This window comes from Streptomyces sp. NPDC006463 (assembly GCF_042870715.1).
In the GTDB taxonomy this organism is placed as follows: Bacteria; Actinomycetota; Actinomycetes; order Streptomycetales; family Streptomycetaceae; genus Streptomyces.
This window is the reverse complement of record NZ_JBIAHP010000011.1, coordinates 1-57671: the sequence shown is the minus strand read 5'-3', so window position 1 is coordinate 57671 and position 57671 is coordinate 1. Positions and strand designations below refer to the sequence as shown.

Genomic DNA, 57671 nt, shown 5'->3' with positions numbered 1-57671 from the left:
CGCCGGTGCGTGTGACGGTGATCAGCATGGTGCGGGACCTCCTTGAAGAGAACACCGCCTGGTCGTGCGGTCGTTCGGCCGGAGCCGAGCGCCCGGAGGCGGTGCATGGTTGTGGTCAGCCTTCGCCTGCCCGCAAAAGCCGCACACGCTCTGCCCCGCATACATCGAGCGCAGAATGTCCGAAAGAGGCCCTGTCGCACCCGCGCCCACGGTCACCCGCCCGCTGGCGCGCCTGCCATGCAGCTCCGCCCCGCCTGAGGTGGACTTGGAGGAGGGATTGGCGCGGCTCGTCCCGCGGCAGAGACGCGGAGGCTGATGTGGCGCGTGATCGGATCGGACTGGCCGCGGTGCTGGCGGCTGCGGAGGATGCGGCGCCGGTGGACTCCCTCGACGTCGTCGCGCGCAATCTCCGTGACCGGTTCGGTTGCCGATACGTCATCCGGAGTCCGCCGCGCCTGAGCCGACGCCTGGCCCGGGAGCACCACCGGGGGGCTTTTGCCGGGTTTCTCCTCCTCGGATTGGGCAGGTGCGACCTAGAGCCCGGCGGAAGGAGGACGTATGGATGCACCCGTACTTGATCGGACCCTGCCCCGCAGCGGGCAGCCCACGACATCGGCGCGCGACGCAACCCGAGCCTTCCTCCACCGTGCCGGGCGCATACGGCCGCCCGCCCAACCGGGAAACGACGACGCCGTGCTCCTGGTCGTCGGCGAGCTGGTGGCCAACGCCATGCGCCACACCCGTGGGCCCGCATCGCTCCACCTCGAACTGAACGGTGATCACATCGACATCTGCGTCACCGATACCAGCCCGGACCCGGCCAAGCCGCGCCCGCCCCACGTCGACGGAACCGGCGGGTGGGGATGGCAACTGATCAATCACCTCACCACCGACGTACACGTCGAACCCACCCCCGACGGCGGCAAGACCATCTGCGTCCGCGCCCCCTGGTAGGCCGGCGGCGTAGGCGGCCGTCGCTGCCGTGCGCACAGGCCGGCCGGCACCGTGCGTCATCCACCTCCACGGCGGACCCGGAGGAACAGGAACGGCGGCCCGTGTTCAATCCGCTCTGCCACGAACTCCTCGGCAGGGGCCTGGACGTGTTCGCCCGCGACGTTCGTGGCTCGTCCGGCTGGGGCCGCTCCTTAGTGGACCCCGACCTCGGCGCCGGCCGGTTCGCGGTGATCGACGACGTCGCCGACTGTGCGGCACACGTGGTCTCGCTGGGCTATGCCGACCCCCTGAGGATGGGGGTGATGGGCCGCTCGTACGGCGGCTACCTCACGATGGCCTCCCTGGTGTGGCATCCGGACCTCTTCCGCCGGGGTCGCGGTCTGCGGTATGTCGGACTTCGCCACCTTCTTCGCCGGAACCGAGCCGTGGATCGCGCAGTCCGCCGCCGCCAAGTACGGGCACCCCGAACACGACCGGGAACTGCGCCCCTGTGCTGGCCGTCCACGGGGAGCACGACACGAACGTGCCGCCGACGGAATCGGCGCAGTTCGTCCACGCGGCACGCGGCACGCGGCACGCGACCGCGGCGTGCCGGCACGGCAGTTGACGCTGCGGAACGAAGGCCACGAGTTCCGGCGGGCGGACAACCGTCGGCTCTACCCGCGCGCTGCCGCGGACTGGCTGGAGCGGCATCTCCGTCCGGCCCCGTGACGATGTCCGTTTTCGCCTGCGGTCTCGGGGCAGGCGCGTGTCATGGACCAGTCGAAGGCACCGGTACTCGATGCGTTGGCCGCCTACCACGAAAGCGGCCAGACCCCGTTCACGCCCCCGGGGCACAAGCAGGGGCGGGGGGCCGACCCCAGGGTGCGGGCCGTGCTCGGCGATGCGGTGTTTCGGTCCGATGTGCTCGCCACCAGCGGGCTGGACGACCGTACGTCGTCCCACGGCGTCCTCGAGGAAGCCCAGGCGCTGATGGCGGACGCAGTGGGGGCGGACCACGCGTTCTTCTCCACCTGCGGCAGTTCCCTGTCGGTGAAGTCGGCGATGCTGTCCGTCGCCGGACCACACGAGAAGCTGCTGGTCGGCCGGGACGCCCACAAATCCGTGGTGGCGGGCCTGATCCTCTCGGGCATTAAGCCCGTCTGGGTGGATCCGCAGTGGGATGCCGAGCGTCATCTCGCCCACCCGCCGACCGCCGAGGCTTTCGAGGCGGCTTTCGCCGAGCACCCCGACGCCCGCGGCGCTCTGGTGACCACGCCCACGCCCTACGGCACCTGCTCGGACCTGGCCGCCATCGCCGAGGTCTGCCACCGCCGGGGCCGGCCCATGATCGTCGACGAGGCATGGGGCGCCCACCTGCCCTTCCACCCGGACCTCCCGACCTGGGCCATGGACGCCGGTGCCGACGTGTGCGTCACCTCCGTGCACAAGATGGGCGCCGGCCTCGAACAGAGCTCCGTTTTCCACCTCCAGGGCGACCTGGTCAAACGGGAGGTGCTCAAAAGCCGTGAGGACCTCCTGGGGACCACCAGCCCCTCGTCCCTCGTCTACGCGGCGCTGGACGGCTGGCGCCGACAAATGGTCGAGCAGGGCGAGGCCCTCTACGACCACGCACTCACCCTCGCTCAGAAGACCCGCGAGCGGATTTCCCGTATCGACGGCATGCACGTGCACGGCCGCGACGACTTCTGCGGGCCGGGCCGGGCGGCGGACATGGACCCGCTCCAGATCATCATCGACATCAGCGCGTGGGAGGTCACCGGCTACCGCGCCGCCGACTGGCTGCGGGACAAGCACCGCATCAACCTCCACATCGCCGATCACCGCCGCATCAGCGCACAGCTCACCCACGCCGACGACAGCGACACGGCCGAGGTTCTGCTGACGGCCCTGACCGACTTGGCCGCGCATGCCGCGGAGCTTCGGACCGGGCAGCCCGTTGAGGTCCCGCCGCCGTCGCGGTTGAGGCTGGAGCAGGCGGCGCTGCCGCGTGACGCCTTCTTCGGTCGGACGGAGCAGGTGCCCTGGCAGGAGGCGGACGGCCGGATCGCGGCCGAAATGCTGACCCCCTACCCGCCGGGTATCCCGGCGGCCCTGCCCGGCGAGCGCCTCACCGAGGATGTTCTGCGTTACCTGCGAACAGGTGTTGAGGCCGGGATGGTCGTGCCGGACGCGGTCGACACGGAGGTCACGACCGTTCGCGTGCTCCGCGAAGAGTGACCGCGGTGCGGAACGGGTAGCGGGTCGGGCGGCAGGACGACGGCGGGGTGGGATTGCTGTCCCAGACACTCACCTCGACGCAGCCGTCCTGCACCTCGAGGGTCAGTCGGTACGGTCCGGGCGCGTACGTGCGGGCGTTGGTCACCAGCTCGCTGACCACCAGCATCACCACATCGGCCGCACGAGCGGACATCTGCAGGCCGTCAAGCAACTGCGCTTCGTCGAGGAAGGACCGGGCCAGACGCCGGGCACCGGTCGGGCCGCCCTGCCGTCTCGCCGCTCTGCTGTCGGGGCAGATGCCCGGAACGCCGCTGCGGCGGGTGAAAACACCTGGCCGCCGTTTGGGAGCGGGTGCTTCCCGGTCATGGCTCAAGCGTTCAGCAGCCCACTCCTTGGAGACACGCGATGACCACGAAGCACAGCCCTGAGGCGTCGGAGCCGGAAGGGAACGGCGTGCCGGGCAAGCCGGGACCGGTGTCCCCGGCCGTGGCCGAGCCGACGCAGCCCTCGGAGCCCCTCCATCCGAAAGCGGACCAGGAAGGGCCGGAGACCGTGAGTGCCACCGGGCAGGCCACCGGGGCGGAGCAGGCGCGCATGGCGCAGAGCGGTGCTTACCTCACCACCGCCCAAGGGGCACGGCTCTACGACACGGACCATTCGCTGAAGGCCGGACCGCGGGGGCCGGTCCTTCTCCAGGACCACCATCTGCGTGAGAAGATCACGCATTTCGACCACGAGCGAATCCCGGAACGAGTGGTGCATGCGCGCGGCGCCGCCGCTCACGGGGTCTTCCAGGGATACGGAACCGCAGGGGAAGTGACGCGTGCCGCCTTCCTGGCGAAGGACGTGGAGACACCCGTGTTCGTCAGGTTCTCCACCGTACTCGGCTCGCGAGGCTCGGCCGACACGGTGCGCGACACCCGCGGGTTCGCCACGAAGTTCTACACCGAGGAAGGCACCTTCGACCTGGTCGGTAACAACATCCCGGTGTTCTTCATCCAGGACGCCGTCAAGTTCCCCGACATCATTCACGCGGGCAAGCCGCATCCCGACCGGGAGATCCCGCAGGCGCAGAGCGCGCACGACACGTTCTGGGACTTCGTGTCCCTCCACACCGAGGCCACTCACCACACCCTGTGGAACATGTCCGACCGCGGGATCCCGAGGTCCTACCGGATGATGGAAGGCTTTGGCGTCCACACGTTCCGCCTGGGCAACGCGGTCGGCGAAAGCGTGCTGGTGAAGTTCCACTGGAAGCCGAAGCTGGGTGTGCATTCGCTGGTCTGGGAGGAAGCGCAGCTGATCAACGGTATGGATCCCGACTTCCACCGCCGGGACCTCTTCGACGCCATCGAATCCGGTGCGTATCCGCAGTGGGAGCTCGGCATCCAGGTCTTTCCCGACACCCCGGACCAGACCTTCGAAGGCATCGACCTCCTCGACCCGACGAAGATCGTCCCGGAGGAACTGGCGCCGGTCCAGGCCATCGGGCTCATGACTCTGAGCGCGAACGCCAAGAACTACTTCGCCGAGACCGAGCAAGTCGCCTTCCATCCCGGACACTTGGTTCCCGGCATCGACGTCACCGACGACCCGCTGCTCGCCGGCCGCCTCTTCTCGTACCTCGACACCCAGATCAGCCGCCTCGGCGGCCCCAACTTCGGGCAGATCCCGATCAACCGGCCGCACGCCCCCGTCAACGACATGCTCCGCGACGGCATGCACCAGACCGCCGTCCACACCGGGGTCGCCCCCTATCACCCCAACAGCCTCGACGGCGGCTGCCCCTTCTTCGCCGGAGCCGACAAGGGAGCCTTCATCGAAACGCCGGTGAAGATCCCGGCGGCGAGCAAGGTCCGTGAGGCGCCCGCCTCGTTCTCGGACCACTTCACCCAACCGCGGTTGTTCTGGCTCAGCATGACTCCGCCCGAGCGCGAGCACATCATCGCCGCGTACACCTTCGAACTGAACAAGTGCTACGAACAGGCCATCAAGGTGCGCGCCCTCCAGGTCCTGGCGAACATCGACCCGCAGCTTTGCGAACAGGTCGCCACCGGACTCGGTCTGCCGGCCCCCGCGGCCACCGAGCCGCTCGCCGAGCCCGACCCCAGCCCGGCCCTCTCCCAGATGGGCGGGACCTGGCCGACCGACGGCCGCGTCATCGGCATCATCGCCGACGCGGAGGCCGACCTGGACGGCGTACGGACCGCCCGGCAAGCCATCCTCGACGCAGGTATGGTGCCCCTCGTCATCGCCCCGACGGGCGGCACCCTCGACCCCGACGGCGATCCGATCACCATCCAGCGGACCTACGCCACCGCCCGCTCCACCGAATTCGACGCCGTCCTGCTCGCCGGCGTGCCCCAGGCCGGAGCGGACGCGTACGGCGCCCGCGACGCCAAGGCCGGCACCGCCCGGCCCCCGCAAGCCGTCGACCCGCGCGTGCTCCTGCTCGTCACCGAGGCGTACCGGCACGGCAAGGCCATCGGCGGCTGGAACGGCGCGGAGCAGCTCCTCCAGACCGCCGGAGTCACAGCCGACGACCCAGGTATCGCCCTGGAGGAGGACGGTACGGCCGTCGTAGAGACCGTTGCCGCAGCCCTGGCCGAGCACCGGGCCTGGGACAGGTTCCCGCCGGCTGCCTGAGGGGCAGAGGCGGGAAACGACGCACGCCTGGGTCATCCCCCGGCTGACCGGGCGGGCCAAGGCCGCCATGGTCGCCATCGAGTACGACGAGTTCGGCGCCGGCCGCGCCGAGCGCATCCACGCCCAGCTCTTCGCCGACCTCATGTCCGACCTCCGGCTGGACCCCACGTACGGCCGGTACCTGGACCGGGCGCCGGCCCCGCTGCTCGCGACCGTGAACCTCATGTCCCTATGCGGCCTGCGCCGGGCGCTGCGCGGCGCGCTCGTCGGTCACGTCGCGTGCGTCGAGGTCACCTCGTCGTAGCCACCCTGCGGGGCACACCGCTGCGTCCGTACGTCCACAAGGACCTCGGACTGGTCGTGGACCTCGGCGGCCGCGACGGCGTTTCCCGGCCGCTCGGCATCGACCTGCGCGGGATGCCCGCCCAGGCCGTGGCCCGCGGCTACCACTGGGCGGCGCTGCGCACCGGGGCCGCGAAGACCCGGGTGATGCCGAACTGGGTCCTGAACGCCGTGGCAGGCGACGACTTCGTCCGGACCGGCTTCCAGACCTACAAGCCGGGAACGCTGCGCGACTTCGAGTACACCGACCAGTACCTCACCCCGGAGGAGGTACGGGCCCGCCCCGCGGTCGACGGAGGCTGACCGTTCCGACGAACGAGAGCGCCATCAGCAGCAGCCGGACCACCAAGGGCCGGCGGCTCCCGCCGAACACCGGGCAAGGGCGCAGCCATCGTCACGGCCTGACCCCGCCCAGCACGACAACGCGTCCCCCTCCGCACCAGCCCTGCATGTCAGGGCTGGTGGAAACTCCAGCCGAGGCGAAGTATTGCTCGATGCCGAGCCGGCCGTCGGCGTCACCGTTGTAAGCCGCCGCCGCCGCCGTCGGCGACGGCGCGTGCGTCTGTGTTGAGCCGCTCCAGAGGCGTGGCCGCGGCGCAGGGCTTCGAAGACCAGGCCCGCGAAAAGGGCGGTGACCGTCCGGTCCAGCAGTTTCGTACTGATGGCAGGTCGTTGGTCAGGAAGTGGCCGGCACCGGGTCAAGCAGTGGTCGGCGCGTATGGTCGCAGGACGTGCCGGAGGTGATTGCGGGAATACGCATGCGGCGCAGGAGATCCCGTGCGGTCCGCCTCGTAGCAGTGCTGCGCCAGGCAGTCGTCGGGTGGCGGGAACGCAGGTGCGAAAGCGCCCGCGTACCCAGGCCGGCGCTGTGGAAGCGCTCGTCGATGCTGACCGCGGTGATGACACCCCGGCCGCAGTCAGGGCAGATCCTGTAGCGGACCTGGCCGACGACCTGGCGGATGTGGACGAGGAGCAGGCTTTCCTCGCCCGAGCCTGAGGGGTCCGGGATGTGCGCGGACAGGAAATCGACCGCCCGGTACGCCAGGATGCGGCGGCGAAGCCGGCCGCTGATCCGGCTTCGGCGCGAGTGTTTGGCGCTGGCTCGACCAGATGGAGACGTCTGGGCTGCGGGTGCTGGGCCGAACGGATTGCTCGCGGGACGCGCATGTTGCCCGTGCATGACTGCGCGTGTTCCCAGGCCGCGGAGCGATACGTGCTGGGGCGCATCCCAGCCGGTATAGGCGGCTCGATGGCCGCGGCCCGGGCCGAGGGCTGGGGCCTGCGGCGCATCGGGGACGCGGCCGGCCTGTCGCACGACAGTCCGCAGCCGGCTGGCCGGAGTGGACGGACGCCGGCGGCCGCGGTGAGACCTGACGAGGAGTTCCGGGCGGTTACCCGCAGCGTGGGCGGCGGGTGGTCGTCACTGTCCGCGGAGAGATCGACATCGACACCGGTCCTCTGCTCCAGGACGCACTGGACAAGGCATTGGCCGCGGGCGTAGCCGGGATTGACGTCGACTTCCGCCACGTGACCTTTTGCGACTGCGTCGGCCTGACAGTGCCACTGCGCGCCCGCGCCGACGCCCGTCAGCGCGGTATCGGATTCGGCGTGTGCGAGGTGCGTATCCCGTCGGTGAGGAACCTGTTCACCACAACCGGCACGCATACCCTCCTCGCTGACAGGCGGGCCGCCGCGTGAGAGAACGGCCCACCCCACCAGGGCAGCGGCACTGCCCACGCCCATCGCCGATCAGCTGCCTCCCGTCCAAGACCGCGGAAAGGTCAGGCATGTCCGACGCAACCGAATGAAGGTCTCACAGCCCGCCGGGGTCCTGCCGTTCCAGAGGACGCAGTGCCGGGCCCTGCACCACTTCGCCGTCAACGCCGAAGCGGGAGCCGTGGCACGGGCACTCCCATGTGCGTTCGGCATTGTTGAAGGCGACGATGCACCCCATGTGGGTGCAGACGGCGGACACAGCATGCAGTTCGCCTTGGTCGTCGCGGTGCACGGCGCAGGGTTTGCCATCCGCCCGGACCACGGTTCCTTCACCCGGCCGCAGGTCTCGGACGGGGCCCGTCGTGCCATCGCCGAACGTGTCGAGGCGGTCCTTGACGAAGTGTTTCGCGGTGTCCCACTGCGCCTTGAGGAACGCCGGTGCGGACTGCACGGCGGAGCCGAGGCGGCCAGGGTCGTAGAGGCCGGCCCACCGTTGGGGCGCGCCGCCGACGAGGGAGGCGATGAGCGCCCCGGCCATGACCCCGCCCGTCATCCCCCAGCCGCCGAAGCCGGTCGCGACGTACACGTTCTCACCGCCCGTGGGCAGCCTGCCCACGAGTGGCACGGTGTCCGTTGAGCTGTTGTCCTGAGCCGCCCATCGGTGGGAGATGCTCACCCCGGGGAAGTGCCGCTCGGTCCAGGCCTCCAGGCGGGCGTACCCCGCCTCGGTGTCTTCGCCGGTGCCGGGAGTGAACGCCTCGCCGGTGACGACGAGCAGGCGGTTACCGTCCGCGAGGGGAGAGGTACGGACGGAGCGTTTGCCGCCTTCCGTGGTGATGTACATCCCGTGGGGGTCCCGATCGGCGGGCAGCGAGCCCGCGACCACCAGGTCGCGGTGCTGGGTGAGCCGGGATGTGAGGACGGCGTGGTCGAAGACGGGGTGGTGGGTGGCCACGACAACGTGTCGGGCGGATACGGTCACCCCGGCCTCCGTCGTGAGTCGGCAAGGATCACCGTCGTCGAGGCGGGTGACACGGGTGCCCTCGTGGATTCGGCCCCCGCGCGCGACGATGTCGTCGACGAGCCCGCGCAGGTACTTCAGCGGATGGAACTGGGCCTGGTCCTCGACCTGCACGGCGCCGGCGACGGGGAAGGGCAGGCCGGTCTCGGTGACGAACGACGCGTCGAGACCCGCTGCCCGGGCCGCTTCGGCTTCCGCGCGCAACGGATCGGCGCCGTCCGACTGCTCGCAGTAAGTGAGAGCCGGGCGCCTCTCGAGTTCGCAGTCGATGCCGAACTCCCCGGCGATGTCGAACACGTGTTGCAGGGCCGCGCTCTGGGAGTCCGCGTAGTCGCGGGCCGCTTCGTCGCCGTGCTTGCTCCGGAGCGTGTCGTACACCGAGGTGTGCAGCGCCGTGAGCTTTCCCGTCGTGTGCCCCGTGACGCCGCTGGCCAGGCGGTCCGCTTCCAGCACGATGACGTTCAAACCGGCCCGAACCAGTTCCCACGCCGTGCTGAGGCCCGCGATGCCGCTGCCGATGACCGCGACATCCGCCTCGGCGGGCTCGGAAAGAGGGGCGAAGGACGGAAAAGCCGCCGTCCGCATCCAGTAAGACCGTCCGGCATCGGGAAGTCGGTTCATAGACTGCGGCTGCCCAAGAAACCGAACGTGATGCGCGGTGGCTCCGCTGGCCCCCGCGCATTGCGGTTCTCCGCCCGCCGGGCGGTACGCCCTGGCCGGGTAGGAGCCGACCGGACGGGCAGACGCCGGCATGACGGGCACGGCATTGTTGCCGACCGCCCCTGACGCGTCCGCCGTCGGGTTCGCGCGCGATCTCGGTCTGACCGTCCACCCGTACGCGACGGTCGACGAGGCCGCCGCCGCCCTGCCGGTGACGATGTTGTTGAACACGAAGGCCGGCTTCCGTCGAGCGGCCATGCGACTGCCCGCAGGACGGGTGTGCCGGCGACCCGAAGTCGAAGGTGTCGCACGGCAACTGCTCGCACAGTACGCGCAGGTGGTGGTCAAACCCGACCGCTCCGCAGGGGGCCACGGGATGCGCTTCCTCTCATGGAAGGACGTGCAAGGAGCGGACCTGGCGCTGGCACCGGTCGGCGGCCCGCCGGGAACGTGCGTCGTAGAGGAGTGCGTGGCCGTGGCCGAGTCGGTGAGTATCCAGATGGAGAACACGGCTTCAGGGACCCGTGCCCTGTTCAGCGGGGCGATGCGGACGGAACAGGGCTCCTTCACGGGGTACGCATCCCCCCTGCCGATCTCGTGTGCGCACGTGGCCGGCGAGCTGGAGGAGTGGGGGCTGAAACTGGGCCGCCACCTGGCCGCCCACGGCTACCTCGGTCCGTTCGGACTCGACGCACTCGTCGACACGGACGGAGTGCCGTACGCCAGCGAGAGCCACGTCCGCAGGACCGCCACCACCACGCCCCACGCCATGGTCACCCGGCTCACGGCCGCGTCCGGCGCGGCCCACCCGGCGTGGACGGTGTCCGAGGGACACACCCGGACGGCTTTCGGTCTGGCTGAAGCTCTCGACCGGCTGCGTGTCCATCGGCTCGCGTTCGACCCTGAGTCCGGGGAGGGGGGTGGTGCTCTACGCGGACGCCCCGCCGGACGGACGCTCATGGCGCTACGCGGTCATCGCGGCGCACGCGGACGGGGTGAGCGAGTGGGAAGGCGGGCTGGTAGAAGCCTTCGGGCTCGAGTGAACGGCCGCCGCGCCCCGGGTCGCCCGAATGCCGGCGAACGCCCGGGGACACGCCAACGGCTCCCGGTCAGGGGCTCGAAGGAGCACGTGGTACTGAGCCCGCCCCCGGCTCGTCGGCGAGGCGGGATGTGCACGCGCGGGACACACTGGTGCTCAAGGGTGCCGCTGGTGGGCCGCAGTACGCGGCATTGCTCCGCCAGGCCCGGCCCCGTCTCGCGAGGGGAGTAGGACGAGTAGAAGCGGCGACTCCCATGACCGGTACGGCGCTGATCGTGATCGACATGCTCAACACCTATGCCCACGAGGACGCCGAGGCCTTGGTCGCGTCCGTCCGCGAGGCCCTTCCCGGGATCACGACACTCCTCGAGCACGCGCGGGCGAGTGCGTCGCCGGTCGTGTACGTGAACGACAACTTCGGCGAATGGCGCTCCCACCACGGGGAGATCTTGCGAGCCGCCCTCGCCGGCCGACACGCCGAACTGGTGGAACCCGTGGCACCCGACGAAGAATCCCTCTTCGTGGTCAAGGCGCGGCACTCGATCTTCTTCGAAACCCCTCTGGCATACCTGCTGAACCAACTCGGAACCGAGCGCCTGGTCCTGTGCGGCCAGGTGACCGAGCAGTGCGTGCTGTACTCGGCTCTGGACGCCCACATCCGGCACTTCGACGTCGTCGTGGCGCAGGACGGGGTCGCCCACATCGACGCGGAGCTGGCCGCTGCGGCCTTGCGGATGATGCGCACCAACATGTCCGCCGCGATCTCCCCGGTGAATGACATCGCCTTCGACGCCCGATCGGCACCGTGAACCAGACGGTCGATGAGACCGACTGCGTCGCCGGGCGCACCTCCGCATGAAAGATCGGCACCTGGGAAGACGCCCGCTGAGCATCCCGGTCCTCGTGCGCGACAGGCGCGGGTGAGGCAGAGCAGGGTGAGGAACGGTAACGGTGGCCGCAATGGAGCGGAGACACGGTAGGACTCGTCGCGGCGAGGCGCTCGCCGCCAGTGAGGACCGGGCGACGCCGTGGCAGGACCTCGCAAGCGTCCTTGATCAAACGTTCGATCTCCTGGAGGCCGGTCCTCCGGCGGCGGTCAGCGGGCTGCAGGCCCGGAGTCGGCTCCCAGACCGCCGGCGTGCCGGCCGCGGCTGGGACCGGGGCTGCGGCGGGCACCGGTTATGAGCCTCCCATCGACCGCCACCGCACCCGGCGCCGTGCCCGGAAAGGCCGCTTTGGCCGAGCTGGCGGAGTGGGTGCGTATCGCGTCCGTCTCCTCCGACGCGGACCGGGCCGATGAGGTGCGCCGGTCCGCCCGCTGGCTGGTCGAGGCACTGCGCCGCACCGGCTTCCCGCGTGCCGAAGTCTGGGAAACGGCCGGCCTGCCGGCCGTCTACGCCTCCTGGCCGGCAGCCGATCCGGCTGCACCGGTCCTGCTGGTCTACAGCCACCACGACGTGCATGCCGTCGATCCTTCCGAATGGCAGGTCACCGAGCCGTTTTCGCCGCTCCTGCGGGACGGCCGACTCCACGGCCGCGGGGCGTCGGACGCCAAGGGCCAGATCATGAGCCACTTGTGGGCCCTGCGCACGCAGCTTGCGCAGTGCACCGCCCCGGCCGTGACGGTGAAGTACCTGATCGAGGGCGAGGAGGAAGTCGGCTCGGTCCACCTGGCCGACCTGCTGTCGGAGCACGACGATGACCTGAACGCCGACGTCGTGATGGTGTCCGACTCGATGTTCTGGTCCCTGGACGAGCCCACCGTGTGCGCCGCGGTGCGCGGGTCGGTCACCGCGTCCCTCACCATCCGCGGGGCCGAGCGCGACCTCCACAGCGGCGCCGTCTCCGGCGCCGCCGCGAACGCGGCGGTCGAACTGTGCCGCCTGGTGGACCTCCTCAGCGACGCGTCGGGCCGCGTCACCCTGCCCGACTTCTACGACGCGGTGGCCGCCCCAGCCCCCAACCTGCGCGCCGGCGTGGGCACCGTCCCCTTCGACCTGACGGACTGGCAGGCTGAGACGGGTACGTTCGGCGCCCCCGGCGAAGCGGGTTACACGGCTCCCGAGCGCCTGTGGGCCCGCCCTTCCGCCGAGGTCGCCCGCCTCACGGCCGGTCGCACCGATGCACCGGCACTCGGCCTCATTCCGGCGGAAGCCAGTGCCGACCTGCTGCTCCGGCTCGTACCCGATCAGCGGGCCGACCAGGTCGCCGACCAGTTGCGAGCCTGGCTGGCCCGGCATCGGCGGCCCGGTTTCACCTACGACCTGGAGATCTCCTCCACCATCTCGGACCCCTACCGGACGCCCCCCGGTGCCCCGGCGCTCATGGCTCTCACCCGGGCCGTCAGCCAGGCCTACGGGGCTCCGGCCCGGCACATCGGCAATGGAGGAGCTGCTCCCGGCGCGCAGCTCGCCGACGCCTGTGACGCGCCGGTGCTGTTCTTCGGGACGGGACTCCCGGGAGACCGCTGGCACGGCCCGGACGAACGGGTGGAGATCCAGGCGCTTCGACTCGGAGTCAGCGCGCTGGCCTGGTTCCTCGACGAACTGTCGACCGGCGATACGTCAACCCGCCAGAAGGCGTAACGGACCCGCGGCAGGGAGCATGCGCAGCACCGGACGGCGCCGACGGCGCGGGCCTTGTCGTCCGTTGCCACAGCGCGTGCAGGCTGCCGCTCTCCGACCGCGTATGGCCCACCCCCACCCTAGGCCGGGTGCTCGCATTGCAGGGCGGCGAGCGCTCAATAGGCTGCCGCGGCCACGAACCGGCGCCGCCGACCGATGGGGGTGCACATCTTGCTACGAGGCCACCTCGCGCGTCGGCGCCCTACCTGGCTCAGAGTCTGAAGGAGAAAATCGAAGTTCGGCTGTCGAGGAGGCCTTGTGGTAGCTCATTCGCACCCAACCGGTCAGATCAGCATCGCCGTCTCTGACGGCCGCGCTGTCCTGCGATTCAGCGGCGTACTCAGTGCGGCCACGGCGCTGCTGCTCGAAGAGAAGCTCTGCGACCCGATCCTGCAGGAAACCGGCGAGTGGGTCATGGACATGACGGATCTCTTCCGTATGGACCTCACATGTGCTTTCGCGCTCCGGCGAGCGATGACCCGTCGGCCGGCCACCGCCTCAGTTCGTATTCTCCACGCGAGGCGTGCCGTCGAGCGCACGTTGCGGCACGTCGGGGCGACCTCGTTGGGCACCGGCTTTCGCTCGGCGAGGGTGCACCGGGCCCCGGCAGAGAGTCCTGCACAAAGCAGTGCCATGTGACACACGGCCACGTGAAGACATGGGCTTGCCCGTCCATGAACGTGCGGGTCACCGTCCTGCCGGACATGGCGGGGAAGTCCAGCCGGATTTCGCCGCTCCGGCAGGACGCGTGTCCTCGAAGCGGGGTCGTGAGCCCGTAGCTCCCGTTGTCCCGGGCGTAGCGTTCGCCGCCGATCCGCAAGAACCCCAGGTCCAGCAGACGCGTCATGCAGGCCAGAACGCGGGAGCGGGTCAGGCCGCGTCCGCGGAGGTCGCCCGCCACGTGCTCGCGCAGTCGTGGCAAGGAGCGGGCCACGCGCTGGACGTGCTCGTGTTTGGCGGCGTCTTGCTGGTCACGGAAAGCAGGGTGGTAGAGGTACTGGCGCCGACCGGCGGCGTCCGTGCCCACCGCCTGGATGTGGCCGTTCGGCCAGGGACAGATCCACCAGGGACAGATCCAGACGTCCTGCCATGCCGGAGGGATCACGAGCGCGCGGACGCGGTCCCGGTCCGGGGCAAACAGACGTTGACCGTCCGCGTCCAGGTAACGGAATCCGCGACCGTGACGTATCCGGCGGCATCCTTGGCCGTGGGGGTCGCTGGTACGCAGGCGCACGGCAGCAGCCTTCAGTCCGTGTCCGGGTGGGCCTGCGTACGCAAGGTCCAGGCCTGCCCCGAACAGTCGTAGGGCAGGGGCGGGAACCGGTGCCCGCGGACGCCGGTGCTCTTGCTCCAGAGGTGCTCCCGGCCGCAGTCACACGCGTAGATACCGCTCTGGGGCGCTATTTCGCCCGGTTTCAATTGGTTCGTGTCATTCATGCTGGGCGTCTACCCCTGCGCGAGCCGTCGAGGCCCGGGCGACGGCCGTCGGCGGGCGGGCGATTCCGCCCGCCTGCGGGCCCCACCGGGAGCCGGCCGCCCTGAACGGTCCGGACCTGGACCGCCGCGGGAGAACCACCGGCGACGACGGTCCCGCCCGCGTCGAGGACGTACTGCGCCGGGCTCTCGCCGGGGCCCGGACCTTGCCGGGTCTCCCTGCGCCAGGCAGGTGAACCATGTGTGTGCCGTCCGCCGCCCCGCCCTGGCGGCGCAGGAGATGATCGCCCTTGACCGGCCCGGCGACATCGGTCGCCCGTCCGGTGGTTTCGGGCCGAGCCGCTCGGGCAGAAGCCGACTGCCGTTCGGGGGTGAGCCCACCGAACCGGCCGAAGGCGTACGAACGGGATCCACGGCGTGAAGGTGGCGGTCATGGACGCGGACGCGGGTGCTACCTCCGCCGCGGACAGCGGACAGGGGTACGACGCCACTCCCTACCTGCCCTCGCGCGGCGGGCTGGCGGCTCTGCGCCGGGCGGCGGCCGACTGCCACGGGTGCCCGCTCTTCCTCGATGCCACGCAGACGGTTTTCGGAAAGGGCCCGGCCAGGTCACGGCTGATGCTGGTCGGGGAGCAGCCCGGCGACCAGGAGGATGTGAAGGGGGAGCCCTTCGTCGGCCCGGCGGGGCAGCTGCTGCGCCGGGCGCTCGACGACGCCGGGCTGGGTGACGAGAAGGCGTACTTCACCAACGTGGTGAAGCACTTCAAGTTCACACCGGCCCCGCGCGGCAAGCGCCGGATCCACAAGGCTCCGAGCCTGCGGGAGATGACCGCGTGCAGGCCCTGGCTGGCGGAGGAACTGAGACTGGTCGCCCCCGAGGTGCTGGTGGTGCTGGGAGGAACGGCGGGCAAGGCGTTGCTCGGATCCTCGTTCCGGGTGGGCGAGCGGCGTGGTGTCCTGCTGCCGATGCCGGACCCCTTCGATGAGCAGTCCGGAGCCGCCCCCGGCCAGCTGCTGGCCACGGTCCACCCCTCCGCCGTCCTGCGGGCCGACGACCGGGAGGCGGCCTTCGCCGGACTGGTGGCCGACCTGTCCGTGGCCGCCACCGTGCTGCAGTGGGAGCGCGGACGTCGGACGCCTCCGTAGGGTTCGCAGGGTGGCGTGTCGTAGCCGGTGCCGGCCTTTGTCCTGCTGCCGCTTGCGAGGTGGCCCGCGAACCCCCGAGGGAACAGCCCATGACCGCGAAACAGCCGCCCCGGCTCCGCATGGGCTCGGCCTGAGGTGCCGGGCACGTGAAAGGCGCGCGCCGCCTGGTGGCCTAATCCCGCGCGCCGGGTGCCCGGTCCCTGCCCAGAGTGGGTCCCACGAGACGCGACGGTGCCTGGCCCCTCTCCTCCCGAGGGTGGGTGGCGTCGGGCGCCGAACCGAGGGAAGGCAAGGCACAGCATGAACAGCGCGGCACAGGTCGACCTGACGGGCAAGCAGGCTTTGGTCACCGGCGGGGCCCGGGGGCTGGGCGCCGCCATCGCGCGGCGGCTCGCCGCGGCCGGCGCCTCCGTCCTCGTCGGCGACGTACGCAAGGACCTCGCTCAGGAGCTCTGCGCGGACCTCGTCGTGGCGGGCGGCCGCGCCCGCTTCGTCGAGATGGACGTGTGTGACCCCGCCGCGGTCGCGGCCGTCCTCGGGGACGTCGAGGCGGACGGCGGTCGGGTGGACGTCCTGGTCAACAACGCGGCGGTCGACGTGTCCAAGTCCGTCGAGCACCTGACCGCGGAGGAGGTCAAGCACGTGGTGACCACCAACCTGCTCGGCCCGATGTACCTGTGCCTGCACACCTACCGGCGCATGGTGGCCGCGGGCGGGGGTCACATCGTCAACATCCTTTCCACCGCAGCGAACCGGACTTGGACGGAAGCGGGCCCCTACGCGGCGAGCAAGTCCGGGCTGCGGGCGTTCACCCACACCCTGTTCAAGGAGGCGCAGCGGGATTGCACCGGGATCGGTGTCACCGGGATCATCGCCGGCGGAATGGAGACCGCCTTCATCATGGACCGGTTCCCGGACGCCGACACCGCTCTGCTCCAGAGTCCGGAGATCGTCGCCGACACGGTCATGTACGCGTTGTCCGTGCCAGCCGGGAGCGTGGTCGGCGAACTGGTCGTGGTGCCCCGTCGGGAACCCTCCTGGCCCTGACGGGAGACTCGACCATGATCAGTCCTCTGGACTTTTCCCCCACCACGGCGGTGGTCACCGGCTCCGACTCCGGAATCGGCCGCGCCGTCGCCGTGCATCTGGCCACGGCCGGACTGGACCTCGGCATCACCTGGCACGAGGACGAGGAGGGAGCCGAGCGCACGGCCCAGGAGGTTCGGGCGCGCGGTCGGCGTGCCGTGCTCGCCCGGCTCGACCTCACCGACCTGCCCGCCGCCGCCGACGTCATCGACCGACTCGCCGACGGACTCGGGCGCATCGACGTGCTCGTGAACAACGCGGGCACCGGAACCGCCACGCCCTTCCTGGACCTCGACCTGACCACCGTCCGCCAGGTCCTCGACGTCGACCTCGTGGGCCCTTTGTTGTGCGGTCAACGGGCGGCCCGGCACATGATCCGACAGGGCACGGGCGGCCGGATCGTCAACGTCACCTCGGTCCACGAACACCAGCCGCGCGTCGGCGCGGGCCCGTACTGCGCCGCCAAGGGTGGATTGGGCCTCCTCACGCAGGTGATGGCGCTCGAACTCGCCGAATACGGAATCACGGTGAATTCGGTGGCTCCGGGGGAGATCGCCACGCCCATGACCGGCCAGGAGGACGAGGACGTGCGTACGGAACCCCGGCCGGGCATTCCCGCCGGCCGACCGGGCGACGCCCACGAGGTCGCCGCCGTCATCGCCTTCCTGGCCGGACCCTCGACCTCCTACGTCACCGGTGCCTCCTGGGTGGTCGACGGGGGCATGCTGCGGATGGGACCCATGGCCGGGTCGCACATGGACCACGACCGGTGGCGTCGGCCCTGAGTGCCGATCCACCCGCCGGACCCGCCCGCCGGTTGCCGGGCACGCCATCCCGATCCGCGCCCCTGGCGGCCCAACCTGCGGTCCCTACCGGCCCGGTCGAGGCGGGTGCCTGGCGGCCGGCTGTTAGTTTCGCCCGGTAGCAGCGGACCGACGGCGGAAGGACCACCCGGTGGGCGGCGCGGGAAGCACGTACCAGGGCCTCGGACAGCGCGCTCACATCGGTTCGTTCGCCTCCGGCGGAGGTCGCGGGATCACCACGGCGGCCGTGGACCCCGTCACGGGGGCGCTCACCTTACTGAGCGTCGTCGACGGTCTCGGGGACACCTCGTGCCTGGCCCTGTCCGTCGACCGGCAGGTGCTCTACGCCGCTGGGGGGACCGATCACGGGGTGGCGGCCGCGTACCGGATCACCGCAGACGGTCTCGCTCCGCTCGGACGGCCCGTCCCTGTCGACGGCCTCGGTCCCGCGCACTTGAGCGTCGTCGGGGACCGGCTGTTGATCGCCAATTACACGTCCGGCAACGTGAGCGGCCTCCGGATCGCGGGCGACGGCAGGCCGCAGGGCCCCGCCGTCGTCCTGGGCCACCGCAGCCGCGGGCCCGACCCCGAGCGGCAGGCCGGCCCGCACGCCCACCACGTGACGCCGGATCCGAGCGGCCGCTGGGTGCTCAGCGTGGACCTCGGCACCGACTCGGTACGCGTGTGCGCGCCCGATCCGGCCGGCGGGCCCCTCCGCGTACGCGCCGAGACGCCGCTGCGTGCCGGGAGCGGTCCCCGGAACGTGTCCGGCTCGGGCAGGAACAGCCTCGTGCCGCGCAAGAGACATGCTCGACGAGACGGATGTCCCCGGCGGCTACGACGAGTTCTCGCGGTTGAGGCACGGTGCGGCCTGTTCGGCAGGCTCCGAGCGGCGCGCGTGTCGAGGGCGCCAGCCAGCTACGTACTTCAGTGACTCCTTGAAAGCCTCGTCGGGCCCGGTAGCCGGTCGCGAGCAGCGGGTCTCGGCATCCTCGCACCCAACCGCGACGGCCAGGGCTGGCATTTGCGCGGCCCGAACGCCCTGCGCACGACTCGACCAGTAGCTCGGCGGCAAACTGGGGGGGCGAGCGGGTCGATCACCTTCGGTGTCCGGGACGAGGACGAGGCCCAGTGGCTCGTCAGCTGTCAGGCCGCCCTGCAGGTGTTCGACCGGAAGGTCACCCAGCTGCGTCTGGAGCCGTACCTCCGGCAGTGCGTGGCGCTCCTCACGTAGCCCGTGTGAGATGGGAATCGGCCGCTCGCCTGTTCGGGCGGCCGGCTTGGCGTGGTGGTCATCGGGGGCAGGGTGGCCGGGAGACCTCCTCGCTGCCGCCCAAGTCAACGGACCCTGTCCAGCATCATGTGCTGCTCCGCAGACAATCACGCCACTTCTCAAGGAGGGTGATGCCCACCACGCGTCGTCCGATGGCGAGGCCGCACGCCAGTGCTGTCGCATCGGCCCGGTCCCTGGGCATCCTGGGCTGGGAACGCCCCTCGATATTCCGCCGAGCGGGGCTGATGTGCAGTGCACGCTCGGGGGAGTACTCCGAACCCCAGTCGCGCCTCACCGCTCCAGCGCGCGCAGGCCGTTGACGAGGAGTCGCAGGCCGAATTCGAAGTGGGCGTTGAAGTCGCCGCCGGCGACGACGGGTACTGCCGCAGTCAGGTGGGGGAACGCGGACTCCGTGACTGCCTGGCGCAGGCGTTCGGGGTCGGCCGGTGCCTCGCCGCCGAGGGCGGCCTGCTCCTCCAGGGTGTGGCCGAGCGTGAAGTTCACGACGGCCAGCATCGCCTGCGCCGCGTCACTCGCGCTGAAGCCCGCCTCGCGCAGTGCGCCGATCAGGGCCTCGGCGAATCCGAGCGTGTTCTCGCCCGTCGAGTGGGTGCCGGCGAAGACGCGGGCACCGTCGCGGTGGCGCAGCAGTGCGGCACGCAGAGAGCGGGCCAGTCCGGCCAGTTCTTCGTCCCAGCCATGCTCCGTTCCCCCGGGTGGCGCCGTGTCGCGGTCCGCCAACATGCGTTCGGCCATCGCGGTCAGCAGGTCCTGCTTGGTGGCGAAGTACCGGTACAGCGCCCCCGCCTGCACCCCCATGGCCTCGGCCAGCCGCCGCATGGTCAGCGCGTCCAGCCCGGCCTCGTTCAGCAGGTCGAGTGCGGTGGCGACGGTGCGCGCCGGGTCCAGCTTCGCAGGGCGCCCCCGGACCGTCGTACGGGTGGGCGGCTCGGCGGGGCTTGACGGGGAACTCATGACCCTCACTATAGTGAACGATGTTCACGTGAACGCTGTTCATTAAATAGATGAGGTGATGCCGGTGGAGCCGGATGTGATCGTCGTGGGGGCCGGGCCGACCGGGTTGATGCTCGCCGGGGAATTGGCCCTGGCCGGCGTACGGACCTGGATCGTGGAGCGCCGCTCCGAGCCGCAGCAGCAGTCACGGGCGTTGACGCTGCATCCCCGTAGTGTGGAGGTGCTGGACCAGCGGGGTCTCGCCGACCGCTTCCTCGCCCTGGGCCGGACGATGCCCGGCTGGCATTTCGCCGCGCTGGACACGAAGCTCGACTTCGCCGCCCTGGACTCCCGGCACGGCTACACCCTCTTCCTCGCGCAGGCCCGTACCGAGGCCGTCCTGGAGGAGCGGGCGCGCGAGCTGGGCGTGGAAATCCTGCGCGGCCACGAAACCGTCGATGTCCGCCAGGGTGCCGACGGCGTCGAGGTGGACGTACGCGTCGCGGGTAACCGGCAGACCATGCGTTCCCGTTACGTGGTCGGGTGCGACGGCGCGCGTAGTGCGGTGCGGACGGCGGCCGGGATCGGGTTCCCGGGGACCGGCGAGACGCTGACCGGCATGCTCGGGGACTTCGGGGTGGTCTCCGCGGACTCCGGCACGCTGGAGCTGGCTCGGGCGGCCGGTGTTCTGGTCGTCGGCCTGGGGGGCGGGCTGACCCGCTTCGTGCTGATCCCCCCGCAGCGGATGCGGGTGCCGTCCTCGGAGCCGGTCTCGATGGACGAGTTCCGCACCGCGCTCAAGGACGCCTGCGGCAGCGACTGCGGTATCGGCGAACCCCGGTGGCTGTCGCGGTTCGGCAACGCCACCCGGCTCGCGGAGTCCTACCGCTCCGGGCGTGTGCTGCTGGCGGGGGACGCGGCGCACATCCACTTCCCGGCGGCCGGGCAGGGGCTCAACACCGGCCTCCAGGACGCGATGAACCTCGGCTGGAAACTGGCGGCCGAGATCAACGGATGGGCGCCGCCGGGGCTCCTGGACACCTATCACGCCGAGCGCCACCCGGTCGGGCGGTCGGTCACCGAGAACACCGAGGTCCAGACCCTGCTGGCGGAACTCACCCTCGTACCGCAGTACGAACGCCCCGCCACGGCCCTGCGCAAGCTGATCGACGACCTCCTGGGCATGGAGCCGGTAAACCGCCGCCTTGCCGGCGCCGTCTCCGCGATCGACACCGCCTACCCTTCGCAGGGCGACCCGCTCACCGGCTGCCGCATGCCCGATGTGGCCCTCGTCACCACGGCCGGCGGGGCGGGCAGGGTCTACGAACTCCTCCACGAGGGACGCTTCGTCCTGCTCGGCCTCGACGGCGAGGACAGCGCGGCAGAAGCCGGACGGTGGGCGTCCCGTGTCGCCTCGGTGACCGTCACCCCGCGCGACCCCCACCCCGCCATCGAGGGGGTCACGGAGGTCCTGATCCGCCCCGACGGGCACGTCGCCTGGGCCACCCGGGCTCGCGAGGTGGAAACCCGCCGATGGGAGCGCACCCGGGCCCTGACCGCCTGGGCGGGCACTCCCTCGGGGAGCGAACTGTGACGACCGGGACCCGCGTCACCCATTACCGTTTTGGTGGCCCCACAATGGGGCGCCCGGCCTCCATGACCCGCCTCCCGGCCTGAGCCGGGCCCGGTCACCCTGACCGGGCCCGCCCGGCCCGTCCACCTCCGTGGGCAGGTCGGCTGGGACGTGGCCGGTCAGCAGGCCGGGGGCCGCGGCCATGTGGCCCAGACCGCGCCGATCGCCCGTGGCCGCGGTGTCGCCCTCGCGGCGACCGGAGCGCCCCGTGAACACATCGTCGAGAAGACCGTCCGAGTCGTCGGCCATGACCCCGAACCACTGCCCGCGGCCCTCGGTCCGCTGAGGGCCGGTACGACGCGCGCGCCGGGAAGCATGCTCGTCCATGCGCTCTTCCCGCCTGGCTGCCCCGTCGAAGTCGACGCGGTTGCCGTACTCGTACCCGCCGCCCTGTCGGCGGAAAACTGAGGTGGACGGATGCGAATCTTCGTCGTCGGCGCCGACGACGAAATCGGCCGTCAGGTCCTCACCCGGGCGCTGGCGCGCGGGCACCGGGTCACCGACGCGACCCTCAGCCCCCGGCCTGCGCACCCCGCCCGCCCTTCCTCGGCGGCGTCGAACGCGGACCGGGCGGGTCGTCGCACCCGGCACTCGGCCCCCCCCTTGTGGGGCCTCGCCCAGCACCTCACCAGCCGCCGCCCCTGAACCCCGAGTCGGAGGAAGGCCACCGCGTCCGCGCCCCCTGACGGCTGGGGCCAAGGTCAGTCGCGGCCGTCGCCGAACCGCGGTGCCTGGGTGCTCCATCCGTGTTCGTGGAGGTCGAAGGTGACGTCGAGGTCGGCCGACGGGACTCAACCGGATAGGTCATCCGTATTCGTGTTACGGTCCTTCCAAACGGATGAACTATCCAGATACTTGCTGGGGGTGGATGTGCCATGAAGAGGACTGCTGTGGTCACGGCCGGGACGGCCGGCATCGGCTTGGAGACGGCGCTGGGACTGGCTGGCGCCGGGTTCTCGGTCACCGTGATCGGACGCAACGCCGACCGGGGCGCCCAAGCGCTCGACCGCATCAACGCGACGAGCCCGGCACGCCCTGCCCGGTTCCTGTCCGCGGACCTCGCCTCGCTCGACGAAACGCGCGACCTCGCCGAGCGCATCGCCGCCGACCACGCCGCCTCGGGCGAACCGATGACCGTGCTGGTCAACAACATCGGGGCGATGTTCCCGGATCGGCAGGACCTGGGCGGCGTCGAGGCCTCGTTCGTCGTCAATCACCTCTCGCCGTACCTGCTCACCGAGCTGCTCCTGCCCACGCTGACGGCCGGCGCCCCGAGCAGGATCGTGAACGTGACCTCAGGTGCGGTCGGGGTCGCGAAGCGAGTGTTCGACGCCGTCGAGCCGCCCGGCGGCTACTACGGCTTCCACTGGTACGGCCGCGCCAAGCTGGCCAACCTCGCCTACACGCTCGACCTGGCCGCGCGGCTGGACGGCACGGGCGTATCGGTCTTCGCCGCCGACCCCGGAGGCGCCGCGACCGCCATGACCAACGGCACCATGGGCGACCCGAAGATCGTCTCGCCCGCCCTGCGGCTGCTGTGGCCGCTGGTGCGCCGCAAGTTCGAACGCTCGACTTCCGGCCCGGCGTCCGTGGCAGCCAGGCCATCGCTCGTCGCCGCCACCGACGAAACCCTCACCGGCCGGACGGGTGTCGTCATCGGCCCCAACGCGAGCCCGGTGCCGCCGCCGCGCGCCGCGACCGACCCCGGCGTCGCCAAGGCGGTACGCCGGCTCAGTGAACGGCACGCGCCGCTGGCGGCCGCCTGACCTGCCAAGCGGTGACGCAACGGGCGGCGGATCATCCGGATGGGCCATCCGATTAGCATGTCCCCATGACGACGACACCACTGCGCAAGGACGCGGCCCGCAACTGGGACCGGATCGTCGCCGTCGCCCGTGCCCTCGTCGACGAGGGCACGCCGTTGCAGCTCAACGACGTCGCCCGCCGCGCCGGACTCGGAGTCGGCACCGTCTACCGGCACTTCGCAACGCCCGAGGCGCTGCTGGAGACCGTCGCCACCCCCTGCCTGGAAGCACTAGCCGCCCACGGCGAGCGAGCACTGGCCGACACCGACCCGTGGCGCGCGCTGGAGGTGTTTCTGACCCGCACCGTCGAAGCGCAGGTCACCGACGCCTCCCTGGCCCCGGTCACCGCCGCACCCGCGGACGCCCTGCCGCGCACCACGGAGCTCAAGCAGTCGCTGTGGTCGGCCGGCCATGCGCTCCTGGGCCGGGCCCGCGAGGCCGGGGCCGTCCGCCCCGACTTGACCTCGGCCGACCTGGTTCCGCTCATGTGCGGCATCGCCTACGCCGTGCACGTCCACGGCGGCCCTGACGCCGACCGGGTCGAGACCGCTCGCCGCTACCTGGCCACACTGCTCGGGGGCCTGCGCGCCACACCGCCGGAGGCGTGAGATGCGTCCCGCATCCCGGCAATCGGGCTCCAGCCTTCATGGGACGGCTGCCCGATGCCCGCGGATCACATGGGTGTGTAGACGGTGAGTTTCAAACCGGTGTCGTCGTTGGCTTGGAAGTCGTGTACTCGAAGCGCAGCAGGCCCTTGACGGGGTGGTAGAGGATCTTCTCGCCGGCCTCGCTGGTGCTGATGTCGTGTGTCTCCCACCAGACGGCGAACTCCGGGCTCTGTCCGCGCAGGCGTTCCAAGAGCTCGAGGAAGGCGGGATCGCCGGCCCACAGGTCGTGCGCCGCCCGGAACTGGGTCACGACGCGCTGTGCCTCCTCGGCCCACCTCGCTCCGAAGAGGAGGCGTGCGGCGGTGTGGAACACCGCCGGGAGCAGGTCTTTGGTGGTCGTGTGCTGCTCCTTGACCGGGCCGCAGGCGTGAGCGGGAGTGCGAATCCGGTTGCGGGCGTGCCTGCTCAGACTCTTGGGCTGACGTCGTTCCAACCGCGTTCGAGGATGTCGAAGGCACGGTTGACCGTCTCGTAGCCGTCGGCGCGCCCGCGGGCGGTGCGGGGTGCCTCCAGAACGAAGTGGGCCAGTGCCGCGCAGTGCGGATCGTCGGCGGGAGCTCCGGTCGTCTCGGCAATGGCGTGTGCGAGTGCGGTTTCGTGTCGCAGCCACATGCGTTGGGCGTAGTCGCGCAGGGCGGGGGTGTTTTCCACGAGTGAGACGAAGGCCGCGAAGGCCGGGTCGGCGTTGCTGGTGCCGATCCGGTGGTTCAGGGCGTGCTCGCGCAGGGCCGCGACGACGGACTGGTCCTGGGGTCTCTCGTGCACGGCGGCCAGCAGCCGGGCTTCCTGGTCGGCGTCCTCGTCGAAGACGAGCGCTTCTTTCACGGGGAAGTGCTTGAACAGGGTGGTGGTGGACACGTCCGCCGCATCGGCGATCTCCCGGATGCCGACCTGGTCGTAGCCGCGTTCGAGGAAGAGGCGCAGGGCGGCATCGGCCAGGGCCTGGCGGGTGGCGGCCTTCTTGCGTTCGCGGCGCCCCATCTGTGCGTCCTGCGCGGTCGTCTCGCTCATGCCTCAACCCTATCCGTTTGGTTGCGCAACTTCAAAAGTTGTCTTGTTGCACTTTTGGAGCGGGAGTGTTTTTCTGGAACGGCCGGCCGCCGGGCGCTGCCTGGACGCGGCCTTCTTCCTGTTGAGCACCCCCTGAACGGAGCATCGCCTTGGACACCTCCAGCGCACCCCGTATCGCGATCATCGGCGCAGGCCCCGGCGGGCTGATCTGCGCCCGGATCCTGCAGCGGCGCGGCGTGCCCGTCACCGTCTACGAACTGGACGCCTCCGGTGCGGCACGCGACCAGGGCGGCACCCTCGACATGCACCCCGACTCCGGCCAGGACGCCCTGCGGGAAGCCGGACTGCTGGACGAGTTCCTGGCCTTGGCCCGCCCCGAAGGCCAGCAGATGCGCTTGGTCGGCCGCGACGGACGCGTCCTGTTCGACGCCGTCCCGCCCGAGACCCACACCGAAGACGGCAACCCGGAAATCGACCGGGGCCAGCTGCGCGACCTCCTCCTGAACTCACTGGAGCCCGACACCGTGTGCTGGAGCCACAAGCTCACCCATGCCGAATCCCGCGCCGAAGGTGTCCACCGCCTGCACTTCGCCGACGGCTTCACCACCGAGGCGGACCTCGTCGTCGGCGCGGACGGAGCCTGGTCGAAAGTCCGCCAGCTGCTCTCCGACGCTACGCCCGTCTACACCGGCGTCACCTTCGTCGAAGCCGGCCTCGACCAGGCGGACATCCACCACCCCGGACTGGCCTCACTCACCGGTGACGGAACGATGATGGCCCTCGACAACAACCGGGGCTTCGTCTCCCAGCGCAACAGCCGCCAGCACATACGCGTCTACATCGGCATGCGCACCGACGAGAACTGGCACCAGAACGCCGGCCTTGACCTGGCCGATGGTGGCGCCGTCCGCGAAGCGCTCCTCAAGGAGTTCACCGGCTGGAGCCCCGAGCTGCTCCGGTTCATCACCGACACCGACACCGGCTACACCAACCGGCCCCTGTACGCCCTGCCCGTACCCCATACCTGGCAGCACACCCCCGGCCTCACCCTCCTCGGCGACGCCGCCCACCTCATGTCGCCGTTCTCCGGCATGGGCGCCAACCTCGCCATGCTCGACGGCGCCGACCTCGCCCGTGCCCTCGTCGACAGCAGCAGCATCGACGAAGCCGTCCGGGCCTACGAACACCTCCTGCTGCCCCGCTCCATCGTGGCGGCCGAAGGCGCCGCCGAGGGAATCGCCGGAGCCTTCGCACCCGACAGCGCCGCCCAGACCCTTGCCCACATGACTCAGAACCACTGAACATCCCGGCCCCGGAGCCCCGGCCCCGATGATGGGCATGATCCGGAGTCGAGCCGGCCACGCGCCGCCGCCTACCGATCTTGCCCATCAATCGGTCGATACATCAACGGGGTCCGATCCGTTGGACCGGCCCCGTTACGGCCTGGCGGCCGGTGGCGACGGTCGCGGCGGTGGCGAGGGCGGCCCGAAGGTCAGCCCACCAGGAGTCGGGCAGGCTGGCCGGCCTCCGGAGAAGGGGAGGCCAAGGGACGAGGTCGGATCGGTGGGTAAGGGCGGGCTGGTCTCGGTACCCGGTGGCGTGGCAGCGGGCGCCTTGGTGCACCGAGGCACGACTGGGATTCAGACGACTGCGCGCCAGGCATCGGCCAGTGACCATACGGAAGGGAAACGGCCCCCTGGTTCAGTGGATGTCGCTCTCTCGATGACCGCGAGCTGGCTGGGAGTCCCGCGCCACCCCCTCTCCTCGTCGCCGACATCCAGCAGGAGCCGCAAGGTCCTACCGAGGTTGAACACAGTGGTCCGAGTGTCGATCAGCGAACCGCGCCGGAACTCCTCCGGAGCCATGTACCGGCTCGAACCGGGGAGCCGGTCAGCATCGACGGTGAACGGTCCTTGCCGATACTCGTCGAGGTCACACAGCCTCATGCGCTGCTGGCCGAAGTCGTACAACATGCAGCCGTCATAGAGATCGACGGCTACGAGCCCCGCGTCCTCGACAGCGAGATGGGCATCCAGGATGGTGTCCAGGGCAGAGTGGATCTCGGGGAGGAGAAGCCTGCGGAAGCGGGCCATCGGGCTGTGGGGCGCTGTTCTTCCTCCGCTGCGGGACCTGGTGGGGTGGTAGAGAACATCGCCCGGCACCCATGGGTAGACGAGGGCCAGTCCCTGATCCGTCGTGATGCTGTGCAGGAGCGGCGTGATGGCAGGGTGGGTGACCGCTTGGTGCACGGCGACGGCTCGGCGCAGCGAAGACACGGCTGCAGGGCTCGAGGCGCTCTTCACGAACCATCTCCGCTCGTCTACCAGGACTCCGTACGAGATGCATCCGGAGTCCTGATCGGCGAATGCGCGAAAGATCGTTCCGATGTCGGCAAGGTAGGTGTCGAGTGAGGCCACGTGGGCGACGTTGAGGAGTGGGTGCGCCGTCATGTGCGTGATGGTGCCAAGGCTGGTCCGGCGCCGCAGGGAGTTTCGAGTCCTGGCCAGCGTGGCTTTCCTCCTCGTCCCGACGACCGGCGCCACCACGTCCGGAGGAGGGGAAGCCAGCGCCCACCGAGTTCGAGAACCGGTCATCAGCCTGCCCACGGTCAGCCACAGAACCCGTACGCCCTGGACGAGGCCGGGCTGGTGCGCGAGCGCAGCCCGCCTGGCCGGAGCCGGTGCGGCACGTCCTTGTCGGCGTCGGGTCAGTTCGTCACGCGGAAGGTGGCGTCGCCGCGTCCTGTCGCGGTGGTGATGGGGTCGAGGCGGAGCTGGTAGGCGTAGTGGCGGATATGGCGGTCGGGGTGGTTGTACGACTGGAACGAGGACCAGGCGGCATCGGCGAGGCCGGGGACCTGGCGGAACGTGGCGTCCGCGGCGAACTGGGCGGTGCCGTCGTTGCGGACCAGCTGGAAGTCGTATCCGGTGTGCCGCAGGAAGTACCCGCGGTAGTTCACCGACTCGAAGGAGACGGTTCCCGTGCCCGCCAGGCCGGGCCGCAGCCGGAACTGGGCGTCCGGGCCGGTGATGTTCTGGTCGATGCGCACGTCGAAGCCGACATGCCGCACGTACCGGTCCTGGAAGTCGTACGACTGGAGCCGCTTGGCCGGGATGTCGCTCCAGCGGGCGAGGACGCGGGACTCCTCGGCGGCCGTCAGGTTCAGGATCGAGCCGTGGCGCTTCTTGAGGGCGCCCATGTTGTAGCTGCCCGACGCCGGAACCCGGTAGGTGCCGGGGGCGGAGGGGTTGGTCGTCGTGACCGGCATGTAACCGCGTCCGGAGGAGTACTGGTCGAGGTAGAGCGCCCACTCGTCGCGGTCGCGGAACTTCATCCACATCGGGCCCTCGACCTGGGAGCCGGTGAGGCCGATGCCGGAGAGGTCGCCAAGGTTCGTCCAGGTGCCGAGGATCGAGTTGCTGCCCTCGAGGGTGATCTGGCCGTCGCCGGAGGCCCGCACGTAGCGGTGGCTGCCGACGCCGTCCGGCATCTCGACGATCTGGGTGTCGATGATTTCCTGCATGCCGGGGCGCTCGATGTAGGTCTGCGGGGTGGTGATGGAGCGGAAGTCGCTGGTGCGGGCGTAGAAGATGCGGTGCTTCTTCACGCCGTTGACGGGCTTGTTCGTCGCCCAGTAAAGGACGTAGTCGTTGGTCTCGGGGTTCCAGATCGCTTCCGGCGCCCAGGCGTTGCGCCCGTCGGGGATTGCGCCGGCGACGTTGAGCAGCCACGGCTGCGACCAGGTGACCAGGTCCGTCGACTCCCACACCACCAGGTCGCGGCTGCCGTTGTTCACGGCGTCCTCCCAGTTCTGCCCGCAGCTGATGCACAGGTCGGTGGCAATGATCCAGTACTTGTCACCGCCGGGGGATCTCACCAGTGCGGGGTCACGCACCCCCTTCGTGCCGATCGTGGAGCCCAGGATCGGTACTCCGCCGTTGAGGTCGTTCCAGTGGAGGCCGTCCGTGCTGTGCGCGAGGTACATCTGCTGACCGGCCGCCCCCTCCCCGGTGAAGTGCAACATCAGGTAGCCCGGGTCGGCGGCGGCCGCCCGGTCCGGTGTGATCAAGGCTTGGGATGTGAAGAGCAGGCAGGCGGCGAGCAGTAACGCCGACAGCCGGGCGCGAAGCGCGGACATGTACGTCTCCTGTCGTTCCGCAAAGGCCGCCACCGGGCGAAAAGTGCCCAGATCGGGATGCAAGGGCCTGCTCTTCGGCTTGGTTCACTTCCCGACGGTGTTCATCGGGACGGTTTGCAGGTGGTCTGCCTTGAGCAGGGAGAGCGGAGAGCTACGTAGAAACGTATTGTTAACGCTAACAATTCAGCGGTCAAGCCCCGTCGTCGACCGCGTCTCCGCTTGCCCCGCGCTATATCCAACGGTGATCTCCGGGCCCTTGACGCGGTTTCTGTGAGCGTTAACACTCATGTAACGCCAGCCCAGAGCGGCACCCACCGGGGCCTCCAGCGGGGTTCAATCGCCCCGCCGCCCGGTCGGCCGTACCGACCCCGATCGAACCCGGCCCCCTCCACCCCGGGCCGGTGCTCGACCCCGCTCGACCCGATCCGAGGCCCCTGCCGAGGTCGCGGCGATCGCGGCATACCACTGGAGGAATAGTGCGCAAGCTTTCGATGGGCCTCGCTGCTGCGGGCCTCACGTTGGCCCTGACAGCCTGCGGCCAGAGCGCCAACGGTGCGGGCGACGGCGCAAGCGGCGGTAACGCCAAGGGTGGCCTCGTCGGCATCGCGATGCCCACCAAGTCGTCGGAGCGCTGGATCAACGACGGCGACAACATGGTCAAGCAGTTCCAGGCCAAGGGCTACAAGACCGACCTGCAGTACGGCGACAACGTCGTCGAGAACCAGGTCTCCCAGATCGAAAACATGATCACGAAGGGCGCCAAGCTGCTGGTGGTGGCCGCCATCGACGGCTCCTCGCTCACGAACGTCCTCCAGAAGGCCTCCGATGCCAAGATCCCGGTGATCTCGTACGACCGCCTGATCCGCGGCACCGGGAACGTCGACTGCTACGCCACCTTCGACAACTTCAAGGTCGGTGTCCTGCAGGGCAGTTACATCGTCGACAAGCTGGGTCTCGCGAGCGGCAAGGGCCCGTTCAACATCGAGCTGTTCGCCGGCTCGCCGGACGACAACAACGCCACCTTCTTCTTCCAGGGCGCGATGAGCGTGCTCCAGCCGTACATCGACCAGAAGAAGCTGGTCGTCCAGAGCGGCCAGACCAGCCTCAGCCAGGTCGGCACGCTGCGCTGGGACGGCGGTGTCGCACAATCCCGGATGGACAACCTGCTGAGCAAGTCGTACACATCGGCCGGCGTCGACGCGGTGCTCTCCCCCTACGACGGCATCTCCATCGGCATCCTGTCCTCCCTCAAGGGCGTCGGCTACGGCAGCTCGGGCAAGGCCCTGCCGATCGTCACCGGCCAGGACGCCGAGCTGGCCTCGGTGAAGTCCGTCATCGCGGGCGAGCAGACCCAGACCGTCTACAAGGACACCCGCGAACTGGCCAAGGTCGCGGTCCAGATGGGCGACGCCCTGCTCACCGGCGGCCAGCCCGAGGTCAACGACACCAAGCAGTACGACAACGGGGTCAAGATCGTCCCGGCGTACCTGCTGCAGCCGGTCAGCGTCGACAAGGAGAACTACCAGAAGGTGCTGGTCGACGGCGGGCTGTACACCGCCGACCAGCTCAAGTAGCCACGGGCCTCAACGCAGGGCCGCACCAGAGCCGGGCGCGTACGGGCGGGGCAGTCGACCTGACAGGCCCCCGCCCGTACCGCCCCTGTCGAACGGATGCACCACCATGGCCGGACCCGTCCTCGAGATGCGTTCGATCAGCAAGTCCTTCCCCGGTGTCCAGGCGCTCTCCGACGTCACCCTGAGCGTCGCCCCCGGCGAGGTCCACGCCGTCTGCGGTGAGAACGGCGCCGGGAAGTCCACCCTGATGAAGGTGCTCAGCGGGGTCCACCCGCACGGCTCCTACGAGGGCGAGATCCTTTTCCAGGGCGAGTCCTGCGCCTTCAAGGACATCCGGGCCAGCGAACAGCGCGGCATCGTGATCATCCACCAGGAACTCGCCCTGGTGCCGTACCTCTCCATCGCGGAGAACATCTTCCTCGGCAACGAGCACGCCACCCGGGGCATCATCAGCTGGAGCACCACGCTCACCCACGCCAAGTCGCTACTGAGGCGGGTCGGGCTGGACGAGAGCCCGCACACCCGGGTCGCCGACATCGGCGTGGGCAAGCAGCAGCTGATCGAGATCGCCAAGGCGCTCGCCAAGGAGGTCAAGCTGCTGATCCTGGACGAGCCCACGGCCGCCCTGAACGGTGAGGACAGCCGCAAGCTGCTCGACCTCATCCTGGAACTCAAGGCTCAGGGCATCTCCTGCATCCTCATCTCGCACAAGCTGGGCGAGATCGCCCAGGTCGCCGACTCCGTCACGATCCTGCGCGACGGCCGGACCATCGAGACCCTCGCGGTCGGCGCCGAGGGCATCTCCGAGGACCGGATCATCCGGGGCATGGTCGGCCGCGATCTGGAGCACCGCTACCCCGAGCGCACCCCCGAGCCGGGCGAGGTCGCCTTCGCCGTCGAGGACTGGACCGTCCACCACCCGATCGACCATCAGCGCAAGGTCGTCGACGGCGTGTCGCTCGAAGTGCGGCGCGGCGAGATCGTCGGCATCGCCGGCCTGATGGGCGCGGGCCGCACCGAGCTCGCGATGAGCGTCTTCGGCCGCTCGTACGGGCGCTGTACCGGTGGCCGGGTGCTGCTGGGCGGCGAGGAGATCAGCACGCGCACCGTCCCGGAGGCGATCGGTCACGGCATCGCGTACGTCACCGAGGACCGCAAGCACCTCGGGCTGAACCTGATGGACGACATCAGTCGCAACATCTCGCTGAGCGCGCTCGGCAAGGTCGCTCGGCGCGGGTGGGTGAACGAGCACGAGGAGACCCGGGTCGCGGAGTCCTTTCGCAAGACCATGAACATCAAGGCCCCTTCGGTGTTCGCGGAGACCGGGAAGCTCAGCGGCGGCAACCAGCAGAAGGTCGTCCTCAGCAAGTGGATCTTCTCCGAGCCGGACGTACTGATCCTCGACGAACCCACCCGGGGCATCGACATCGGCGCCAAGGCCGAGATCTACACCGTCATCGCCGAACTCGCGGCCCAGGGCAAGGCGGTGCTGATCATCTCCTCCGAACTCCCCGAGCTGCTCGGCATGTGCGACCGCATCTACGCGATGGCCGAGGGCCGGCTCACCGGTGAGGTGGACCGTGCGGACGCGACCCAGGAATCACTCATGCGCCTCATGACCGTGAGCGCTGCGACCGAGAACGAGCAGGTGTAAGGCATGGCCCAGACAGAGACCACGGACACCCCGGGCACCACGGACCTCAAGACGGCCCTGCCCGCCCAGCCCGGCGGCGGTGGCGGCATCGGTCCCCTGCTGGTGCGGGCGCTACGCGGCAACGTGCGCCAGTACGGCATGCTGGTCGCGCTCGCGCTGATCGTCGTGGTGTTCCAGATCTGGACCGACGGCATCCTGCTCCAGCCCCTCAACGTCACCAACCTGATCCAGCAGAACAGCTACATCCTGATCCTGGCCATCGGCATGATGATCGTGATCATCGCCGGCCACATCGACCTCTCGGTCGGTTCGCTGGCCGCCTTCGTCGGAGCCGCCGCGGCCGTCATGATGGTCAAGCACGACGTGCCGTGGCCGCTCGCACTGACCGCCGCCCTGCTGATCGGCGCGGCCGCCGGTGCCTGGCAGGGGTTCTGGATCGCGTACGTCGGCATCCCGTCCTTCATCGTCACGCTGGCCGGCATGCTGCTGTTCCGCGGCGGGACGCAGATCGTGCTGCACGGCCAGTCGGTGGCTCCCTTCCCCAAGGGCTTCCAGGAGATCAGCAGCGGCTTCCTGCCGGAGGTCGGCCCGCAGACCGACTACCACAACCTCACCCTGCTGCTGGGGCTCGTCGTGCTCGTGGTGGCGGTCCTCCAGGAGGTCCGCGGCCGACGGCAGGCCGCCCGCTACGGCCTCGACCTGCTCCCGCTCGGCTTCTTCCTGGCCAAGCTGGGCGCCATCGGCGCCGCGGTACTGGTGTTCACCCTGCTGCTGGCGAGCTACCACGGCTTCCCGATCGTGCTGCTGATCCTCGGCGTGCTGCTGGTCGCCTTCGGCTACGTGATGCGCAACTCCATCCTGGGCCGCCACACCTACGCGATCGGCGGCAACGAGGCCGCGGCGAAGCTGTCGGGCGTCAAGAGCAAGCGCGTCGTCTTCCTCGCCTTCGTCAACATGGGTGTGCTGGCCGCCCTGGCCGGCATGGTCTTCGCGGCGCGTCTCAACGCGGGTACGCCGCAGGCAGGTATCAACTTCGAACTGGAGGCGATCGCCGCCGCGTTCATCGGTGGCGCCTCGGCCTCCGGCGGCGTCGGCACGGTGCTCGGCGCCCTCATCGGCGGCCTGGTGCTCGGCGTGCTCAACAACGGTATGTCGCTGGTCGGTATCGGCACCGACTACCAGCAGGTCATCAAGGGCCTGGTGCTGCTGGCCGCAGTCGGTTTCGACGTCTACAACAAGCGCAAGGCCGGCTCCTGAACCGGTTCCGCCCCGGTCCGGCCGCATCCCTGCGGGGGCGTGCGGCCGGACCGGGGCGTCACTGCCGGTAGAAGGTGGCGTCGCCCTTGGCGAGGGTGGTGGCGACGGGCTGGACGTGGAGCAGGAAGTCGTAGTGCCGCAAGTACCGGCCCGCGGCGCCGTACGACTCGTAGGAGACCCCGCCGGGTCCGCGCGGCCGGCGCGCTGGTAGAGGGCGGCGCTGTCCTTGAAACCGGTCGTGCCGTCGGTCTTCTCGAACCAGACCTCACCGTTCCTGCTGTGCAGGTAGTAGCCGGGGAAGTTGACGGACTCCAGCGAGACGGTGCCGGTGCCGGACGGCCCGGCCACGGTGCGGAACTGCGAGTCCGGCCGGCAGGTTGGTGACGTCCGCCTCCAGCTTCGCCCGGAAGTCCCATTGGCGGACGTAGTGGTCGGGATCGTTGTACGAGGAGAGCCGCACGCGCGTGGCGCCGTCCGCGACCGGGATGCCGAGGCGTGCCGTCGGAGTTCCGGTACAGCTTCTGGACGCGGGTGCGGCGGTTGGGGTCGTCCAGCGGATCCCCCGTGATGTCGCTGTAGTTGCGGTCGTGGTGGACGATGACGTCGTTCTTGCCGTCTTCGAACGTGGTGAACTGGTTGTGACCCGGGCCGTACTGGCCGGTTGCCGTGTTGCTGGTGAAGACCGGCGTCGGGCTCTTCGTCCAGGAAGCTGGGTCCCCTCCTGGGCGGCGTGACCGCGCACGGTGGGGCGCGGCGGGCGCCGCCGGGTCAGCCGGGGTCCACCGAGAACCGGTAGACGGTGGTCGAGCGGTACTCATCCCCCGGGCGCAGGACGGTGGAGGGGAAGAATGGGCGGTGCGGGGAGTCGGGGAAGTGCTGGGTTTCCAGCGCGATCCCGGCGAAGGCCCGGTACGGTGCGCCGCCCGGGCCTGTCAGCGAGCCGTCGAAGAGGTTCCCGGTGTAGATCTGCAGGCCGGGCTCTGTGGTCAGGCACTCCATCCGTCTGCCGCTGGCGCGGTGCGCCAGTACCGCCACCTGCCGCGGGCCCTGGCCCGCGTGCGGACGGAGCACCCAGTTGTGGTCGTAGCCTCCGCCGGCCAGGGTCAGCTGCGGGTGGTCGGCCGTGATCCGCTCGCCGACCGGGCGCGGCTCGGTGAGGTCGAACGGGGTGCCCTCGACCGGGAAGTGCCGGCCGTACGGGATCAACTCCCCGTCCACGGGCGTGTACTGGTCCGCGTCGACCTGCAGCACGTGGTCGAGGATGGTGCCGCTGCCCTCGCCGGCCAGGTTGAAGTAGGCGTGGTTGGTCAGGTTGACCACCGTGGGCGCGTCGGTGGCGGCCTCGTACGCGAGTGTGAGCGAACCCGCACGGTCCAGCAGATAGGTCACCTGGACGGTGAGCGCGCCGGGAAAGCCCTGGTCGCCGTCCGGGCTGTGCAGCGTGAAGCGGACGCCGACGCGGCTCGGCTCGCGCACCTCTGTGGCGTCCCAGATGCGCGCGTCGAAGCCTTCGGGGCCGCCGTGCAGGGTGTGGCCGTTTCCCTGGGTCCGCAGCTGGTGGACGGCGCCCTCGACGGGCAGTTCGCCGCCTGCGATCCGGTTCGCGTAGCGGCCGACCGTTGCCCCGAAGTACTTCGCCTCGCCGAGCATGTCCGCCACGCTCGCGCCGCCCAGCACGATGTTGGCGCGGTGCCCGTCCCGGTCCGGTGTGTACAGCGCCTGGAGCCGGGCGCCGAGGCTGAGCGCTTCCGCCATGACGGCGCCCTCGGAGCCGAAGGCCCAGCGGTCGACGACCCGCCCGTCCGGGAGGGTCGCGTACGGCTCGCGGCGGACCGTCAGGGAACCGTCGTCGAGGCGGGTGGGCGCGTCGGGCATGGCTGTTCGTCACTCCGATTCTGGGGACGGACGGGGGCGGGTGCGGGAGGACCGAAAGGGCGGCGGCCCGGGAGGCCCCCCCCGCCCGCCGTCTGCGTCAGAAGCCGTGGGCCAGGCGGTGGTAGGCCTGGTTCCAGCGGAGCTCCTTGGTGAACCGGCGGATCGTGGTGTCCGCGTCGATGACCAGCAGCTCGGTGGCGAGGATGTCGGCGAGGTCGCCCAGCTCCTCGGTCCCGATCGCGCTGGACAGCACGGTGTGGTGGGGCGCGCCGGCGGTCAGCCACGCCTCGGTCGAGGTGCGCAGGTTCGGGCGCGGCTGCCAGACGGCGCGCGCGACGGGGAGGTTCGGCAGCGGTTCGAGGGGCTCGACCACGTCGATCTCGTTGGCGACCAGGCGGAACCGGTCGCCCATGTCGGCCAGCCCGACCACGACGGCGGGACCGGTCCGGGCGTCGAAGACGAGGCGGACCGGGTCCTCGCGGCCCCCGATGCCCAAGGGGTGGATCTCGCAGGACGGCACGTCCGATGCGATGGTCGGGCAGACCTCCAGCATGTGCGCGCCGAGGATCAACTCCCGTCCCGGCTCCAGGTGGTAGGTGTAGTCCTCCATGAAGGAGGTGCCGCCCTGCAGCCCGGTGGACATCACTTTGAGCGTGCGCAGCAGGACGGAGGTCTTCCAGTCGCCCTCGCCGCCGAATCCGTAGCCGTCGGCCATCAGCCGCTGCACAGCCAGGCCGGGTAGCTGGCGCAGGCCGCCGAGGTCTTCGAAGTTGGTGGTGAAGGCGTGGAAGCCGCCGTCCGTCAGGAATCCGCGCAGGCCGAGTTCGATGCGCGCGGCGTAGCGCAGTGAGTCGTGCCGGTCCCCGTCCGCGCGGAGTTCGGGCGCGAGGCGGTAGGTGTCCTCGTACTCCTTGACCAGTTCGGTCACGCCGGCGTCGGCGGCCGCGTCGACGGCTGAGACCAGATCGTTGACGCCGTACGTGTTGACCGAGACGCCGAAGCGGAGTTGGGCCTCGACCTTGTCGCCCTCGGTCACGGCGACGTCGCGCATGTTGTCGCCGAATCGCGCCAGCTTGAGGCTCTGCAGCTCGGAGCGGCCTGCCGCGGCCCGGGCCCAGGAGGTGATCCGGGCAGCGACCGAGGGGTCGCTGACGTGTCCGGCGACGGTCTTGCGTGCGACGCCGAGCCGGGACTGGATGTAGCCGAACTCGCGGTCCCCGTGGGCCGCTTGGTTCAGGTTCATGAAGTCCATGTCGATCGACGCCCAGGGCAGTGCGGCATCGGCCTGGGTGTGCAGGTGGAGCAACGGCTTGCGCAGGGCGTCCAGGCCTGCGATCCACATCTTCGCCGGGGAGAAGGTGTGCATCCAGGCGATGAGTCCGATGCAGGTGTCGTCCGCGTTGGCGTCCAGGCAGACCCGCCGGATCGCGCCGGCGTCGGTGAGTACGGGCTTCCAGACGATGTCCACCGGGATGCCGCAGTCGCCGAGTGCGTCGGCGATCCGGCGGGACTGCTCTGCGACCTGACGCAAGGTGTCGTCGCCGTACAGCCCTTGGCTGCCGGTCAGGAACCAGACTTCGCGGCCCTGGATTGCCTTCTGTGCCTTCATGGGGGCGTGGGTCTCCTTAGCGGGCAGCGGGCTGCTGGCCGTACACGTTCTGGTAGCGGTGGTTGAGGCGGTCGATGTCGGCCTGCGCTATCGGCAGGGGTTCGCCGAGCTGGCGGGAGATGTGGACGGTGCGGGCGACGTCCTCGCACATCACGGCGGCCTTGACGGCGGCCTTGGCGTCCTTGCCGATGGTGAAGACGCCGTGGCTCTTCATCAGGACGGCCGGCGAGCGGTGGCCCCGGAGGGTCTCGACGATGCCCCGGCCGATGGAGTCGTCGCCGATCAGCGCGAAGGGGCCGACGGGGATCGCGGCGCCGAACTCGTCGGCCATGGCGGTCAGTACGCAGGGCACGGCCTCTCCGCGCGCGGCCCAGGCGCTCGCGTACGTCGAGTGGGTGTGCACCACTCCGCCGACCTCGGGCATGTGGCGGTAGACGTAGGCGTGCGCGGCGGTGTCCGAGGACGGGGACTGGTCGCCCTCGACGACCTTGCCGTCCAGGTCGCAGAGGACCATGTTCCGGGGCGTCAGCTCGTCGTACGAGACGCCGCTCGGCTTGATGACCATCAGGTCCTCGCCGGGGAGGCGGGCGGAGACGTTGCCTGCCGTCCAGACGACGAGGTCGTAGCGGACCAGCTCCTGGTGGAGGTCGCTGACCTGGCGGCGCAGCAGATCGATCGGGGAACTCATGGTCGGACCTCGCTCTTCTGGGCGGCCGGGGTGGCCTCGGGGTCGGTTCGCGGGGCGGTGAGCGCCGCGTTGCGGATGGCGCGGAGGCGGTGGAGGAGCTTGTCGGGGCCGGTGCCGAAGTGGTCGTGCAGGGTGCGGTACTCGGCGTAGAGGCGGTCGTAGGCGTCGGCGCGCGCGGTGTCCGGTTGGTGGACTCCGCGGCGTACGCGGCCCATGGCGGCCGCGGCGGTGCGTACGTCAGGGTGCGCGCCGGCGGCGACGGCGGCGTGGATGGCGGAGCCGAGGGCGGGGCCCTGGGCGGACTCGGCGAGGGAGACGGGCCGGCGCAGCACGTCGGCGTAGATCCGCATGAGCAGGGGGTTCTTCTTCAGCCCGCCGGTCACGATGAACTCCGTGACGGGGACGCCGCCCTGCTCCAGGGCGTCGATGATGGTGCGGGTGCCGAAGGCGGTGGCTTCCAGCAGGGCGCGGTAGATCTCCTCGGGGCGCGTGGTGAGGGTGAGGCCGACGATGACCCCGGAGAGGTGGTGGTCGACGAGGGTGGAGCGGTTTCCGTTCATCCAGTCGAGGGCGACCAGGCCGTGGCCGCCGACGGGCTGGTCGGCGATCTTGCGGGACAGCAGTTGGTGCAGGTCCTCGCCGGTGGCTTCGGCCTCTGCGCGGTAGTGGGTCGGCACGCCTTGGCGCAGCCACCAGGCGAAGATGTCGCCGACCGCGCTCTGCCCGGCCTCGTAGCCGTAGGCGCCCTCCACGATGCCGCCGTCGACGACTCCGCAGATTCCGGGGACGTCGGCGAGGGCGGGGCCGTTGACGACGTGGCAGGTGGAGGTGCCCATGATGGCGAGCAGCTGGCCGTTCTCGACGGCCTGGGCGGCAGGGGCGGCGACATGGGCGTCGACGTTGCCGGTGGCGACGGCGATGCCCTCGGGCAGCCCGGTCCAGGCGGCGGCCTCGGCGGTGAGGGAGCCGGCCCGGGATCCCAGCGGCGACAGCGGATGTTCCAGCCGGGTGCGCGCGAAGTCGGCGAAATCGGGGTGCAGGGCGGCGAGGTAGTCCTCGCTGGGGTAGTGGCCGTCCTGGTGGATGCCCTTGTATCCCGCCGTGCAGGTGTTGCGGGTTTCGACGCCTGCGAGCTGCCAGACGATCCAGTCCGCGGCCTCGATCCAGCGCTCGGTGGCGGCGTAGGTGTCCGGGTCCTCCTCGAGTACCTGGAGCGCCTTGGCGTACTGCCATTCGGCGGAGATCTTGCCGCCGTAGCGGGAGATCCACTTCTCGGCGCGCAGGTGGGCGAGGTGGTTGATGCGGTCGGCCTGGCCCTGGGCCGCGTGGTGCTTCCAGAGCTTGGGCCAGGCGTGCGGGCGAACGCCCAGCGCGGTCTCGGCGAGCGGGGTGCCGTCGGCCCGTACGGGGAGCACGGTGCAGGCGGTGAAGTCGGTGGCGATGCCGATGACGGCGGCCGGGTCGATGCCGCTCGCGGCCACTGCGGCGGGGACGGCGGTGCGCAGCACCTCGCGCCAGTCCTCGGGGTGCTGGAGGGCCCAGTCGGGCGGCAGGGGCTGACCGGTGGTGGGGAGTTCACGCTCGATGACGCCGTGCGGGTACACGTGGACGGCGGAGCCGACCTCCTGGCCGTCGCGTACGCGGACCACCACGGCCCGGCCGGAGAGAGTGCCGAAGTCGACACCCACGACATGGCTCTCCGCGGTCTGGGGGGGAGGGGTCACGGTCACTTCACATCCTTCGTACGGAGCCCCGAGAGGGCGCAGCGATGCCGCCGGGGCATCGTCCGGCGATGGTTAGCGCTAACAATTGGCTGGTCAAGGGCGGGCTCGCCTTCAGCCGATCAGACCTTGCGACGGCCTGCGATCAGGCGCTGGAGCAGGATGAAGACGAACAGCAGGCCGCCGACCACGATCCTGGTCCACCATGAGCTGAGCGTGCCCTGGAAGCTGATGACGGTCTGGATCAGGCCCAGCACGAGCACCCCCAGCGCGGTCCCCAGCAGGTATCCGGACCCTCCGGTCAGGAGCGTCCCGCCGATCACCACGGCCGCAATCGCGTCCAGCTCCAGGCCCACCGCGTGGAGCCCGTAGCCGGAGAGCATGTAAAAGGTCAGCAATACCCCCCCGAGCGCCGAGCAGAAGCCGCTGACGGCGTACACGGCCATCTTCGTCCGCCCGGCCGGGAGCCCCATCAGCCGGGCCGACTGCTCGCTGCCGCCCAGCGCGTACACGTTCCGGCCCAGCCGTGTGTAGTGCAGGACCGCGAATGCGATCACCAGCACACCTACCGCGATCAGAACACTCGGCGAGACGAACAGGTCGCCGGGCAGGGGGATCCGGGTCTGGGCGAAGGCCGTGTAGGCCGGGTCGGTGAGGGAGATCGAGTCGATGCTGATCGTGTAGCAGAGGCCACGGGCCAGGAACATGCCGGCGAGCGTCACGATGAACGGTTGGATCTCGAAGGAGTGGATCACCCATCCCATCGCGAGCCCGGCACCCGTCCCCACCGCCAGGACCAGCGGGATCACCAGCAACGGCGGCCAGCCGTGCTGTTCCACCAGCCAGGCGGAGATCATCGTCGACAGTGCGACCATCGCGCCGACCGACAGGTCGATCCCTCCGGTCAGCACCACGAAGGTCATCCCGATGGCGACCACCAGCAGGAAGGCGTTGTCGATGAGCAGGTTGAGCAGCACCTGCCCGGAGAAGAATCCGTCGTACTGGACGGATCCGGCACCGAACATCGATATCAGCAGGGCTGATGTGACCAGCAGCGGGATGTACGCGAGGCCACGCGCTGCCGTGATCGCGCTCATGCCCCCACCTCCGTGTTCTCTGTCGTCAGCGGACGCGGCCTGGTGCCGCGCCCGGTCCGGGCCCGTCGGCGCGCGGCCTTGGCCCGGAAGGCGGGTGACTGGATCAGGCAGACCGCGATCACCACGAAGGCTTTGAAGACCAGGGTGGTCTCCGGCGGGATGCCGATGGTGTAGACGGTGGTGGACAGGGTCTGGATGATCAGCGCACCGATCACCGTGCCGCCGAGCGAGAACCGCCCGCCGGTCAGCGCGGTGCCGCCGACCACCACGGCGAGGATGGCGTCCAGCTCGATCCAGAGCCCGGCGTTGTTGCCGTCCGCACTGGAGACGTTCGAGCTGATCATGAGCCCGGCGACCGCGGCGCACAGCGCGCTGAAGACGTACACCAGGCATATCAGGCCCATCGCCCGGATGCCGACCAGGCGGCTGGCGACCGGGTTGCCGCCGACCGACTCCAGCAGCAGCCCGAGCGCCGTACGCCGGGTCAGCAGCGACGTCAGCAGCACCACCACGACCGCGAGCAGGATCGCGAACGGCATGGTGAGCCAGTAACCGCCGCCGATCAGCTTGTAGGGCTCGCTGGTGACGGTGACGATCTGGCCGTCCGTCACCAGCTGGGCGACACCGCGTCCGGCCACCATCAGGATGAGGGTGGCGATGATCGGCTGGACACCGACCCCCGCCACCAGTACGCCGTTGATCAGCCCCAGGACGAGGGCCACCGCCAGGGCGATGGCGACGGCGCCGAACACCGTGCCGGGGCTTGCCGGATCGGCCGCGCCGCTGATGTGCAGGCAGGCCAGCGCGCCCGCGATGGCGACGGTGGAGCCGACCGAGAGGTCGATGCCGCTGGTCGCGATGACCAGCGTCATGCCCAGCGCCACCAGGATCAGCGGGGCGCCGAAGTGGAGGATGTCGATCAGGCTCCCGTACAGGTGCCCGTCCTTGACCCGGATCGCGAAGAAGTCCGGAGTGAACAGCACGTTGGCCAGCAGCAGGGCCGCGAGCACGGTGGCGGGCCAGAAGAGGCGGTGCTTGGTCATGACCGGGCTCCGCTCGCGATCGTCGCCATGATGCGCTCGGGAGTGAGCGATCCGTCGTTCGGCAGCTCGGCGACCAGCCGGCGGTCCCGCAGCACGCCCACCCGGTGGCTGAGCCGCAGAACTTCCTCCAGCTCCGCCGAGATGAACAGCACCGACATGCCGTCCCGGGCCAGCGCGGCCACCAACTTCTGGATTTCGGCCTTGGCGCCGATGTCGATGCCCCGGGTCGGCTCGTCGAGGATCAACAGCTTGGGGTCGGTGATCAGCCAGCGAGCCAGCAGTACCTTCTGCTGGTTGCCGCCGCTGAGATGGCGCACCAGCGCCTCGGGGTTGTCCGGGCGGATGTCCAGTGACCGGATCCAGCGCAGCGCGATCTCGTCCTGCTTGGAGCGGGAGAGCGGACGCGTCCAGCCGCGGGCCGCCTGCAAGGCCAGGATGATGTTCTCGCGTACCGTCAACTCCGCCACCAGACCCTCGTTCTTGCGGTCCTCCGAGCAGAAGGCGATCCCGTACGAGATCGCGGCGCGCGGCGTGCGCAGCGCGACGGGGGCGTCCTCGATCCGCACCGAGCCCTGGGAACTGCGGTCGGCACCGAACAGCAGGCGGGCCGCCTCCGTACGCCCTGACCCCAACAACCCGGCAAGGCCGACGACTTCACCGGGCTGGATGGTGAGGTCGTACGGCTCGATCGCGCCGGTGCGACCCAGGCCGTCGGCGCTCAGGAACGGCGTGGTTCCGGCTTCGGCGGCGGGCTCGTGACGAGTGGTGCCCGACAGCTCCTCCAGGCTCCTCAGTTCGCCGCCGATCATGCGGGCGACCAGTTCGACCTGGCTCAACTCACTGATCGGGTACTCGCCCTCCAGCTTGCCGTTGCGCAGGACGGTCATCCGGTCGCAGATCTCGTAGATCTGGTCCAGGAAGTGCGAGACGAACAGGATCGCCACGCCCTGGTCGCGCAACCGGCGTATCACCGCGAACAGTTGCCGCACCTCGTCGCGGTCCAGGCTGGAGGTCGGCTCGTCCAGGATCAGCACCTTGGCCGAGACGTCCACCGCTCGGACGATCGCGACCAGTTGCTGGACCGCGATCGAGTAGCTGCCCAGTGGGGCGGTGACGTCGATGTCCAGGTCGAGGTCGGCGACCAGCTCTGCGGCGCGGCGACGGAGGGCCGACCAGTGGATGAGTCCGAGGCGGCGCGGTTCACGGCCGATGAAGATGTTCTCCGCGACCGACAGGTTCAGGCAGAGGTTGACCTCCTGGTACACCGTGCTGATCCCGGCCTGCTGCGCCTGCAGCGGGCCGGGGATGTGCACGGGCCGGCCGCTCAGCACGACCTCGCCGCCGTCCGACGCGTAGACGCCGGTGAGCACCTTGATCAGCGTGGACTTGCCGGCGCCGTTCTCACCCATCAGGGCGTGCACCTCGCCGGGGAAGAGCCGGAAGTCGACCCCGTCCAGCGCCACCACGCCCGGGAACTCCTTGCGGATCCCGTGTACTTCCAGGACCGGTTGCTGTGCACGGCGCGCAGGCATGCGCCCCCTCCTCTCGTGGTCGCGACCGGGGCCGGCCGGGTCGGATCCGGGTAGCCCCTGGTCACCGGGTCGGTCAGTACTGGCGGGTCGGCAGGGCGGCCGCGGCCTGGTCCTGGGTGAAGACGCCCTCTTCGGTCTTGATCCGGCGCGGCACCTGTTCGCCGGCCTTGACCTTCTTGATCAGGTCCATCAGCTGGTCGCCCAGGAGGGGGTTGCATTCGACGAGGACGTTGATCTTGCCCTGGCTCATCGCGGTGAAGGCGTCCTTGACACCGTCGACCGAGATGATCTTGATGTCGGTGCCGGGCTTCTTGCCGGCTTCCTCGATGGCCTGGATGGCGCCGAGTGCCATGTCGTCGTTGTGCGCGTAGAGCACGTCGATCTTCGGCTGGGACTTCAGGAAGGCCTGCATGACCTCCTTGCCCTTGGCGCGCGTGAAGTCACCGGTCTGGGAGGCCGTGATCTTGAACTTGGCATCCGTCTTGATGACGTCGGCGAAGCCCGATTTGCGGTCGTTGGCCGGGGCGGAGCCGGTGGTGCCCTGCAGCTCCACGATGTTCACCGCGTCGCTCTTGCCCTGGTACTCCTTCACCAGCCAGTCGCCGGCCTTCTTGCCCTCCTCGACGAAGTCCGAACCGAGGAAGGTGGCATAGAGCGACTCATCCTTGGAGTCCACCGCGCGGTCCGTCAGGACGACCGGGATGTGGGCGGCCTTGGCCTCCTTGAGCACGGTGTCCCAGCCCGATTCGACCACCGGCGAGAAGGCGATGACGTCCACCTTCTGCTGGATGAACGAGCGGATGGCCTTGATCTGGTTCTCCTGCTTCTGCTGGGCGTCGGAGAACTTCAGCGTGATCCCGGCCTTCTTGGCCGCATCCTGGACGGACTTGGTGTTGGCCGTGCGCCACCCGCTCTCCGCGCCGACCTGGGAGAAGCCCACGGTGAGCGGCCCTCCGGAGTCCTTGCCGCCGGCGGAGCCGCCGCCGCCGGAACCGCAAGCGGACAGAACGGCGACCATCGCGCCGGCGGTCAGGGCCGCCGCAGCTCTCTTGGACATCTTGGGATTCCTCTCGAGTGGGGGAGGCCGCTCTCGGCGCGGACGGATCGACCGCGGGCAGACCGACCGGGCAGGCCGACCGGCGCGGGAGGCGGTGGAAACACCGTCGGGGGCGATAGGCGCCCGGTGCGGCGTTGGTGCAGGCGGCGGTGCGGTCCGCGCCGTCATGTGAACGGGATGTAGCGGTGCCGTTTCGCTTGAGTGAGATTGTTAGCGCTCACAATTCCGTGGACAAGGGGGCCGCCATGCCGTTACCCAATCTTGACCAGGCCGCCCGCGGGCTGATCCGGCCTGATCAGAAAGACACGGCCTAACGCGCCACCGGGCCGGCACTGCGCCGCAGCACCATCTCCGGCGAGATCAGCACGTGGCTACGGGCGTGGCCGACGCCGGTCAGCTCCTCCACCAGCAGCTCAAGAGCGCGGCGTCCCAGCTCACCGAAGTCCTGACGCACGGTGGTCAGCGGTGGGGCGAAGTACGCGGCTTCGGGAATGTCATCGAACCCGACCACGCTGATGTCCCCCGGAATCGCCCGTCCCGCCTCATGGAACGCGCGGAGCAGGCCGAGGGCCATGTGGTCGTTGGCGCAGAAGACCGCCGTGACCAGAGGATCCTCGGCGATCCGTAGTCCGGCCTCGTACCCGGACCTCGCGCTCCAGTCGCCGCTCTGTACCGGTGGCACCTCGGCGCCACCGGCCTCGAGGGCCTTGCGCCAGCCGTCCTGTCGGGTCTTGGTCTCCAGCCAGCCGGACGGGCCGGCGACGTGGTGGACCGTGGCATGCCCGAGGTCGAGCAGGTGTCGGGTGGCTGCCAGCGCGCCCGACTCGTTGTCGACGGCGACCATCGGCACTCGGGACTGGCTGCCCGACCCGACCGCGACCACCGGCACCGCGCTGGACAGCTTCGCCACCGCGCTCACCGCCGAGATCTGAGGCGCGATGACGACGATGCCCTCCACGCCCTGGTCGCGGAGCCGGTCCACCGCCTCCTGTACAGAGCGGCTGTCCAGCGAACGCAGGCTCGCGACGCTGACGAAGTACCCCGCACTGCGCGCGGCCTGCTCGATCCCGTCCAGCATCGAGGCGGGCCCGTAGAGTGCGCTGCCGAAACTGACCACACCCAGGGTCTGGGAGCGGCGGGTGACCAGCGCGCGGGCTGCCGAGTTGGGACGGTAGTCCAGCTCCCGGATGGCGGCGAGCACCCGGTCCCGGGTGTCGGGCCGGACGTGCGGTGCACCGTTCAGCACGCGGGACACGGTCTGGTGGGACACGCCGGCGACCCGCGCCACATCCGCCATCACGGGCTGGCGGGACTCCGGCTCGGTGCTTGCAGTTCCCACTCAAGGCCCCCTCATCGGTCGTACCAGTGCGGATCACAGCCGCTCAGTGCCTACGAGTGACGGCGCTCGGCGGTTGGACCGCTGTCGGGATCCGGCCGATGGCGCAGGGCTTCGCAGACCTTACGACTGTCTCATGAGTGCTCCCGAGAGTGTATTTGTTCGCGATCACATGGCCTGTCGCAGCCTGCGAGATCCGTCCCGGGCGGTCCCGGCACCCCTCCCTGCTGCACACCCTGTCCGACACCTTCTGGTCCCGGCCCGCATCGCATCGTCGCCACGCTCTCCCAGCCACCCAGGGTAGTGGCGCGCTGGCTTTGAGTGATTGCCGTCGTGTTTCAGGGACCCTCCCGGGTGCAGAGTGGACGAGGCGGCCGCCACGTGCCTGGGTGGGCCTGGTCCCGATTCATTTCGCCGCGGGCCGCTGGAGCACGTGCTCAACGGCGCCACCACGCTGGTGAAGTCCCTCCGATGAGGACTTCGGCGGGCGGCAACCTTTCCCGGAGCGGCGGCAACTGACGGGCACACCAGAAGGCGATCACACCCACGGGTCGCCCGATCCCCGCCGCATGCCGCCGCGCACCGCTGACCTGAGCGGTTGTACGGGGCAGGGCCGAAGCAAGGAGTAGCCCCCATGAACGAGACGGATCCCACGGCGGACGGCCGCAGCCGGCGCAAGGCCGCGGCCGGTGGCGAGCGGCGTACGCGGGGGCGCCACCGCCGGCGCGGGATAACGATCGGCCTGATGCTGGGCGTGCCTGGAGTCCTCGGCCCCTACCTGCTCTTCGTGCAGGCCGATTCGAACGCCGCGACGGTGGATGCCGACGCCTACTACACGCTGACCTCTGTCCGCAGCGACAAGGTGCTCGACGTGCCGGGGGCGGACACGTCGGACGGCGTCTGGATACGGCAGGCGAGCCGCATGGCAGGTGCCGCGAGTCAGCAGTGGCGGCTGAGGCAGGCGGGGGACGGCTACTACGAGGTGGAGAACCGCAGCAGCCACAAGGTCCTCGGAGTGCGCGGTGCTTCCAAGGAGTCCGCGGCGGCCGTCGAGCAGCAGACCGACCACGGCTTTGCCACGCAGCAGTGGAAGATGCAGGACGTGGGCGATGGGGCGGTGAAGTTCGTCTCCCGGAGCAACGGCATGGTGCTGGACGTGTGGGGCGGCTCCACCGGCGAGGGGGCGCCGCTCATCCAGTACGCCGACCGGGGCAGCACCAACCAGCAGTGGAAGCTGGTGAAGGCGGCCGGCTCGGGCAGGTACACCTGGCACAACGCGCAGATCGTCGGTGGCGGCTTCGTCACCGGGCTGGTCTTCAACCCCGCCCGCAAGGACCTGCTGTACGCCCGGACCGACATCGGCGGTGCCTACCGCTGGGACGCGACCGCGGCCCAGTGGACCTCGTTGACCGACTGGATCGGTGGATCCGACTGGAACCTGCTCGGGATCGAGAGCCTGGCGACCGACCCCGTCGACCCGAACCGCCTGTACCTCGCGAGCGGCACCTACACCAACGACTGGGCGGGCAACGGTGCGATCCTCCGCTCCACCGACCAGGGCAAGACGTTCCAGCGCACCGACCTGCCGTTCAAACTGGGCGGCAACGAGGACGGCCGGTCCATGGGCGAGCGGCTGGTGGTGGACCCCGCCAACCACGGCACGCTCTACCTGGGCACCCGCAAGAACGGGCTCTGGCGCAGCACCGACTACGGCGTGACCTGGAGCCAGGTCGCCGCCTTCCCCGTCAAGGACGGTGCGAGCAGTGGCGTCGGCCTGTCCTTCGTGACCTTCGGCCCGGCCGGCAGCCGGACGATCTACGTCGGGGTGGCCGACAAGACCACCTCGTTGTACCGCTCCACCGACGGCGGCAGCAGCTGGCAGGCCGTGTCCGGCCAGCCCACAGGGCAGCTGCCGCAGCACGGTGTGCTGTCCGGTGACGGCTCGCTGTATCTCACGTACACCAACGCCCCGGGCCCGAACGGAGTGACGGCCGGTTCGGTGTGGAAGTACACGCCGTCCACCGGTGCCTGGAAGAACATTTCACCGTCCAGCGGTGGCTACGGCTTCGCCGGGCTGGCTGTCGATCCGCAGCGCCCGTCCACGGTGATGGTCACCACGCTGGACCGCTGGTGGCCCTCGGACGAGGTGTACCGGTCGACCGACGGCGGCGCCTCCTGGAAGGCGCTCGGCGCGACCTCGGTGCGGGACAACTCCGCGGCGCCGTACGTGGGCACGGGCATCGGGCACTGGATGGGCGCGCTCGCCATCAACCCCTTCGACTCCGGGCACGTGCTGTACGGCACCGGGTCGGGGATATGGGGCAGCAACGACGTGACCGCGGCGGACAAGGGGGGTGCCACGCACTGGACGGTCCCGGCCAAGGGGCTGGAGGAGACCGCGGTCCTCGGGCTGATCAAGCCCCCGGGCCTCCCGCTGATCAGTGCGCTCGGCGATGTCAGCGGATTCCGGCACGAGGACCTGACCAAGGTACCTGCCAAAGCACTCTCCGGACCGCTGTTCTCCAACACCACCGGCATCGACTTCGCCCAGGCGAAGCCGGGGTTCGTGGTCCGGGTCGGTCTCGGTGGCGAGCAGCACGGCGCCTATTCGACCGACGGCGGGGCCGGCTGGACGCCGTTCGCCGGGGAACCCGTGCGCGGAGCGGGCGGCGGGACCGTGGCGGTCTCGGCGGACGGCGCCGCCGTCGTCTGGACGCCCGCGGGCCAGAGGCCGTTCCACTCGACGAACCGCGGTTCGACGTGGACGGCCGCCTCCGGTCTGCCCGCGGACTCGGCCGTGGTGGCCGACCGTTCGTCGGCGAACACGTTCTACGCCCTCAAGGGCGGCACCCTGTACACCAGCGCCGATGGCGGCAAGAGCTTCACCGCCCGGGCCACCGGCCTGGGTGACGGACAGCTCAAGGCGGCCCCGGGCGTCGCCGGTGACCTGTGGATCACAGGCGGAAGCAACGGACTCCTGCACTCCACCAATGGCGGGGCGAGCTTCGACAAGCTCGCCGGCGTGCAGCAGGCGCACGGTGTCGGCTTCGGCAAGCCTGCCCCGGGCGCCACCTACCAGGCCCTCTACCTCAGCGGGACGCTGAAGGGCGTCACCGGGGTGTTCCGCTCCATCGACGGCGGTTCGACCTGGGTCCGGATCAACGACGACCAGCACCAGTTCGGCGGGAGCGTCATCTCCGTCATCATCGGCGACCCGGACGTGTACGGCCGGGTCTACCTTGGCGGCTACGGCCGTGGCGTGGTGTACGGCGACGTGTCCTGATCGCCTCGGGCCGGGGCGGGCGACCGTGCGCGGCGCCCGCCCCGGTCTCGGCGACATCGGCACCGGACCGGACCGGAGCGGCAACCTTTTCGGCTTCGGCGGCCACTGAGAAGTGCGACGTCGACTCGATCTACCGAACGGATGGGCATGAGGACAACGAAACACGGTGCGCCGCGGCCGCGGCGCAGACGCGGGGCGGCCGTGGGCATTGCGTTGGCGGTGATGGCCGTCGGTGTGCTGGCCTGCCTGGCCCTCACGCTCCTCCCCGGGAGCCGGTCCGGTACCGGGCTTCCCACCGACGCATCGGTAGCGGCTGCCCCAACGAACGCACCGTCCGGTTCCGGGTCGTCGGCAGCAGTGGTCGGCGCCGCGACCGCATCGACGCAGCCGACGGTCGCGAGCCCGCCCCCGCCGTCAGCCGCCAGTGTCCCGACGCCCTCGGCCTCCAGCCCGGCACGCACGGAGTCGGCAGCCTCTTCGGCGGGACGGATCAAGCCCTCGGTCAGCTACCAGGGAGTCGCGACTTCCTATGCCGCGGGTGACGGCAATGGTGCCTGCCTGTACGGACCGTCCGGCGATCTCATGATCGCGGCGATGAACCACACCGACTACGAGTCGGCCAAAGCGTGCGGGGCGTACGTGCGGGTCCGCGCCGCCAACGGGAACTCCATCACGGTGCGGATCGTCAACGAGTGCCCCCTGCCCTGCGCACCCGGGCAACTCGACCTCAGCCAACAGGCCTTCGCCGAACTCGCGAACCCCTCACTCGGCCGGATCCCGATCACCTGGACGCTGCTGAGCCCTGCCGCGCCCGACACGCTCTCCATCCGGTACAAGACCGGGTCCAGCCGCTTTTGGTGCGGCGTCCAGGTGATCGGGCATCGGAATCCGGTGGCGGTGCTCGAGCTCCGGACCGCCAACGGCTGGCGGAAGCTGCCCCGCACCGAGTACAACTACTTCCTCTCCACCGACGGCAGCGGATGCGGCGGAGCGATCAGGGTCACCGACCTCTACGGAGAACAACTGACCGTCGAGGGGATCGCACTGAAACCGGACGTCGCGCAACAGACCCGCGTCCAGTTCGCCCGGCATTGACCATGCCGTCCACCCACCGTCACGGCTCCGCCCCCGCGGTCGGCCACTGTCCGGCTGCGGTGACGGGCACTGTTACGCTCAAGCCGATTGTTAACGCGCACATCGCAGGGAGAGGGCGACCGGGGGAGATGCTCCTTCATGACGCGTCCGCGGAGTTCCACGACTTCTTCGAACGCCACTACGCCGAACTGGCCCGTCTCGCCCATCTCCTGACCGGCGAGACGGACGCGGCCGACGACCTCGCCGCGGATGCCCTGGTCGCCCTGTGGAAGCGCTGGGAGCGGCTTCGCCAGGCTGACCACCCGCTCGCCTACGCTCGCGGCGTTGTCGCCAACATGGCGCGGGAACGGATCCGCAGTGCGGTGCGCGAGCGGCGCCGGATCGCGCTGTTCTGGTCCCGCAGTCCGGAGCAGGTGGAGGGGCCGGACGTGGCGGCCGTGCTGGACGTACGTACGGCGCTCGCCCGGCTGCCGTTCCGGAAGCGGTCGTGCGTGGTGCTGCGCCACGCCTTCGACCTGTCGGAGAAGGACACCGCGGCGGCGCTGGGCATATCGGTCGGTACGGTCAAGAGCCAGACCTCGAAGGGAATGGCCGAGTTGGAACGGATACTTGGCACACGAGCGGTCGGCGACCTGGTGGCGGGGAGGAGGAACCGGTGAACGAGGACATCACCCGTCGGCTGCGCGACGCCGCCGAGGCCCACCAGCCCGATCGCGCCCGGATGCTGGCCCGCGTGGAACGCGGCGCGCCCGACGGCACCGTCCGTCACCACACACCGTCCGTCGCGAGATCCTGGCCCAAGGCCGCCCTCGCAGGCCTCGCCATCACCGCCACCCTGGCCACGGGTGGTCTCGCGGTCGCGGGCATCGTCCGGACTCCGCCACCGTCGGACAGCGCCACCACCCCGGCGACCCCGTCCCCTGCGGTTCCTTCCCGTCCGACGCCGTCGGCTCCCACCACGTCCACCACGCCCACCACCCCCGCCGCCCCGGCCCCGACTCCGACCACCACCGCCCCGGTCGGGCCGCGCCCCACTGCGCTGCCCAGCAGCCAGGTCCAGAACGGGCCCCTGTCGTCGGACGCCTCGGTGGACCCGCACAGCACCGTCTACTGGGCCCAGAGCAACCTCACGCTCAAGACCACCCAGCCGCTCACCTCGCTCACCGTGGAACTGCGCATCGCCCAAACCGGCGGCGTGCAGAACACCGGCAACTGGCGCACCCTGCCGAGTGAAGACTTCCTCTTCACCGTTCAGGAGGCCGGCGGGGCGCTGGTCTACCGCTGGGTTCTCAAACCGGGCCGTACCGTGCCGACCGGGCAGCACGAATTCGCCGGCCAGTACAACCACGCCACCGGCGTGCGCAACGCCACGGACGACGGCTACCGCGTCGACACGCAGACCTCGGGCGGCTCCGTCGCGGTCTGGGGAAGGTTCACCCCGGCACGGTGAGGACCGGCGAGGTTCCGGCCGAGGAGTCAGGGGCCTCGCGGCGCAAGCCGATCGCCTCCTCCAGGAGCCTCTCGGCGCGATCCAGGACGGCGGCTTGCGGATGCACCCGGAGCCGCACCAGCTGACGCCCTTCGCGGCGAACATCCGGCCGCGATTGAAGGAGGTGGGAATGGGGCTCATGGATGCGGACCACGCGGGGCTGGTTGTCGCGGCGCAGGCCGGTGACGACCGGGCGCGCGAGGAGCTGATCGCCGCGTACCTCCCGTTGCTCTACAACATCGTCGGGCGAGCGCTGAGTGGACATGCCGACGTCGACGACGTCGTCCAGGAAACCCTGCTGCGCGTGGTGCGCGACCTGCCTGCCCTGCGTGCCCCGGAGAGCTTCCGGTCCTGGCTGGTCTCGATCACGCTCCGCCAGATCAGTACCCACCGGCACCGGCAACGCGCCTTCGCCGGCCGGAGCACGGTCATCGACGAGGCACACCAGATACCGGACGCCGGCGCCGAACCTGAGGACATGACGATTCTGCGTCTGCATGTGTCGGACGAGCGCCGTCAGGTTGTCGAAGCCGGCCGGTGGCTCGACCCGGACCATCGAGTGCTGCTGTCGCTGTGGTGGCAGGAAGGCGCCGGCTCGCTGAGCCGTGACGACATCGCCGCCGCGACGGGGCTCACGGTCGCCCACGTCGGAGTGCGCCTGCAACGCATGCGCGAGCAGCTGGAAGTGAGCCGGACGATCGTCGCCGCGCTGAAGGCCGACCCGCGCTGTCCGCAGTTGGACGAGGCCATCATCGGCTGGGACGGTCTGCGTACATCTGTGTGGCGCAAGCGGATCGCGCGGCACACCCGCGGATGCCCGGTCTGCGCGGCGACGACGACAGAACGGGTTCCGGTCGAGCGACTGCTCCTCGGTCTCGCACCACTGGCGGTCCCGGCCGGGCTCGTCGCCGCGCTGGCCGCCAAGGGCCTGCTGTCGGGTACGGGGGCCGGCGCCGCCGGGCTGGCCACGGCACCCGTCGCCGTCGGCACGGCGACGGCGGGAGGCAGCCTGCACAGCTTGCTGATCGGTAAACTCCACGCGGTGACCGCTCATCCGCTGGTGGCCCTCGCCACCGGCGCGGTCCTCATCACCGGGACCGCCACCTACGTGACCTGGCCCGAACCGGCGCATCGGGTGCCCGGCGTCATCGCCGCTCCCACGGTCGGCAATCCCACGCCGATCCCGTCGCGCACCACCACGTCGGCCGGACCGTCCCCGGTGAGTCCGTCGGCCGTCGCGGGCACTGTTCCACTGGGCGCACAGTCGCTGGAGTCCGTGGACGAGCCCTCCCTGTACCTCACGTATGCCGGCGACTTCGCGACGCTCGGCCGAGTCTCGGCGTCCAGCAGCGTGCAGACGCGGCAGCGGGTCACCTTCACGGTCGTCGGCGGGCTGGCCGACACCCGCTGCGTCACCTTCCTCGCCGCGGACGGCCGCTATCTGCGCCATCGTGACCTCCGGCTACGGCTGAGCACCAACGACGGCAGCGAACTGTTCCGTGAGGACGCCACCTTCTGTCCGCACCCCGGGGCGGTCGCCGGGTCGGTGACCCTGCACGCGCACAACTATCCCGGTTCCGTCCTCCGCTACCGCGACGGTGGCATCTGGCTCGACGGCTCCGACGGCACTCCGGCCTTCGCCGACCAGGCTTCCTTCATCATGCGAAAGCCCTGGGCTTGAGAACCGCTCCTTGAGCATGTGGACCGAGTCGCCCCGTGACAGCTGGTGATCCTGCAACACGATCCTGCACCACGCTGCTCTCGACCCGGCAGCGAGCCGAGTGCTGCGCCGAAACCGGCTTCGGTCCGCGTTCGTCGACGGCTGACTCGGCGTGACCGGCTTGAAGGCTGATCACCGCGACCGCCACCGATAGCACCTCGCTGGTGATCAGGGCGGCGCCCTTTCCACGGGACGACCGGAACGCAGGGCTTGGCATAACGCTTTTCGCCCGCGAGATGCATCACCGGGCAATCATCCGGGCGGCGCCACTTTTCTGTTACGAGGCCGTGAGTTCGGAGGCCTCCATTGTGTGGGGTGCTCTTCCCGCCGCTCACCTTGACGGGCCGGCGTGGCAGGTCCCCCGACTTTCCCCGTTGACGTATCCCCTGAAGAAAGCCGCTCCAATGACGCGACACACCCACGCCTCCCGGGCGATCGGTAGGCAGGAACGGGCCCACGCCCTGCCCCGCACCCGACCCGCGACGGATCAGGCCGTACCGGCCGATGCGCGCACGATCACGGCACCCAGGGCGACTCGCGGCCCCCGAGGAGAATCATGAAGGGCCTGCACCGGCTCGGCCGGCGTCGCCGAACAGCGGTGATAGGACTGTCGGCCGCGGCGCTGGTGGCCGGTGTCGTGACGCTCCTGCCCAGCTCCGCCGGAGCCGCCGCCCTGGGTACGCAAGCGGCCCCCTCGGGCAGGTACTTCGGCACCGCTGTGGCCGCCGGCAGGCTCGGCGACTCGAAGTACGCCGCGATCGCGGACCGGGAGTTCAACATGATCACCCCGGAGAACGAGATGAAGTGGGACGCCATCGAACCGTCCCGCGGCAACTTCAACTTCGGCCCCGCCGACCAGATCGTCAACCGCGCCATGGCACACGGCCAGCGCATGCGCGGCCACACCACGGTCTGGCACTCGCAGCTCCCGTCCTGGGTCAGCTCCATCGGCGACGCGAACACGCTGCGCAGCGTGATGAACAACCACATCACCACCGAGATGACCCACTTCAAGGGCAAGATCTACGCCTGGGACGTGGTCAACGAGGCCTTCGCCGACGGAGGCAGCGGCCAGCACCGCAGCTCGGTGTTCCAGAACGTGCTGGGCAACGGCTTCATCGAGGAGGCGTTCCGCACCGCCCGGGCGGCCGACTCCTCGGCCAAGCTCTGCTACAACGACTACAACATCGAGAACTGGTCGGACGCCAAGACCCAGGGCGTCTACAGCATGGTCAAGGACTTCAAGTCCCGCGGCGTGCCGATCGACTGCGTCGGCTTCCAGAGCCACTTCGGGGCCGGCGGCCCACCGTCCAGCTTCCAGACCACCTTGTCCAACTTCGCCGCCCTGGGCGTGGACGTCCAGATCACCGAGCTGGACATCGCCCAGGCGTCGTCCACCAACTACGCCAACGCGGTCAACGCCTGCCTGTCCGTGACCCGGTGCACCGGCATCACGGTGTGGGGCATCCGTGACAGCGACTCCTGGCGCAGCGGCGAGAGCCCCCTGCTGTTCGACAACAACGGCAACCCCAAGGCCGCTTACACCACCGTCATGAACGCCCTCAAGGCCGCCTCCGGTACCGCCCCGGGCGGGACGCCCGGCGGAACCGGTACCGGGCAGATCAAGGGCGTCCCCTCCGGTCGTTGTATCGACATCAACGGTTCCACCACTGTCAACGGCACCCAGGCGCAGCTGTCGGACTGCAACGGACAGACGAACCAGCGCTGGACCTACACCTCCGGCAAGCAGCTGATGATCTACGGCAACAAGTGCCTGGACGCCATGGCCAAGGGCACCAGCAACGGCACAATGGTGGTCATCTGGGACTGCAACGGCGGCGCCAACCAGCAGTGGAAGATCAACACCAACGGCACGATCGTCGGCGTCCAGTCCGGGTTGTGCCTCGACGCCGTCGGCGCGGCGACCGCCAACGGCACCAAGATCCAGCTGTACTCCTGCGCGTCCGTCGACAATCAGAAGTGGACCGCCCCGTCCGGTTCGGGCGGCGGCACGTGTGCTCTTCCCTCTACGTACAAGTGGAGTTCGACGGGTGCCCTCGCACAGCCGTCGAACGGGTGGGCCGCGGTGAAGGACTTCACCCACGTGGTGCACAACGGCAAGCACGTGGTCTACGCGTCGAGCGCAGAGGGAACCTCGTACGGCTCGATGGCGTTCAGTCCCTTCACGAACTGGTCGGACATGGCGTCGGCCGGCCAGACCAAGATGAACCAGAACGCGGTGGCGCCCACGCTGTTCTACTTCGCGCCGAAGAAGATCTGGGTGCTGGCGTACCAGTGGGGTGCGTCGCCCTTCAGCTACCGCTTGTCGAGCGACCCCACCAACCCCAACGGCTGGTCCGCGCCGCAGCCGCTGTTCACCGGCAGCATCCCCAACGCCGCCCCGATCGACCAGACCCTGATCGCCGACGACCAGAACATGTACCTGTTCTTCGCCGGTGACAACGGCAAGATCTACCGGGCGAGCATGCCGATCGGGAACTTCCCGGGCAACTTCGGCTCGTCGTACACGACGGTCATGAGCGACACGGTGAAGAACCTGTTCGAGGCGCCGCAGGTCTACAAGGTCCAGGGCCAGAACCAGTACCTCATGATCGTCGAGGCTCGGGGTGCGAATGAGCAGCGCTACTTCCGCTCGTTCACGGCCTCCAGCCTGAGCGGTTCGTGGACCCCGCAGGCCGCCAGCGAGAGCAACCCCTTCGCCGGCAAGGCCAACAGCGGTGCCAGCTGGACCAACGACATCAGCCACGGTGATCTGATCCGCAACAACCCCGACCAGACCATGACCATCGACCCCTGCAACCTGCAGTTCCTCTACCAGGGCAAGTCCCCCGAGGCGGGCGGCCCCTACGACCGACTCCCGTACCGGCCGGGTGTCCTCACCCTGCAGCGCTGACCTGCCCGATCCACGGTGATGTGCAAGGAGAACACCTCCCGATGAAGAACCCCACAGCCGGCGGGCGCCGCGGGCGTCACCGCCGTCGCCGGAGCGCCACCGGTCTGCTGCTCGGTGTGCCCGCAGTCCTCGTGCCGTACTTCCTGTCCGTGTAGGAGGACTCGCAGGCCGAGACCAGCCGGTAGTGCCTACTACCGGCTGGTCGCCCGGTCTGGGTGGACAAGACCACCACGCTCAGGTGCCTGGTGGACTGGCGATCTGGCTCGGGAACTCGGCTATCTCGGGGGTGAGCCTCACAGGGGCACAGACCCTCGACCTCCGCAGGGTCGCGGCGGCAGAGGTCGCGGTCGCCATCGAGTACGCCGGTGAGCACGGCATACGAGGCAGGGGCGCCTGGGCGGCGGATCGGGTTGAGAGGGCCGGGAACCGGAGGAACGTGGCGGGCCGCCTTCCGGTGTCAGAAGCGCGATGAATCCGCACCGACGGAAGACGGTCGCCGTCCGCGTTCCCTAGGGGTGGCTGGTGGCGCGGAGGTCCGCGAGGAGTTCGGCCTGGCCTTGCAGGACGCCGGAAAGGATGCCTCTGGCGACCCGCAGCAGTTCGGCGATCTGGGGGTGGGTGAGGCTGTAGTAGACGTTGGAGCCTTCGCGGCGCGTGACCACTAGGTTGGCCTTGCGCAGGACGGCCAGCTGCTGGGAGAGGCTCGCGGCCTCCACTCCGACCTCGGGGAGCATCTCGGCGACCGCGTGCTCGCGTACGGACAGGAGTTCCAGGACGCGGATTCGGACCGGGTGCCCCAGCGTTTTGAAGAACTCCGCCTTGAGCTGGTACAGCGGTGTGCTCACCTGGGTACCCCTGCCTTGACTGCCCATCTCATCCACCCGGAACCGTTTCGCAGGAGCATCCGTCACGCCCCTCTTCACACCTTGCGACCTCCACAATTGCAGATCCCTGCAACTCCAGGGACCCCAGTGGGCGACGTTCGTGACGTCCGGACCCCCGGGAGAGGCCTTTCGCCGGTCAGGTGGGGCCCGTACTCCCAGGTCCTGGCGGGTGGTGTGGCGCCATTCGTCTCGACCTGGACGCTCACCGGTTCGCCCCGCCCGTCACGGTGCGGGCCAGGGCCGTAGGGGCCGTGGGCCCGGCCGGGCTGGGTACGGCGGTAGCGGGCGGCCTCGTCGGGTCGGCGATGTCGGCCGGGCCGTGGGCGGTCACCGTCCAGCCGGTGGCGGCCGGACCTGGTAGGTCGGCAGTGCGCGCCCGGGGAGGGTGGCGGCCTGCACTCGCGAGCGGCGAATGACGCGTCCGCACTCCATCACGTGGGTGGCGGGGAGGGTCATCGTGCGGCCTTCCGGCTGCGGTGCGGTCGGTGACGGGTACGGGACAGCAGTCCCGGCTGCTCCAGGCGGGGGCGGTCACGACGATGTGCTCGGCCAGGAGGGCACATTCCTCGTCGCTTAGAGGTCCTAACAAAGGCGTTGGACATGTCGGTGGGTGATGAGGCAGGTGGCGAGGCCGAGGAAGGCTTCGTGGATGTCGTCGCGTCGTTCCCAC

The 57671-nt window shown here is 70.0% G+C and carries 44 protein-coding genes and 7 pseudogenes (1 of these 51 running past the window's edge); 30 read left to right on the top strand and 21 right to left on the bottom strand.

From position 1 onward, the window contains the following. Positions 1-28, bottom strand: the 5' end (the start) of a protein-coding gene (locus ACFYOB_RS20995; protein WP_388561528.1) for a protealysin inhibitor emfourin. Its footprint begins 239 nt before the window's first position; the window shows 28 of its 267 coding nt (coding positions 1-28); its start codon is at positions 26-28; its stop codon lies beyond the left edge, outside the window. A gap of 289 nt (positions 29-317) precedes the next feature. On the opposite strand from ACFYOB_RS20995, the pseudogene ACFYOB_RS20990 reads away from it, so the two are divergent. The 4 genes and pseudogenes from ACFYOB_RS20990 to ACFYOB_RS20975 form a co-directional block, all read left to right on the top strand. Then, positions 318-437, top strand: a pseudogene (locus ACFYOB_RS20990) (serine/threonine-protein phosphatase); the annotation flags it as partial. A 121-nt stretch (positions 438-558) separates the two neighbouring features. Then, positions 559-954, top strand: a complete 396-nt coding sequence (locus tag ACFYOB_RS20985) for an ATP-binding protein (RefSeq protein ID WP_388561526.1) — start codon at positions 559-561, stop codon at positions 952-954. Positions 955-991: 37 nt separating this feature from the next. Next, positions 992-1665 (top strand): annotated as a pseudogene (locus tag ACFYOB_RS20980) (alpha/beta hydrolase family protein); the annotation flags it as partial. A 42-nt stretch (positions 1666-1707) separates the two neighbouring features. Then, positions 1708-3174 carry an aminotransferase class I/II-fold pyridoxal phosphate-dependent enzyme gene (locus ACFYOB_RS20975; protein WP_388561524.1) on the top strand — a complete coding sequence of 489 codons (1467 nt, stop codon included), beginning with the start codon at positions 1708-1710 and terminating at the stop codon, positions 3172-3174. Here the strand turns inward: ACFYOB_RS20975 and ACFYOB_RS20970 are convergent. Next, entirely contained in the window at positions 3143-3367 is a 225-nt protein-coding gene (locus ACFYOB_RS20970) for an ATP-binding protein (RefSeq protein ID WP_388561522.1), read from the bottom strand. The two genes, ACFYOB_RS20975 and ACFYOB_RS20970, sit on opposite strands and share 32 nt — an antisense overlap. Positions 3368-3579: 212 nt before the next feature. Here ACFYOB_RS20970 and ACFYOB_RS20965 point away from each other — a divergent pair, with 212 nt between their 5' ends. From ACFYOB_RS20965 to ACFYOB_RS20950, 4 genes and pseudogenes are all read left to right on the top strand, one after another. Beyond that, on the top strand, positions 3580-5820 hold the full coding sequence (locus ACFYOB_RS20965) for a catalase (protein WP_388561520.1): 2241 nt from the start codon (positions 3580-3582) through the stop codon (positions 5818-5820). A gap of 22 nt (positions 5821-5842) precedes the next feature. After that, positions 5843-6121 (top strand): annotated as a pseudogene (locus ACFYOB_RS20960) (iron-containing redox enzyme family protein); the annotation flags it as partial. Next, positions 6064-6465 (top strand): annotated as a pseudogene (locus ACFYOB_RS20955) (NAD(P)/FAD-dependent oxidoreductase); the annotation flags it as partial. The pseudogenes ACFYOB_RS20960 and ACFYOB_RS20955, both read left to right, overlap by 58 nt. A 1107-nt stretch (positions 6466-7572) precedes the next feature. Then, a pseudogene (locus ACFYOB_RS20950) lies at positions 7573-7860 on the top strand (STAS domain-containing protein); the annotation flags it as partial. A gap of 115 nt (positions 7861-7975) precedes the next feature. On the opposite strand, the gene ACFYOB_RS20945 reads toward ACFYOB_RS20950, so the two are convergent. Next, a complete protein-coding gene (locus ACFYOB_RS20945) occupies positions 7976-9520 on the bottom strand; it encodes an FAD-dependent oxidoreductase (protein WP_388561950.1) in 1545 nt (514 codons plus the stop codon). A 1332-nt stretch (positions 9521-10852) separates the two neighbouring features. Here ACFYOB_RS20945 and ACFYOB_RS20940 point away from each other — a divergent pair. From ACFYOB_RS20940 to ACFYOB_RS20930, 3 genes are all read left to right on the top strand, one after another. Further along, positions 10853-11407, top strand: a complete 555-nt coding sequence (locus ACFYOB_RS20940) for an isochorismatase family cysteine hydrolase (protein ID WP_388561518.1) — start codon at positions 10853-10855, stop codon at positions 11405-11407. 372 nt (positions 11408-11779) lie between these two features. Then, complete coding sequence (locus ACFYOB_RS20935; RefSeq protein ID WP_388561516.1) at positions 11780-13183, top strand: M20/M25/M40 family metallo-hydrolase; 1404 nt, start codon at positions 11780-11782, stop codon at positions 13181-13183. Between the two features lie 297 nt (positions 13184-13480). Then, positions 13481-13861: an STAS domain-containing protein gene (locus ACFYOB_RS20930; protein WP_388561514.1), complete on the top strand. Its 381-nt coding sequence runs from the start codon at positions 13481-13483 to the stop codon at positions 13859-13861. Positions 13862-13880: 19 nt separating this feature from the next. Here ACFYOB_RS20930 and ACFYOB_RS20925 read toward each other — a convergent pair. Both ACFYOB_RS20925 and ACFYOB_RS20920 read right to left on the bottom strand, forming a co-directional pair. Further along, a pseudogene (locus ACFYOB_RS20925) lies at positions 13881-14456 on the bottom strand (DNA topoisomerase IB); the annotation flags it as partial. Between the two features lie 11 nt (positions 14457-14467). Continuing rightward, positions 14468-14659 (bottom strand): hypothetical protein, encoded by a 192-nt coding sequence (locus ACFYOB_RS20920; RefSeq protein WP_388561512.1) that lies wholly within the window; start codon positions 14657-14659, stop codon positions 14468-14470. A 429-nt stretch (positions 14660-15088) separates the two neighbouring features. Here ACFYOB_RS20920 and ACFYOB_RS20915 point away from each other — a divergent pair, with 429 nt between their 5' ends. The 4 genes from ACFYOB_RS20915 to ACFYOB_RS20900 all read left to right on the top strand — a co-directional run bounded on the left by ACFYOB_RS20915 (position 15089) and on the right by ACFYOB_RS20900 (position 18625). After that, a complete protein-coding gene (locus tag ACFYOB_RS20915) occupies positions 15089-15802 on the top strand; it encodes a UdgX family uracil-DNA binding protein (protein WP_388561510.1) in 714 nt (237 codons plus the stop codon). Between the two features lie 300 nt (positions 15803-16102). Next, positions 16103-16849, top strand: a complete 747-nt coding sequence (locus tag ACFYOB_RS20910) for an SDR family oxidoreductase (RefSeq protein ID WP_388561508.1) — start codon at positions 16103-16105, stop codon at positions 16847-16849. Positions 16850-16863: 14 nt separating this feature from the next. Beyond that, a complete protein-coding gene (locus ACFYOB_RS20905; RefSeq protein WP_388561506.1) occupies positions 16864-17673 on the top strand; it encodes an SDR family oxidoreductase in 810 nt (269 codons plus the stop codon). 169 nt (positions 17674-17842) lie between these two features. Then, positions 17843-18625 (top strand): lactonase family protein, encoded by a 783-nt coding sequence (locus ACFYOB_RS20900; protein WP_388561504.1) that lies wholly within the window; start codon positions 17843-17845, stop codon positions 18623-18625. A gap of 630 nt (positions 18626-19255) precedes the next feature. Here the strand turns inward: ACFYOB_RS20900 and ACFYOB_RS20895 are convergent. After that, on the bottom strand, positions 19256-19939 hold the full coding sequence (locus ACFYOB_RS20895; RefSeq protein ID WP_388561502.1) for a TetR/AcrR family transcriptional regulator C-terminal domain-containing protein: 684 nt from the start codon (positions 19937-19939) through the stop codon (positions 19256-19258). A gap of 64 nt (positions 19940-20003) precedes the next feature. Here ACFYOB_RS20895 and ACFYOB_RS20890 point away from each other — a divergent pair, with 64 nt between their 5' ends. The 5 genes from ACFYOB_RS20890 to ACFYOB_RS20870 all read left to right on the top strand — a co-directional run bounded on the left by ACFYOB_RS20890 (position 20004) and on the right by ACFYOB_RS20870 (position 23964). Next, entirely contained in the window at positions 20004-21512 is a 1509-nt protein-coding gene (locus ACFYOB_RS20890; RefSeq protein ID WP_388561500.1) for a monooxygenase, read from the top strand. A gap of 150 nt (positions 21513-21662) precedes the next feature. Continuing rightward, entirely contained in the window at positions 21663-21959 is a 297-nt protein-coding gene (locus tag ACFYOB_RS20885; protein WP_388561498.1) for a hypothetical protein, read from the top strand. Between the two features lie 9 nt (positions 21960-21968). Further along, positions 21969-22196 carry a hypothetical protein gene (locus tag ACFYOB_RS20880; protein ID WP_388561496.1) on the top strand — a complete coding sequence of 76 codons (228 nt, stop codon included), beginning with the start codon at positions 21969-21971 and terminating at the stop codon, positions 22194-22196. A 230-nt stretch (positions 22197-22426) separates the two neighbouring features. After that, positions 22427-23317 carry an SDR family NAD(P)-dependent oxidoreductase gene (locus ACFYOB_RS20875; RefSeq protein ID WP_388561494.1) on the top strand — a complete coding sequence of 297 codons (891 nt, stop codon included), beginning with the start codon at positions 22427-22429 and terminating at the stop codon, positions 23315-23317. A gap of 65 nt (positions 23318-23382) precedes the next feature. Then, positions 23383-23964, top strand: coding sequence for a TetR/AcrR family transcriptional regulator (locus ACFYOB_RS20870; protein WP_388561492.1), 582 nt, complete (start codon positions 23383-23385; stop codon positions 23962-23964). Positions 23965-24055: 91 nt separating this feature from the next. Here ACFYOB_RS20870 and ACFYOB_RS20865 read toward each other — a convergent pair whose 3' ends face one another. Both ACFYOB_RS20865 and ACFYOB_RS20860 read right to left on the bottom strand, forming a co-directional pair. Beyond that, positions 24056-24457, bottom strand: coding sequence for a hypothetical protein (locus ACFYOB_RS20865; protein WP_388561490.1), 402 nt, complete (start codon positions 24455-24457; stop codon positions 24056-24058). After that, positions 24430-25035, bottom strand: coding sequence for a TetR/AcrR family transcriptional regulator (locus ACFYOB_RS20860; RefSeq protein WP_388561488.1), 606 nt, complete (start codon positions 25033-25035; stop codon positions 24430-24432). The genes ACFYOB_RS20865 and ACFYOB_RS20860 overlap by 28 nt, the downstream gene beginning before the upstream one ends. A gap of 149 nt (positions 25036-25184) precedes the next feature. Between ACFYOB_RS20860 and ACFYOB_RS20855 the strand changes: the two genes are divergently transcribed. Next, positions 25185-26336, top strand: a complete 1152-nt coding sequence (locus ACFYOB_RS20855) for an FAD-dependent oxidoreductase (protein WP_388561486.1) — start codon at positions 25185-25187, stop codon at positions 26334-26336. A gap of 339 nt (positions 26337-26675) precedes the next feature. On the opposite strand, the gene ACFYOB_RS20850 is transcribed toward ACFYOB_RS20855, so the two are convergent. Further along, positions 26676-27485, bottom strand: a complete 810-nt coding sequence (locus tag ACFYOB_RS20850; RefSeq protein WP_388561484.1) for a serine/threonine protein kinase — start codon at positions 27483-27485, stop codon at positions 26676-26678. Between the two features lie 257 nt (positions 27486-27742). Then, a complete protein-coding gene (locus tag ACFYOB_RS20845) occupies positions 27743-29173 on the bottom strand; it encodes a glycoside hydrolase family 43 protein (protein WP_388561482.1) in 1431 nt (476 codons plus the stop codon). Positions 29174-29664: 491 nt separating this feature from the next. Here ACFYOB_RS20845 and chvE point away from each other — a divergent pair, with 491 nt between their 5' ends. The 3 genes from chvE (at position 29665) to mmsB (ending at position 33658) form a co-directional block, all read left to right on the top strand. After that, entirely contained in the window at positions 29665-30747 is a 1083-nt protein-coding gene (chvE, locus tag ACFYOB_RS20840) for a multiple monosaccharide ABC transporter substrate-binding protein (protein ID WP_388561948.1), read from the top strand. A 106-nt stretch (positions 30748-30853) separates the two neighbouring features. Next, complete coding sequence (gene mmsA / locus ACFYOB_RS20835) at positions 30854-32401, top strand: multiple monosaccharide ABC transporter ATP-binding protein (protein WP_388561480.1); 1548 nt, start codon at positions 30854-30856, stop codon at positions 32399-32401. 3 nt (positions 32402-32404) lie between these two features. After that, the gene (gene mmsB, locus ACFYOB_RS20830; RefSeq protein ID WP_388561478.1) at positions 32405-33658 is read left to right on the top strand and encodes a multiple monosaccharide ABC transporter permease; all 1254 of its coding nucleotides are present in this window, start codon (positions 32405-32407) and stop codon (positions 33656-33658) included. 58 nt (positions 33659-33716) lie between these two features. On the opposite strand, the pseudogene ACFYOB_RS20825 reads toward mmsB, so the two are convergent. From ACFYOB_RS20825 to ACFYOB_RS20780, 10 genes and pseudogenes are all read right to left on the bottom strand, one after another. Next, positions 33717-34374, bottom strand: a pseudogene (locus tag ACFYOB_RS20825) (AbfB domain-containing protein); the annotation flags it as partial. Between the two features lie 52 nt (positions 34375-34426). Beyond that, positions 34427-35533, bottom strand: coding sequence for an aldose epimerase family protein (locus ACFYOB_RS20820; protein ID WP_388561476.1), 1107 nt, complete (start codon positions 35531-35533; stop codon positions 34427-34429). Positions 35534-35630: 97 nt separating this feature from the next. Beyond that, positions 35631-37142, bottom strand: coding sequence for an L-arabinose isomerase (gene araA, locus ACFYOB_RS20815; RefSeq protein WP_388561474.1), 1512 nt, complete (start codon positions 37140-37142; stop codon positions 35631-35633). Between the two features lie 16 nt (positions 37143-37158). Further along, on the bottom strand, positions 37159-37830 hold the full coding sequence (locus tag ACFYOB_RS20810) for an L-ribulose-5-phosphate 4-epimerase (RefSeq protein WP_388561472.1): 672 nt from the start codon (positions 37828-37830) through the stop codon (positions 37159-37161). Beyond that, positions 37827-39560 (bottom strand): ribulokinase, encoded by a 1734-nt coding sequence (locus ACFYOB_RS20805; protein WP_388561470.1) that lies wholly within the window; start codon positions 39558-39560, stop codon positions 37827-37829. The genes ACFYOB_RS20810 and ACFYOB_RS20805 overlap by 4 nt, the downstream gene beginning before the upstream one ends. Before the next feature lie 113 nt (positions 39561-39673). Continuing rightward, positions 39674-40648 (bottom strand): galactofuranose ABC transporter, permease protein YjfF, encoded by a 975-nt coding sequence (yjfF, locus tag ACFYOB_RS20800; protein ID WP_388561468.1) that lies wholly within the window; start codon positions 40646-40648, stop codon positions 39674-39676. Continuing rightward, complete coding sequence (locus ACFYOB_RS20795) at positions 40645-41691, bottom strand: ABC transporter permease (RefSeq protein WP_363177541.1); 1047 nt, start codon at positions 41689-41691, stop codon at positions 40645-40647. Before ACFYOB_RS20795 ends, yjfF begins: the two co-directional genes overlap by 4 nt. Then, positions 41688-43223 carry a sugar ABC transporter ATP-binding protein gene (locus ACFYOB_RS20790; RefSeq protein ID WP_388561466.1) on the bottom strand — a complete coding sequence of 512 codons (1536 nt, stop codon included), beginning with the start codon at positions 43221-43223 and terminating at the stop codon, positions 41688-41690. The genes ACFYOB_RS20795 and ACFYOB_RS20790 overlap by 4 nt, the downstream gene beginning before the upstream one ends. Before the next feature lie 73 nt (positions 43224-43296). Continuing rightward, a complete protein-coding gene (locus ACFYOB_RS20785; RefSeq protein WP_388561464.1) occupies positions 43297-44280 on the bottom strand; it encodes an ABC transporter substrate-binding protein in 984 nt (327 codons plus the stop codon). Between the two features lie 310 nt (positions 44281-44590). Beyond that, on the bottom strand, positions 44591-45577 hold the full coding sequence (locus ACFYOB_RS20780; protein ID WP_388561946.1) for a LacI family DNA-binding transcriptional regulator: 987 nt from the start codon (positions 45575-45577) through the stop codon (positions 44591-44593). A gap of 673 nt (positions 45578-46250) precedes the next feature. On the opposite strand from ACFYOB_RS20780, the gene ACFYOB_RS20775 reads away from it, so the two are divergent. The 6 genes from ACFYOB_RS20775 to ACFYOB_RS20750 all read left to right on the top strand — a co-directional run bounded on the left by ACFYOB_RS20775 (position 46251) and on the right by ACFYOB_RS20750 (position 56117). Further along, positions 46251-48899, top strand: a complete 2649-nt coding sequence (locus ACFYOB_RS20775; RefSeq protein ID WP_388561462.1) for an RICIN domain-containing protein — start codon at positions 46251-46253, stop codon at positions 48897-48899. A gap of 141 nt (positions 48900-49040) precedes the next feature. Then, positions 49041-49994, top strand: a complete 954-nt coding sequence (locus tag ACFYOB_RS20770) for an expansin EXLX1 family cellulose-binding protein (protein ID WP_388561460.1) — start codon at positions 49041-49043, stop codon at positions 49992-49994. A 128-nt stretch (positions 49995-50122) separates the two neighbouring features. Further along, a complete protein-coding gene (locus tag ACFYOB_RS20765; RefSeq protein WP_388561458.1) occupies positions 50123-50653 on the top strand; it encodes a SigE family RNA polymerase sigma factor in 531 nt (176 codons plus the stop codon). Next, entirely contained in the window at positions 50650-51444 is a 795-nt protein-coding gene (locus ACFYOB_RS20760) for a hypothetical protein (protein WP_388561456.1), read from the top strand. The genes ACFYOB_RS20765 and ACFYOB_RS20760 overlap by 4 nt, the downstream gene beginning before the upstream one ends. A 169-nt stretch (positions 51445-51613) precedes the next feature. Continuing rightward, the gene (locus ACFYOB_RS20755; RefSeq protein WP_388561454.1) at positions 51614-53164 is read left to right on the top strand and encodes a sigma-70 family RNA polymerase sigma factor; all 1551 of its coding nucleotides are present in this window, start codon (positions 51614-51616) and stop codon (positions 53162-53164) included. A gap of 595 nt (positions 53165-53759) precedes the next feature. Next, positions 53760-56117, top strand: coding sequence for a non-reducing end alpha-L-arabinofuranosidase family hydrolase (locus ACFYOB_RS20750; protein WP_388561452.1), 2358 nt, complete (start codon positions 53760-53762; stop codon positions 56115-56117). 509 nt (positions 56118-56626) lie between these two features. Here ACFYOB_RS20750 and ACFYOB_RS20745 read toward each other — a convergent pair. Beyond that, a complete protein-coding gene (locus ACFYOB_RS20745) occupies positions 56627-56962 on the bottom strand; it encodes an ArsR/SmtB family transcription factor (RefSeq protein ID WP_388561450.1) in 336 nt (111 codons plus the stop codon). Positions 56963-57671: the final 709 nt, after the last annotated feature.

What these genes read in the sequence shown, in the direction of transcription:
- ACFYOB_RS20985 (WP_388561526.1), top strand. Translation starts at nt 559, where the DNA reads ATGGATGCACCCGTACTTGATCGGACCCTGCCCCGCAGCGGGCAGCCC.
- ACFYOB_RS20975 (WP_388561524.1), top strand. Translation starts at nt 1,708, where the DNA reads ATGGACCAGTCGAAGGCACCGGTACTCGATGCGTTGGCCGCCTACCAC.
- ACFYOB_RS20970 (WP_388561522.1), bottom strand. Translation starts at nt 3,367, where the DNA reads ATGTCCGCTCGTGCGGCCGATGTGGTGATGCTGGTGGTCAGCGAGCTG.
- ACFYOB_RS20965 (WP_388561520.1), top strand. Translation starts at nt 3,580, where the DNA reads ATGACCACGAAGCACAGCCCTGAGGCGTCGGAGCCGGAAGGGAACGGC.
- ACFYOB_RS20945 (WP_388561950.1), bottom strand. Translation starts at nt 9,520, where the DNA reads ATGAACCGACTTCCCGATGCCGGACGGTCTTACTGGATGCGGACGGCG.
- ACFYOB_RS20940 (WP_388561518.1), top strand. Translation starts at nt 10,853, where the DNA reads ATGACCGGTACGGCGCTGATCGTGATCGACATGCTCAACACCTATGCC.
- ACFYOB_RS20935 (WP_388561516.1), top strand. Translation starts at nt 11,780, where the DNA reads ATGAGCCTCCCATCGACCGCCACCGCACCCGGCGCCGTGCCCGGAAAG.
- ACFYOB_RS20920 (WP_388561512.1), bottom strand. Translation starts at nt 14,659, where the DNA reads ATGAATGACACGAACCAATTGAAACCGGGCGAAATAGCGCCCCAGAGC.
- ACFYOB_RS20915 (WP_388561510.1), top strand. Translation starts at nt 15,089, where the DNA reads ATGGACGCGGACGCGGGTGCTACCTCCGCCGCGGACAGCGGACAGGGG.
- ACFYOB_RS20910 (WP_388561508.1), top strand. Translation starts at nt 16,103, where the DNA reads ATGAACAGCGCGGCACAGGTCGACCTGACGGGCAAGCAGGCTTTGGTC.
- ACFYOB_RS20905 (WP_388561506.1), top strand. Translation starts at nt 16,864, where the DNA reads ATGATCAGTCCTCTGGACTTTTCCCCCACCACGGCGGTGGTCACCGGC.
- ACFYOB_RS20895 (WP_388561502.1), bottom strand. Translation starts at nt 19,939, where the DNA reads ATGAGTTCCCCGTCAAGCCCCGCCGAGCCGCCCACCCGTACGACGGTC.
- ACFYOB_RS20880 (WP_388561496.1), top strand. Translation starts at nt 21,969, where the DNA reads ATGCGAATCTTCGTCGTCGGCGCCGACGACGAAATCGGCCGTCAGGTC.
- ACFYOB_RS20875 (WP_388561494.1), top strand. Translation starts at nt 22,427, where the DNA reads ATGAAGAGGACTGCTGTGGTCACGGCCGGGACGGCCGGCATCGGCTTG.
- ACFYOB_RS20870 (WP_388561492.1), top strand. Translation starts at nt 23,383, where the DNA reads ATGACGACGACACCACTGCGCAAGGACGCGGCCCGCAACTGGGACCGG.
- ACFYOB_RS20860 (WP_388561488.1), bottom strand. Translation starts at nt 25,035, where the DNA reads ATGAGCGAGACGACCGCGCAGGACGCACAGATGGGGCGCCGCGAACGC.
- ACFYOB_RS20850 (WP_388561484.1), bottom strand. Translation starts at nt 27,485, where the DNA reads ATGACGGCGCACCCACTCCTCAACGTCGCCCACGTGGCCTCACTCGAC.
- ACFYOB_RS20845 (WP_388561482.1), bottom strand. Translation starts at nt 29,173, where the DNA reads ATGTCCGCGCTTCGCGCCCGGCTGTCGGCGTTACTGCTCGCCGCCTGC.
- chvE (WP_388561948.1), top strand. Translation starts at nt 29,665, where the DNA reads ATGGGCCTCGCTGCTGCGGGCCTCACGTTGGCCCTGACAGCCTGCGGC.
- mmsA (WP_388561480.1), top strand. Translation starts at nt 30,854, where the DNA reads ATGGCCGGACCCGTCCTCGAGATGCGTTCGATCAGCAAGTCCTTCCCC.
- mmsB (WP_388561478.1), top strand. Translation starts at nt 32,405, where the DNA reads ATGGCCCAGACAGAGACCACGGACACCCCGGGCACCACGGACCTCAAG.
- ACFYOB_RS20820 (WP_388561476.1), bottom strand. Translation starts at nt 35,533, where the DNA reads ATGCCCGACGCGCCCACCCGCCTCGACGACGGTTCCCTGACGGTCCGC.
- araA (WP_388561474.1), bottom strand. Translation starts at nt 37,142, where the DNA reads ATGAAGGCACAGAAGGCAATCCAGGGCCGCGAAGTCTGGTTCCTGACC.
- ACFYOB_RS20810 (WP_388561472.1), bottom strand. Translation starts at nt 37,830, where the DNA reads ATGAGTTCCCCGATCGATCTGCTGCGCCGCCAGGTCAGCGACCTCCAC.
- yjfF (WP_388561468.1), bottom strand. Translation starts at nt 40,648, where the DNA reads ATGAGCGCGATCACGGCAGCGCGTGGCCTCGCGTACATCCCGCTGCTG.
- ACFYOB_RS20795 (WP_363177541.1), bottom strand. Translation starts at nt 41,691, where the DNA reads ATGACCAAGCACCGCCTCTTCTGGCCCGCCACCGTGCTCGCGGCCCTG.
- ACFYOB_RS20790 (WP_388561466.1), bottom strand. Translation starts at nt 43,223, where the DNA reads ATGCCTGCGCGCCGTGCACAGCAACCGGTCCTGGAAGTACACGGGATC.
- ACFYOB_RS20785 (WP_388561464.1), bottom strand. Translation starts at nt 44,280, where the DNA reads ATGTCCAAGAGAGCTGCGGCGGCCCTGACCGCCGGCGCGATGGTCGCC.
- ACFYOB_RS20780 (WP_388561946.1), bottom strand. Translation starts at nt 45,577, where the DNA reads ATGGCGGATGTGGCGCGGGTCGCCGGCGTGTCCCACCAGACCGTGTCC.
- ACFYOB_RS20775 (WP_388561462.1), top strand. Translation starts at nt 46,251, where the DNA reads ATGAACGAGACGGATCCCACGGCGGACGGCCGCAGCCGGCGCAAGGCC.
- ACFYOB_RS20770 (WP_388561460.1), top strand. Translation starts at nt 49,041, where the DNA reads ATGGGCATGAGGACAACGAAACACGGTGCGCCGCGGCCGCGGCGCAGA.
- ACFYOB_RS20765 (WP_388561458.1), top strand. Translation starts at nt 50,123, where the DNA reads ATGCTCCTTCATGACGCGTCCGCGGAGTTCCACGACTTCTTCGAACGC.
- ACFYOB_RS20755 (WP_388561454.1), top strand. Translation starts at nt 51,614, where the DNA reads ATGGGGCTCATGGATGCGGACCACGCGGGGCTGGTTGTCGCGGCGCAG.
- ACFYOB_RS20750 (WP_388561452.1), top strand. Translation starts at nt 53,760, where the DNA reads ATGAAGGGCCTGCACCGGCTCGGCCGGCGTCGCCGAACAGCGGTGATA.